This window comes from Mesorhizobium sp. 113-3-3, assembly GCF_016756495.1.
GTDB lineage: Bacteria > Pseudomonadota > Alphaproteobacteria > Rhizobiales > Rhizobiaceae > Mesorhizobium.
On sequence record NZ_AP023243.1, the window covers coordinates 1,415,030 to 1,470,073 of the forward strand.

The 55,044-nt window shown below is 64.6% G+C and carries 53 protein-coding genes, 1 pseudogene and 1 riboswitch (2 of these 55 only partly in view); of the genes and pseudogenes, 27 read left to right on the plus strand and 27 right to left on the minus strand.

All coding sequences use genetic code 11. From position 1 onward, the window contains the following. Positions 1-889: the 3' portion of a phosphoglycerate dehydrogenase gene (gene serA, locus JG746_RS06785; RefSeq protein ID WP_202357461.1), read on the plus strand. Its footprint begins 713 nt before the window's first position; only the last 889 of its 1,602 coding nucleotides appear in the window; its start codon lies beyond the left edge, outside the window; it ends in the stop codon at positions 887-889. A 54-nt stretch (positions 890-943) separates the two neighbouring features. Here serA and JG746_RS06790 read toward each other — a convergent pair whose 3' ends face one another. Next, complete coding sequence (locus tag JG746_RS06790; protein WP_202357462.1) at positions 944-1,855, minus strand: DMT family transporter; 912 nt, start codon at positions 1,853-1,855, stop codon at positions 944-946. 213 nt (positions 1,856-2,068) lie between these two features. On the opposite strand from JG746_RS06790, the gene JG746_RS06795 reads away from it, so the two are divergent. Further along, positions 2,069-3,367 carry an adenylosuccinate synthase gene (locus tag JG746_RS06795; RefSeq protein ID WP_202357463.1) on the plus strand — a complete coding sequence of 433 codons (1,299 nt, stop codon included), beginning with the start codon at positions 2,069-2,071 and terminating at the stop codon, positions 3,365-3,367. Between the two features lie 75 nt (positions 3,368-3,442). Then, the gene (locus JG746_RS06800; RefSeq protein WP_202357464.1) at positions 3,443-5,158 is read left to right on the plus strand and encodes a hypothetical protein; all 1,716 of its coding nucleotides are present in this window, start codon (positions 3,443-3,445) and stop codon (positions 5,156-5,158) included. Positions 5,159-5,195: 37 nt separating this feature from the next. Here the strand turns inward: JG746_RS06800 and JG746_RS06805 are convergent, their stop codons facing one another. The 3 genes from JG746_RS06805 to JG746_RS06815 are packed head-to-tail and all read right to left on the minus strand — an operon-like array spanning position 5,196 to position 7,972. Continuing rightward, positions 5,196-5,438, minus strand: coding sequence for a type II toxin-antitoxin system CcdA family antitoxin (locus JG746_RS06805; protein WP_202357465.1), 243 nt, complete (start codon positions 5,436-5,438; stop codon positions 5,196-5,198). 52 nt (positions 5,439-5,490) lie between these two features. Continuing rightward, entirely contained in the window at positions 5,491-7,311 is a 1,821-nt protein-coding gene (locus JG746_RS06810) for an ABC-F family ATP-binding cassette domain-containing protein (protein ID WP_202357466.1), read from the minus strand. A 1-nt stretch (position 7,312) separates the two neighbouring features. Beyond that, positions 7,313-7,972, minus strand: coding sequence for a thiamine diphosphokinase (locus JG746_RS06815; protein ID WP_202357467.1), 660 nt, complete (start codon positions 7,970-7,972; stop codon positions 7,313-7,315). 88 nt (positions 7,973-8,060) lie between these two features. Further along, positions 8,061-8,175: riboswitch (TPP riboswitch) on the plus strand. 43 nt (positions 8,176-8,218) lie between these two features. Here JG746_RS06815 and thiB point away from each other — a divergent pair. From thiB to JG746_RS06835, 4 genes are all read left to right on the plus strand, one after another. Next, a complete protein-coding gene (gene thiB, locus JG746_RS06820; protein ID WP_202357468.1) occupies positions 8,219-9,217 on the plus strand; it encodes a thiamine ABC transporter substrate binding subunit in 999 nt (332 codons plus the stop codon). Between the two features lie 112 nt (positions 9,218-9,329). After that, positions 9,330-10,994, plus strand: a complete 1,665-nt coding sequence (thiP, locus tag JG746_RS06825) for a thiamine/thiamine pyrophosphate ABC transporter permease (RefSeq protein WP_202357469.1) — start codon at positions 9,330-9,332, stop codon at positions 10,992-10,994. Further along, positions 10,987-11,757, plus strand: a complete 771-nt coding sequence (gene thiQ / locus JG746_RS06830; RefSeq protein WP_202357470.1) for a thiamine ABC transporter ATP-binding protein — start codon at positions 10,987-10,989, stop codon at positions 11,755-11,757. The genes thiP and thiQ overlap by 8 nt, the downstream gene beginning before the upstream one ends. A 259-nt stretch (positions 11,758-12,016) precedes the next feature. Further along, positions 12,017-13,486, plus strand: coding sequence for a M48 family metalloprotease (locus JG746_RS06835; RefSeq protein ID WP_202357471.1), 1,470 nt, complete (start codon positions 12,017-12,019; stop codon positions 13,484-13,486). A 16-nt stretch (positions 13,487-13,502) separates the two neighbouring features. Here JG746_RS06835 and JG746_RS06840 read toward each other — a convergent pair whose 3' ends face one another. Further along, positions 13,503-14,366, minus strand: coding sequence for an RNA polymerase factor sigma-32 (locus JG746_RS06840; protein ID WP_202357472.1), 864 nt, complete (start codon positions 14,364-14,366; stop codon positions 13,503-13,505). Between the two features lie 323 nt (positions 14,367-14,689). Here JG746_RS06840 and JG746_RS06845 point away from each other — a divergent pair, with 323 nt between their 5' ends. From JG746_RS06845 to JG746_RS06855, 3 genes are all read left to right on the plus strand, one after another. After that, complete coding sequence (locus JG746_RS06845; RefSeq protein ID WP_202357473.1) at positions 14,690-15,463, plus strand: amino acid ABC transporter substrate-binding protein; 774 nt, start codon at positions 14,690-14,692, stop codon at positions 15,461-15,463. Between the two features lie 139 nt (positions 15,464-15,602). Next, on the plus strand, positions 15,603-16,283 hold the full coding sequence (locus JG746_RS06850; RefSeq protein WP_202357474.1) for an amino acid ABC transporter permease: 681 nt from the start codon (positions 15,603-15,605) through the stop codon (positions 16,281-16,283). Beyond that, positions 16,280-17,053, plus strand: a complete 774-nt coding sequence (locus JG746_RS06855; RefSeq protein WP_202357475.1) for an amino acid ABC transporter ATP-binding protein — start codon at positions 16,280-16,282, stop codon at positions 17,051-17,053. Before JG746_RS06850 ends, JG746_RS06855 begins: the two co-directional genes overlap by 4 nt. 79 nt (positions 17,054-17,132) lie before the next feature. Here the strand turns inward: JG746_RS06855 and JG746_RS06860 are convergent, their stop codons facing one another. From JG746_RS06860 to JG746_RS06880, 5 genes are all read right to left on the minus strand, one after another. Further along, positions 17,133-17,714, minus strand: a complete 582-nt coding sequence (locus JG746_RS06860) for a CarD family transcriptional regulator (protein WP_010911999.1) — start codon at positions 17,712-17,714, stop codon at positions 17,133-17,135. A 369-nt stretch (positions 17,715-18,083) separates the two neighbouring features. Further along, entirely contained in the window at positions 18,084-18,422 is a 339-nt protein-coding gene (gene fdxA, locus JG746_RS06865; RefSeq protein WP_008873823.1) for a ferredoxin FdxA, read from the minus strand. Between the two features lie 249 nt (positions 18,423-18,671). Next, positions 18,672-19,058, minus strand: coding sequence for an RNA-binding S4 domain-containing protein (locus JG746_RS06870; RefSeq protein ID WP_202359277.1), 387 nt, complete (start codon positions 19,056-19,058; stop codon positions 18,672-18,674). A gap of 78 nt (positions 19,059-19,136) precedes the next feature. Next, the gene (locus JG746_RS06875; RefSeq protein ID WP_202357476.1) at positions 19,137-22,610 is read right to left on the minus strand and encodes a helicase-related protein; all 3,474 of its coding nucleotides are present in this window, start codon (positions 22,608-22,610) and stop codon (positions 19,137-19,139) included. 649 nt (positions 22,611-23,259) lie between these two features. Beyond that, on the minus strand, positions 23,260-23,832 hold the full coding sequence (locus JG746_RS06880) for a TetR/AcrR family transcriptional regulator (RefSeq protein WP_202357477.1): 573 nt from the start codon (positions 23,830-23,832) through the stop codon (positions 23,260-23,262). Between the two features lie 83 nt (positions 23,833-23,915). Here JG746_RS06880 and JG746_RS06885 point away from each other — a divergent pair, with 83 nt between their 5' ends. Continuing rightward, complete coding sequence (locus JG746_RS06885; protein WP_202357478.1) at positions 23,916-25,166, plus strand: FAD-dependent oxidoreductase; 1,251 nt, start codon at positions 23,916-23,918, stop codon at positions 25,164-25,166. A gap of 48 nt (positions 25,167-25,214) precedes the next feature. Here JG746_RS06885 and phbB read toward each other — a convergent pair whose 3' ends face one another. The 3 genes from phbB to JG746_RS06900 form a co-directional block, all read right to left on the minus strand. Further along, positions 25,215-25,940, minus strand: coding sequence for an acetoacetyl-CoA reductase (gene phbB / locus JG746_RS06890; RefSeq protein WP_202357479.1), 726 nt, complete (start codon positions 25,938-25,940; stop codon positions 25,215-25,217). Between the two features lie 90 nt (positions 25,941-26,030). Further along, positions 26,031-27,215 (minus strand): acetyl-CoA C-acetyltransferase, encoded by a 1,185-nt coding sequence (locus JG746_RS06895; protein ID WP_202357480.1) that lies wholly within the window; start codon positions 27,213-27,215, stop codon positions 26,031-26,033. A 23-nt stretch (positions 27,216-27,238) separates the two neighbouring features. Beyond that, a complete protein-coding gene (locus JG746_RS06900; protein WP_202357481.1) occupies positions 27,239-27,397 on the minus strand; it encodes a hypothetical protein in 159 nt (52 codons plus the stop codon). A gap of 120 nt (positions 27,398-27,517) precedes the next feature. On the opposite strand from JG746_RS06900, the gene phaR reads away from it, so the two are divergent. After that, positions 27,518-28,129 carry a polyhydroxyalkanoate synthesis repressor PhaR gene (gene phaR / locus JG746_RS06905; RefSeq protein ID WP_095201387.1) on the plus strand — a complete coding sequence of 204 codons (612 nt, stop codon included), beginning with the start codon at positions 27,518-27,520 and terminating at the stop codon, positions 28,127-28,129. Positions 28,130-28,157: 28 nt separating this feature from the next. Here the strand turns inward: phaR and JG746_RS06910 are convergent, their stop codons facing one another. Continuing rightward, a complete protein-coding gene (locus JG746_RS06910; RefSeq protein WP_202357482.1) occupies positions 28,158-28,577 on the minus strand; it encodes a rhodanese-like domain-containing protein in 420 nt (139 codons plus the stop codon). A gap of 111 nt (positions 28,578-28,688) precedes the next feature. On the opposite strand from JG746_RS06910, the gene ftrA reads away from it, so the two are divergent. Next, entirely contained in the window at positions 28,689-29,672 is a 984-nt protein-coding gene (ftrA, locus tag JG746_RS06915) for a transcriptional regulator FtrA (RefSeq protein ID WP_202357483.1), read from the plus strand. A gap of 12 nt (positions 29,673-29,684) precedes the next feature. On the opposite strand, the gene JG746_RS06920 is transcribed toward ftrA, so the two are convergent. Continuing rightward, the gene (locus JG746_RS06920; protein WP_202359278.1) at positions 29,685-30,824 is read right to left on the minus strand and encodes a citrate synthase; all 1,140 of its coding nucleotides are present in this window, start codon (positions 30,822-30,824) and stop codon (positions 29,685-29,687) included. Positions 30,825-30,916: 92 nt separating this feature from the next. Between JG746_RS06920 and JG746_RS06925 the strand changes: the two genes are divergently transcribed. Together JG746_RS06925 and JG746_RS06930 are read left to right on the plus strand one after the other, a co-directional pair. Further along, entirely contained in the window at positions 30,917-32,005 is a 1,089-nt protein-coding gene (locus JG746_RS06925) for a citrate synthase/methylcitrate synthase (RefSeq protein ID WP_202357484.1), read from the plus strand. 201 nt (positions 32,006-32,206) lie between these two features. Continuing rightward, positions 32,207-33,337 carry a patatin-like phospholipase family protein gene (locus JG746_RS06930; RefSeq protein WP_202357485.1) on the plus strand — a complete coding sequence of 377 codons (1,131 nt, stop codon included), beginning with the start codon at positions 32,207-32,209 and terminating at the stop codon, positions 33,335-33,337. A 24-nt stretch (positions 33,338-33,361) separates the two neighbouring features. Here JG746_RS06930 and JG746_RS06935 read toward each other — a convergent pair whose 3' ends face one another. Further along, on the minus strand, positions 33,362-33,961 hold the full coding sequence (locus JG746_RS06935) for a TetR/AcrR family transcriptional regulator (protein ID WP_202357486.1): 600 nt from the start codon (positions 33,959-33,961) through the stop codon (positions 33,362-33,364). 124 nt (positions 33,962-34,085) lie between these two features. Here JG746_RS06935 and JG746_RS06940 point away from each other — a divergent pair, with 124 nt between their 5' ends. The 6 genes from JG746_RS06940 to JG746_RS06965 all read left to right on the plus strand — a co-directional run bounded on the left by JG746_RS06940 (position 34,086) and on the right by JG746_RS06965 (position 42,293). Continuing rightward, positions 34,086-34,547, plus strand: a complete 462-nt coding sequence (locus tag JG746_RS06940) for a (2Fe-2S)-binding protein (protein WP_202357487.1) — start codon at positions 34,086-34,088, stop codon at positions 34,545-34,547. Between the two features lie 2 nt (positions 34,548-34,549). Continuing rightward, positions 34,550-36,823 carry a xanthine dehydrogenase family protein molybdopterin-binding subunit gene (locus JG746_RS06945; RefSeq protein WP_202357488.1) on the plus strand — a complete coding sequence of 758 codons (2,274 nt, stop codon included), beginning with the start codon at positions 34,550-34,552 and terminating at the stop codon, positions 36,821-36,823. After that, a complete protein-coding gene (locus JG746_RS06950; RefSeq protein WP_202357489.1) occupies positions 36,820-37,425 on the plus strand; it encodes a hypothetical protein in 606 nt (201 codons plus the stop codon). The genes JG746_RS06945 and JG746_RS06950 overlap by 4 nt, the downstream gene beginning before the upstream one ends. 160 nt (positions 37,426-37,585) lie before the next feature. After that, complete coding sequence (locus JG746_RS06955) at positions 37,586-38,761, plus strand: efflux RND transporter periplasmic adaptor subunit (protein ID WP_202357490.1); 1,176 nt, start codon at positions 37,586-37,588, stop codon at positions 38,759-38,761. Between the two features lie 76 nt (positions 38,762-38,837). Next, a complete protein-coding gene (locus tag JG746_RS06960) occupies positions 38,838-42,014 on the plus strand; it encodes an efflux RND transporter permease subunit (RefSeq protein WP_202357491.1) in 3,177 nt (1,058 codons plus the stop codon). Between the two features lie 120 nt (positions 42,015-42,134). After that, positions 42,135-42,293, plus strand: coding sequence for a DUF3309 family protein (locus JG746_RS06965; RefSeq protein WP_202357492.1), 159 nt, complete (start codon positions 42,135-42,137; stop codon positions 42,291-42,293). A gap of 68 nt (positions 42,294-42,361) precedes the next feature. Here JG746_RS06965 and JG746_RS06970 read toward each other — a convergent pair whose 3' ends face one another. Next, positions 42,362-43,321 (minus strand): SDR family oxidoreductase, encoded by a 960-nt coding sequence (locus tag JG746_RS06970; protein WP_202357493.1) that lies wholly within the window; start codon positions 43,319-43,321, stop codon positions 42,362-42,364. Positions 43,322-43,408: 87 nt separating this feature from the next. Continuing rightward, positions 43,409-43,612, minus strand: coding sequence for a DUF680 domain-containing protein (locus JG746_RS06975; protein WP_202357494.1), 204 nt, complete (start codon positions 43,610-43,612; stop codon positions 43,409-43,411). A 114-nt stretch (positions 43,613-43,726) separates the two neighbouring features. Here JG746_RS06975 and JG746_RS06980 point away from each other — a divergent pair, with 114 nt between their 5' ends. Then, complete coding sequence (locus tag JG746_RS06980; RefSeq protein WP_202357495.1) at positions 43,727-44,635, plus strand: LysR family transcriptional regulator; 909 nt, start codon at positions 43,727-43,729, stop codon at positions 44,633-44,635. On the opposite strand, the gene JG746_RS06985 is transcribed toward JG746_RS06980, so the two are convergent. Beyond that, positions 44,599-45,774, minus strand: a complete 1,176-nt coding sequence (locus tag JG746_RS06985) for an MFS transporter (RefSeq protein WP_202357496.1) — start codon at positions 45,772-45,774, stop codon at positions 44,599-44,601. The genes JG746_RS06980 and JG746_RS06985 overlap by 37 nt on opposite strands. 308 nt (positions 45,775-46,082) lie before the next feature. Between JG746_RS06985 and JG746_RS06990 the strand changes: the two genes are divergently transcribed. Then, on the plus strand, positions 46,083-46,547 hold the full coding sequence (locus tag JG746_RS06990) for a nuclear transport factor 2 family protein (protein ID WP_244730686.1): 465 nt from the start codon (positions 46,083-46,085) through the stop codon (positions 46,545-46,547). Positions 46,548-46,575: 28 nt separating this feature from the next. Here JG746_RS06990 and JG746_RS06995 read toward each other — a convergent pair whose 3' ends face one another. Next, positions 46,576-46,884 (minus strand): DUF1244 domain-containing protein, encoded by a 309-nt coding sequence (locus JG746_RS06995; protein ID WP_095201197.1) that lies wholly within the window; start codon positions 46,882-46,884, stop codon positions 46,576-46,578. Between the two features lie 11 nt (positions 46,885-46,895). Beyond that, on the minus strand, positions 46,896-47,693 hold the full coding sequence (locus tag JG746_RS07000) for an N-formylglutamate amidohydrolase (RefSeq protein ID WP_202357497.1): 798 nt from the start codon (positions 47,691-47,693) through the stop codon (positions 46,896-46,898). A gap of 288 nt (positions 47,694-47,981) precedes the next feature. On the opposite strand from JG746_RS07000, the gene JG746_RS07005 reads away from it, so the two are divergent. From JG746_RS07005 to JG746_RS07015, 3 genes and pseudogenes are all read left to right on the plus strand, one after another. Next, on the plus strand, positions 47,982-48,428 hold the full coding sequence (locus JG746_RS07005) for a DUF1036 domain-containing protein (protein ID WP_446721206.1): 447 nt from the start codon (positions 47,982-47,984) through the stop codon (positions 48,426-48,428). Then, complete coding sequence (pyk, locus tag JG746_RS07010) at positions 48,425-49,861, plus strand: pyruvate kinase (protein WP_202357498.1); 1,437 nt, start codon at positions 48,425-48,427, stop codon at positions 49,859-49,861. Before JG746_RS07005 ends, pyk begins: the two co-directional genes overlap by 4 nt. Positions 49,862-50,060: 199 nt before the next feature. Then, positions 50,061-50,787, plus strand: a pseudogene (locus tag JG746_RS07015) (L,D-transpeptidase). On the opposite strand, the gene JG746_RS07020 reads toward JG746_RS07015, so the two are convergent. From JG746_RS07020 to ykgO, 4 genes are all read right to left on the minus strand, one after another. Beyond that, positions 50,784-51,254, minus strand: a complete 471-nt coding sequence (locus JG746_RS07020) for a hypothetical protein (RefSeq protein WP_202357499.1) — start codon at positions 51,252-51,254, stop codon at positions 50,784-50,786. The pseudogene JG746_RS07015 and the gene JG746_RS07020 overlap by 4 nt on opposite strands. A 1-nt stretch (position 51,255) precedes the next feature. Beyond that, entirely contained in the window at positions 51,256-52,323 is a 1,068-nt protein-coding gene (locus JG746_RS07025; RefSeq protein WP_202357500.1) for an alpha/beta fold hydrolase, read from the minus strand. A gap of 183 nt (positions 52,324-52,506) precedes the next feature. Next, complete coding sequence (locus JG746_RS07030) at positions 52,507-53,115, minus strand: tetratricopeptide repeat protein (protein WP_202357501.1); 609 nt, start codon at positions 53,113-53,115, stop codon at positions 52,507-52,509. A gap of 110 nt (positions 53,116-53,225) precedes the next feature. After that, a complete protein-coding gene (gene ykgO / locus JG746_RS07035; RefSeq protein ID WP_006327841.1) occupies positions 53,226-53,351 on the minus strand; it encodes a type B 50S ribosomal protein L36 in 126 nt (41 codons plus the stop codon). Between the two features lie 231 nt (positions 53,352-53,582). Between ykgO and JG746_RS07040 the strand changes: the two genes are divergently transcribed. After that, entirely contained in the window at positions 53,583-53,945 is a 363-nt protein-coding gene (locus JG746_RS07040; RefSeq protein ID WP_202357502.1) for a lysozyme inhibitor LprI family protein, read from the plus strand. An 11-nt stretch (positions 53,946-53,956) separates the two neighbouring features. On the opposite strand, the gene JG746_RS07045 is transcribed toward JG746_RS07040, so the two are convergent. Together JG746_RS07045 and purE are read right to left on the minus strand one after the other, a co-directional pair. Further along, positions 53,957-55,033, minus strand: a complete 1,077-nt coding sequence (locus tag JG746_RS07045; protein WP_202357503.1) for a 5-(carboxyamino)imidazole ribonucleotide synthase — start codon at positions 55,031-55,033, stop codon at positions 53,957-53,959. Further along, positions 55,030-55,044, minus strand: the 3' end of a protein-coding gene (purE, locus tag JG746_RS07050; protein WP_202357504.1) for a 5-(carboxyamino)imidazole ribonucleotide mutase. 483 nt of this gene lie beyond the right edge of the window; the window shows 15 of its 498 coding nt (coding positions 484-498); the start codon falls outside the window, past its right edge — the gene reads right to left on this strand; the stop codon is at positions 55,030-55,032. Before purE ends, JG746_RS07045 begins: the two co-directional genes overlap by 4 nt.

Below are 55,044 nucleotides of genomic sequence, written 5' to 3' on the forward strand. Positions count from 1 at the left end.
CGTCGAGGCCGATCTGATCGCGGCGCTGAAGAGCGGCAAGGTGGCCGGCGCCGGCATCGACGTGTTCGAGGTGGAGCCGGCCGAGCAGAACGCCTTGTTCGGCATGGAAAACGTGGTGGCGACACCGCATCTCGGCGCCTCGACGGCGGAAGCGCAGGAGAATGTCGCGCTGCAGGTCGCCGAGCAGATGTCGGACTATCTGATCAAGGGCGCGGTCTCCAACGCCATCAACATGCCGTCGATCACGGCGGAAGAAGCGCCGCGGCTGAAGCCCTTCGTCAAGCTCGCCGAAGTGCTCGGCGCCTTTGTCGGCCAGGTCACCGAGGATCCGATCAAGGAGGTCGAGATCCTGTTCGACGGCTCGACCGCGACGATGAACACGCGCGCGCTGATCAGCGCCGCACTGGCCGGGCTGATCCGGCCCCAGGTCGCCGACGTCAACATGGTGTCGGCGCCGATTATGGTGAAGGAGCGCGGCATCATCGTCGCCGAGGTCAAGCGCGACAAGTCGGGCGTGTTCGACGGCTACATCAAGCTGACGGTCAAGACCGAGCACAGGACGCGCTCGATCGCCGGCACCTGCTTCTCCGACGGCAAGCCGCGCTTCATCCAGATCAAGGGCATCAACCTCGACGCCGAGGTCGGCCAGCACATGCTCTACACCACCAATGCCGATGCGCCCGGCATCATCGGCCTGCTTGGCACGGTATGTGGCGAGAACGGCGTGAACATCGCCAACTTCCAGCTTGGCCGCAACCGGCCGGGCGGCGACGCCATCGCGCTGCTCTATCTCGATGCGCCGTTCCCGGAAAAGGTGCTGGAGCAGGTGCGGGCGCACAAGTCGATCGACTCGGCCAAGCGGCTGCAGTTCGACGTCGGCGGGATCTGATCCCGGCTTTCGCCAAGATCGGAAGGCGCGGCGTTTGTCGCGCCTTCCTGCCGCTCAGTGCGCCTTGGCTCGCGAGGTCATCGCCATCTTGCGCCCGCTATGTTCGGCAAGCCCGATGCCGCCCAGCACGAGCACAAGCGCCAGCGCCTGATAGAGCTGGAACGTCTCGCCGACGATCAGCACCGAAAGCAACGTGCCGAAGATCGGCACCAGGTTGATGAACAGGCCGGCGCGGTTGGCGCCGATCAGCTCGTTGCCCCTGATATAAGTTATCTGCGAGACGACCGAGGCGCCGATCGCGGTATAGACGATGACCGTCCAGCCGCGCGCGTCGGGGACGATGGCCTTGCCGGCGGCGACCTCCCACAGCAAGAAGGGCAGCGAGGTGATGAGTGCCGCGATCGACATGGCCAGCATCAGGCTCTGCCAGCGCATCGCCGGCTTCAGCCGCAGCCCGACCGAATAGCCGCTGTAGAGGACGACCGCCACCAGCATGATGGCGTCGCCGAAATTGAGTTCCAGCGTCAGCAACCGGCGGGGATCGCCGTGGCAAGCGGTCAGGATCACGCCGGCAATGGTCAGTACGACGCCGGCGATCTGCGCCCAGTTCACACGCAGCCGGAAGAAGATGAAATTGGCTGTCATGATCAAGATCGGCATCGCCGCCTGTTCGATCGAGACGTTGATCGCCGTCGTGTAGTTGAGCGCCGTGTAGAAGATCACGTTGAACAGCGTGAAGCCGCTGGCGCCCAGTGCCGCCAGAATGAGCCAGTGCCTGCGCACCACGGGCCAGTCCTGTTGGATCGTGCGCCAGCCGATCGGCAGCAGGATCGCCACCGCCAGCACCCAGCGCAGGAAGACCAGCATCATCGGCGAGACATGATCGACCGCGAGCTTGCCGGCCACCGAATTGCCACCCCACAGCAAGGTGGTGAGCAGCAGGAATAAGTAGGCGTGTCGATGCATCGCGGGATTCCGGCCGCGACGGATGCGTCGCGGTGTTTGCCGGCCTATTGCCCCTCTCAGCCCAAGTAAATGATGTCAAAGCCGAAAATTGTTGTGCCTCAGGGCATTTTCGGCGGCAAAGAAAGGTCGCACTCGCGAGGTCTTGACGCTATAGAGGCCTGTCGTTTCGAACCATATCCAAGCCGCTCGGCGGCGTCTCAAGGGAAAAGAAACATGGCCAATGTGGTGGTCGTCGGCTCGCAGTGGGGCGACGAAGGCAAGGGCAAGATCGTCGACTGGCTGTCGGAGCGCGCCGATGTCGTGGTGCGTTTCCAGGGCGGCCACAATGCCGGCCACACGCTGGTCGTCGACGGCAAGGTCTACAAGCTGTCGCTGTTGCCGTCAGGCGTCGTGCGGCAGGGCAAGCTGTCCATCATCGGCAATGGCGTGGTCTTCGACCCGCATGCTTTCGTGGCCGAAGTGGCGAAGCTCAAGGCGCAAGGCGTCGAGGTGACGCCCGAGCGCCTGAAAATAGCCGAAAACACAGCGCTTATCCTGTCGCTGCACCGGGAGCTGGACGGATTCCGCGAGGACGCCGCGTCAAATTCCGGGACGAAGATTGGCACGACCCGCCGGGGCATCGGTCCGGCCTATGAGGACAAGGTGGGTCGGCGCGCGGTGCGGGTGATGGATCTGGCGGATTTGGAAACGCTTCCCCTGAAGGTCGACAGGCTGCTGACGCACCACAATGCGCTGCGCCGCGGGCTTGGCCATGGCGAAGTCACGCATGACGCGATCATGACCGAATTGACCTCGGTCGCCGACGAGATCCTGCCCTATATGGACCGTGTCTGGAAGATCCTCGACGACAAGCGCCGCGCCGGCGAGCGCATCCTGTTCGAGGGCGCGCAAGGCACGTTGCTCGACATCGACCACGGCACCTATCCGTTCGTCACCTCGTCGAACACGGTGGCCGGCCAGGCCGCCGCCGGCTCGGGCGTCGGACCGGGCGCCATCGGCTATGTCTTGGGCATCACCAAGGCCTACACGACGCGCGTCGGCGAAGGTCCGTTCCCGACCGAACAGAAGAACGAGATTGGCGAATTCCTCGGCACGCGCGGCCATGAATTCGGCGTCGTCACCGGGCGCAAGCGCCGCTGCGGCTGGTTCGACGCGGTGCTGGTGCGCCAGGCTGTCGCCGTCAACGGCATCAAGGGCATCGCATTGACCAAGCTCGACGTGCTCGACGGGCTGGACGAGATCAAGGTCTGCACCGGCTATCGCCTCGACGGCGAGATGATCGACTATTTGCCGGCCAGCCAGGGCGCGCAAGCCCGTGTCGAACCGGTCTACGAGACGCTGGAAGGGTGGAAAGGCACCACTGCCGGCGCGCGCAGCTGGAACGATCTTCCGGCCCAGGCCGTCAAATATGTCCGATACATAGAGGAGTTGATCGGCGCGCCGGTGGCACTCCTCTCCACCAGCCCGGAACGGGACGATACGATACTTGTGACCGATCCGTTTCAAGACTAGTTTCTGGAGCCTTTCCGGGCATCGCGGCTGATTTGCGGGGGCCGGCGCGGAAGCAAAATACAGGTCGACTGAAGCATGGCAGATTTTGTTGCTGTTCTGAAAAAGGCGCTCGACAAGCACGGCGACGAGACGCCCGAAAAGCGTACGCGCATCTATGAGAGCGTTCGTTCCATGCTGGCCAAGAAGCTTGCGGAATATTCGCCGCCGCTTGCCACCGAGGCCATAAGCGCGCAAAAGCGCTCACTGGAAAACGCCATTACGAGCGTTGAGCGCGAGTATGCCAAGAGCGTGCCGGAAACGGATCCGCTCGCCGAGCTGGAACACATCTTTTCCTCGATCGACCGCAACAAGAACCAGCCAAGCCACGCGCGCCAGCCGGTGAAGGCCGAGTCGGCGTGGCCGGCGCCGCCAGTCGCGAAGCCGGAGCCCACCCGTCCCGCGCCGCCGCCAGCCGCCAAGCCGGAACCATACCGGCCCGCGCCGCCCGCCGCCAAGACCGAGCCGAGCTGGCAGAAGCCCACGCCGGTGCAACCGGTGGCCCCGGATCTCGCCGATCATGCCTTGCCGGGCATGGATGCGGACCAGGACGATGACCGCGCCGACGTCTTCCCGAACGATGAGGAACCGGCGGCAGCCGATACTTTCCGCCTGCGCCCGGCCGAGCGCAGGCGCAGCTATGGCGGGCTGATCGCGGCCGTCGTCGCCTTGCTGGTGGTCGCCGGCGGTGGCTATGGCATCTGGCTCAACAAGGACGCCTTCAGCAAGATGCTGGGCCTGGGCGGTAGCAAGGTCGTCGCCAAGACCGAACCGGTGAAGCCGGCGCCGGCGAAGCCTGCGACCGATGCCGCCGCGACGCCACCGGCGCCCGCGGCAGGTGCCGAGGGGACGAAATTCACGCAGCGGCTGACGCCCGAAGGCGGCGAGACCGACCCCGGCCCGGCCGGTGGACAAACGGGCATAGGCGAGGGTGAATCCGTCGCCGCGCTGACGACGCCGCCCTCGGCGACGAATGCGCCGGCCAATCCGCCCCCGGCTGCAGCCGCGCCCCCGGCAGCGCCAGCCGCGGCGACGCCTGCTGCGACCGCACCTGCGGCAGGCACCGCGCCCGCGGCAACACCGCCCGCCAACGGAACCGCACCCGCGGCGCCGGCCGATGCCGCCGCCACACCGCCGCCCGCTCCGGCGGGCGCCACGCCCGCGGCACCGGCGGCTGCCCCGGCGACGCAGACCTCGGTGCCGGTCGGCCAGAAGGCGATCTTCTATGAGGAGCGCACCAGCACCGCGCAGGGCTCGGCCGAGCCCGGCAGCATCGTCTGGTCGCTGGTGCAGGAATCGCCCGGCGGCGATCTGCCGCCCGAGCCGGCGATCCGCGCCGAGGCGACCATCCCCGGCAAGGACATCCAGCTGCGCATGACCATCCGCCGCAACACCGACCAGACGCTGCCGGCCAGCCATATCATCGAGATGATCTTCCTGACGCCTGACGGTTTCGAGGGCGGCGGTGTCGACAACATCCTGCGCGTTGCCATGAAGAGTTCGGAGCAGGATGCCGGCAGCCCGCTTATCGGCATTCCGGCCAAGATCGCCGACGGCTTCTTCCTCGTCGCGCTCAACGACACCAAGGCCGACGAGGACGCCAACATGACCCTGCTGCGCGGCCAGGACTGGATCGACGTGCCTGTCGTCTACAAGACCGGACGGCGGGCGCTGCTGACGATGGAAAAAGGCATTCCCGGCGAGAAGGTGTTCGACGAGGCGATCAAGGCCTGGCAGGCGAAGACGGCGGGCTGAGAAGGCGGCGTCAGCGGACTTGGATAGGGTTGTGGTCTCAAAACGGCCGATACTTGGCTAAGGGCAACCCGTTTCGGCTGATATAGTCGTTTGAGCTTGCAATGACTTTCCTGTTCTCTGCCTGCCATTGAAGGGTCTTCTTCGCCGCAATCGCTTCTGCGATGCCGGTCTCTGCGGCACGAGAGATGTCGATGCCCAACAACTTGGCGTCTTCGAGCAACTGGAAGCTGATCGATATCGTGGCGAATTTTCGCTGAGGTTTGGGTTTCGATTGAAGCAATGGAGTTGCCCTCTATGTGCCCAACATAGACGCATAATCTCGTAGGGACAAACTACCCTTCCATCTCCTCGCGCAGCATCTCCAGCTCCAGCCACTCTTCCTCGAGCGCGGCCAGCGTCGCACGTTCCTTGTCGAGGGCAGAGATGGTCTTCTGGAACGAGGCCGGATCGCGTTCGTAATAGGCGGGGTCGGCGATATTGTTCTCCAGCCGCGAGATCGATGCGGTCACCGCCTCGATCTTCTTGGGGAGCGATTCCAGGGCGAATTTCTGCTTGAAGGACAGTTTCTTCGCCGGCCCTTTCGCGGCTGCCGGTTCGCTCTTGCCCGGCGCCGGCGCATCGGCGGCTTCAGCCTTGGCGCGCGCCTTGCGGTCGTCGAGCCTGGTGCCGCCGCGCTGCGCCAGCATGTCGGAATAGCCGCCGGCATATTCGACCCAGCGGCCGCCGCCGTCCGGCGCTATGATGCTGGTCACGGTTCGGTCGAGGAAATCGCGGTCGTGGCTGACCAGGATGACGGTGCCGGCGAAGCCGGCAACCAGTTCCTGCAGCAATTCCAGCGTCTCCATGTCGAGATCGTTGGTCGGCTCATCGAGCACGAGGAGGTTCGCCGGCCGCGCCAGCACGCGCGCCAGGATCAGCCGCGCCCGCTCGCCACCGGACAATTCTCGCACCGGCGTGCGCGCCTGCTCCGGCTTGAACAGGAAATCCTTCATGTAGGAGACGACATGGCGTTGCTCGCCATTGATGACGAGGTTTTCGCCGCGCCCGTCGGTGAGGTATTGCGCGAGCGTCTCCTGCGGATCGACCGCCTCGCGCTTCTGGTCGAGCGTGGCGATTTCCAGGTTGGTGCCGAGCCGGACCGAGCCGGCGTCCGGCGCCAATTCGCCGGTCAGCATCTTCAGAAGCGTCGTCTTGCCCGCGCCGTTCGGCCCGACGAGACCGACGCGGTCGCCACGCTGGATCCGCGTCGAGAAGCCCTTGACCACATTGAGATCGCCAAAGCTCTTCTCGATGTTCTTGGCTTCGATCACCAGCTTGCCGGACTCGGCGGCGTCGCTCGCCACCATGGTCGCGGTGCCCTCGGCGCCGCGATGGCCACGAAAACGCTGGCGCATGGTCTGCAACTCGCCCAGCCGGCGCATGTTGCGCTTGCGGCGCGCCGTCACGCCATAGCGCAGCCAATGCTCCTCGCGCACGATCTGGCGGCCGAGCTTGTGCTGCTCGCGCTCTTCCTCTTCCAGCACCAGGTCGCGCCATTCCTCGAAATGGCCAAAACCCTTGTCCAGCCTGCGGGTCTGGCCGCGATCGAGCCAGACAGTGGCGCGCGACACGCGCTCGAGGAAACGGCGGTCGTGCGAAATGACGATGAGCGCCGAGGAGGTGCGCACGAGCTCCTCTTCCAGCCATTCGATGACGGACAGGTCGAGATGGTTGGTCGGCTCATCGAGCAGCAGAATGTCGGGTTCCGGCGCCATGACGCGGGCAAGGGCAGCGCGCCTGGCCTCGCCGCCCGAGAGATCGCCCGGCCGTTCTTCGCCCGACAGGCCGAGATGCTCCATCAGATAGGAGGCGCGGTAGGGATCATCTGCCGGACCAAGTCCCGCCTCGACATAGGCGCGAACGGTGGCAAAACCTTCCATGTCGGGCATTTGCGGCAGATAGCGGACGGTTGCCGAAGGCTGGCGGAACACCTCGCCGTCCTGTGGCTCGATCAGGCCAGCGGCGATCTTGAGCAATGTCGACTTGCCGGATCCATTGCGGCCGACCAAAGCGATCTTGTCGCCGGCCGAAGCGGTCAAGGCGGCGCCATCGAGCAGCGGCGTGCCACCGAAGGTCAGCTTTATCCCGTCGAGATTGAGAAGAGGCGGAGCCATGTCAGCTTTCAGGTAATGGATACGGATGCGCAAGCAGCAACGCGCGGCCGTGGCCGAGCGCGATTTCGAGGCGGCCCCCGATCTTGTCGAACTTGACCTCGTTGGAGATGGTCAGTGACGAACCGAAGGCCACTTCGACCTGGTTGAGCGGCCATTTGGCGCCGGTGACGGTCAGTCCGGTAAGTTCGGAAAAACCGAGGATGGAAAACAGCGTGCCGTCGGCATAGTCGAAGCCGGCCTTTCCCAACAGCAAAGGCACGCCTTCCTGGGCACCGCTGGTCAGCAGCACCTCGGTCCCGGCCTCAGCCAGGCGCAGGGCAAGCGCCAGATGCAGGAAGGCATGGTCGGCGCGCTTGCCGCCGAACGCGCCCGCGAGCACCAGGCGGGTGGCGCCGCGCTCGAGGGCCGCGGCGATCGCCAGTTCGCCGTCAGTCTTGTCCTTCTCCGCCGGGAAGGTCCGGCGGGGGACGGCGGCGAGCTCTTCCGGCAGATCGGCCGGCACCGAATCGAAATCGCCTACCCACAGTTCCGGCACGAGGCCGAGCAGCCGTGCATGGCCGATGCCGGCATCCGCGGCGATCACGCGCGTGCCCTCGACATGGCGGTCGAGCCGGGGCGTGCGGATGAGATCGCCGCCAAGCAGGATGGTGAATGTGCTCATATCGTGTGGCCTGTACCAGCCCGGCACCGGAAACGGAAGGCCGGCAAACTGCCACTTGCGCGGTTCCTCGGGCCGGCCTATGTGTCGAAACGCTCTAACGGGGTGCCGGGCGCGATCTTCGCGGACCGGCTGAGAGGCAATCTCGCCAACCCGCTGAACCTGATCCGGTTTGTACCGGCGGAGGGATTAGACGTTTCGGACAGTCCGACGCCTCAATTCCTTTCAATTCGAACGAGGGAGGCGCCGATGCGCACGCTTTTATACGCTCTTGTCTCAGCCACGCTGGTGGCGCTGTCCGGGCCGGCCTTGGCCAAGGACAAGCTCACCGTCTATACCTATGAGAGCTTCACCGCCGACTGGGGTCCAGGCCCCGTGGTGAAGAAGGAATTCGAAGCCCAATGCGGCTGCGACGTCGAGTTCGTCTCGGTTGCCGACGGCGTCGCGCTGCTCAACCGCGTCAAGCTCGAAGGCGCCTCGACCAAGGCCGATATCGTGCTCGGCCTCGACACCAATCTCACCGCCGATGCCAAGGCCAGCGGGTTGTTTGCGCCGCATGGCGTGGTGAGCGACGTCAACGTGCCGGGTGGCTGGAGCGACGATACTTTTGTTCCCTTCGACTACGGCTATTTCGCTGTCGTCTACGACACCGAAAAGCTGAAGACGCCTCCCAAGAGCCTGAAGGAGCTGGTCGAAGGCAGCGCCGACGACAAGATCGTCATCCAGGATCCGCGCACCTCGACGCCGGGCCTCGGGCTGCTGTTGTGGGTGAAGTCGGTCTATGGCGACAAGGCGCCGGAAGCCTGGGCCAAGCTCAAGACGAAGGTGCTGACCGTGACGCCGGGCTGGAGCGAGGCATATGGCCTGTTCACCAAGGGCGAAGCGCCGATGGTGCTGTCCTATACGACGTCGCCAGCCTACCACATGGTCGCCGAGAACACGCAGCGCTACCAGGCGGCTTCCTTCGAGGAAGGCGAGTATCTGCAGATCGAGGTGGCCGGCATCACCACCACGGGGGCGAAGAACCCGCTGGCGGCAAAGTTCATCGCTTTCATGACCGGCCCGAAATTCCAGGACGCGATCCCTGAGACCAACTGGATGTTCCCGGCCGGGAAGACCGACAAGCCGCTCAACCCGGCCTTCGACAAACTGGTCAAGCCGACCAAGACCTTGCTGTTCAGCCCCGAGGAGGTCGCCGCTAACCGTAAGGCCTGGGTCGATGAATGGCTGGCGGTGATGAGCAAATGAGCGCGCGCTTCACCCTCCCCCTTGTGGGGAGGGTCGATCCGCGAAGCGGAGCGGGGTGGGGGTGCCGACGCTGAGCCCAGACTCACCCCCACCCCGGATCGCGGACACCGCTTTGCGGCATCCGCGATCCGACCCTCCCCGCAAGGGGGAGGGTGGAAGGCGCGCGTCCTCTGACTCCCGCGTTCGCGCCGGCATCCTCGCGCTCGCCGCGATCACACTGCTGATCGGCGGCGCGTTTGCCGGTCTGCTCGTCGAAGGCGCCCATGACTTTTCGGGCGCCTGGGCGGCCTTCGATCCCTACCTGCTGCGCGTCGTGCGCTTCACGCTCTGGCAGGCCGCCCTATCGACGCTGCTTTCTGTCGGCCCGGCCCTGTTCGTGGCGCGCGCGCTGTCGCGGCATCCGCGCTTCTTCGGCCGCGCCTTCATCCTGCAGCTTTTCGCCGTGCCGCTGGCGCTGCCGGCGATCGTCGCGGCGCTCGGTATCCTGGCGCTCTACGGCCGCGCCGGCTATTTCGCCGGGCTGTTCAGCGCCGTCGGCGGCCAGGGCTGGCCAGGCATTTACGGCCTGTCCGGCATTCTCGTCGCCCATGTCTTCTTCAATCTGCCGTTGGCGACGCGGCTGTTCCTCGAGGCGCTGCAGACCATTCCCGCCGACCAATGGCGGCTGGCAAGCCAGCTCGGTATGGCGGCGCGGCCGGCCTTCCGGCTGATCGAATGGCCGACGCTGCGCGCCGCTCTGCCGGGTGTCGCCGGGCTGGTCTTCATGCTGTGCATCACATCCTTCACCATCGTGCTGACGCTGGGCGGTGGGCCGGCCGCGACGACGCTGGAGGTCGGCATCTACCAGGCGCTGCGCTTCGATTTCGATCCGGCGCGAGCGGTCGCGCTGACATTGCTGCAGATCGCGCTGACCTTCATCGTGGTGCTGGCGCTGACGCGGCTTGGCGCCAATGTCGTCGGCGACACCAACCTGCCGGTCGCGCCGCGCCGCTATCTCTCCGTCAACGGCACCGAGACCATGCTGAACGCCGCGCTCATCGTGCTGGCGCTGCTGTTCGTTATCGGGCCGATGGCTGCCACGGTGATTGCAGGGTTGGGTGCCGATCTCGGCCGGCTGGCGGGCGAGGCCGCTGTCCGGCAGGCGACGCTGACCAGTGCGGTGCTGGCCTTCCTGTCGGCGCTGCTTTCGGTGATGCTGTCGCTGGCGCTGACCATGGCGCGCCGGGCACTCGCGTTGAACCGTCGCGCCGGTCCAAGAGCGCTGCTCGAACATGCCACGGATACCGGCGCGGGTTTTGTGCTGGTCGTGCCGCCGATCGTCATCGGCGCCGGCTGGTTCCTGCTACTGCGCCATGCCGGCGATGTCTTTGCCATCGCACCGGTCATGGTCGTCACCGTCAATGCCGTCATGGCGATGCCCTTCGCGCTGCGTGCCGTCCGCCCCGCCTATGATGCGGCGAGCGAGCGTCACGAACGGCTCTGCGCGCAGCTCGGCATTGCCGGCTGGGCGAGGCTGCGGCTGGTCGACTGGCCGTCATTGCGGCGTCCGCTCGCCACGGCCTTCGCTTTCGCCATGGCGCTGTCGCTCGGCGATCTCGGCGTCATCGCGCTGTTCGGCAGTGATTCCGTGCAGACCTTGCCCTACCTTCTGCTTTCGCGCATGGGCAGCTACCGCACCGAGGACGCCGCCGGCCTGGCGCTGCTGCTAGGCCTGGTCTGCCTCGCCTTGGTGTTGGCGGCGGACTGGCTCGGAAGGGAAAAGGTCCGCTATGTCTGATGAGGGCAGGAAGGGTGTTCCGGTGCGGCTGGACAAGGTCTCGTTCAGCTATGGCGAGGCGCCGCTCGCCTTCGATGTCGCTTTCGCGGCTGCCGAAATCACCGCCATTATGGGGCCGAGCGGTTCGGGCAAGTCGACGCTGCTCAATCTGGTTGCCGGCTTCGAGGCGCCGCAGTCGGGCCGCGTGCTGATCGGCGGGGCCGATGTCGGCGCCGATCCTCCGGCCGCCCGGCCGGTGTCGATGGTGTTTCAGGAAAACAACCTTTTTGGCCATCTCTCCGTCGAGCAGAATGTCGGGCTCGGCCGCTCGCCGTCGCTGCGGCTGACCGATACCGACCGCGAGGCGATCGCCGGCGCGCTTGCGCGCACTGGCCTTGGCGGCAAGGAAAAGCGCTTGCCGCGCGAACTCTCCGGCGGCGAACGGCAGCGTGTTGCCCTGGCGCGCGTGCTGGTGCGCGATCGCCCGGTTCTGCTGCTCGACGAGCCCTTTGCCTCGTTGGGGCCGGCCTTGCGCGATGATATGCTCGATCTGGTCGCCGGTGTGCACGCCGAACGCGGCATGACGGTGCTGTTCGTCACGCATCAGCCTGAGGATGCCCGCCGAATCGGCCAGAATGTGGTGTTTCTGGACGATGGCGCCATCGCGGCCATCGGCAGCGCGGACGATTTCTTTGCCGAGGCTGGTCCGGAAGCGTTCCGGCGCTATATCGGGACAAGTGCCGGCAATGCCGTATCACGAGATATTGCCCGGAAGCGGACATAATTTACGGTCAAACCGATCTCAGGCGATGGGACGCTTGCTTGCCATGGCAGAAGTAGTGTGGCTAGGTCCGCCCTACTGGTCCGGCACAGGCCGTGATTTGCCTACTGCACCCGTCACATGCCCCGAGGGACGTGTGACGGGTGCCGTAGAAATTTGTTTTTTGCGCATGACAGGTTCCGAAGATCGCCCCCGATTTTCCTGTTCATGCGCCGGGACCTGAAAGGAAGCCGCTCTGGCGATCGGCGTCGACAAGCTGCGAATGAATCCGCTGGCGCGCTTTCTGGCGCTGGCCGGCTTTGCCGTGGCGCTGGCAAGCTGCCAGATGTTCACGCCTCCGGAGGTCCAGGAATCCGGCTTCCAGCCGTCCGACAGGCCGATCACCGTCGACAATGTTGGCGCCAACAACAAGCTGGCCGAACTCGCCAAGGCGCAGCATCCACGCATCCTGGCGACCTATGGCGGCGAATATTCCGATCCCAAGCTCGAGCGCATGGTCGCCAAGGTCGTCGGCAATTTGACCGTTGTCTCGGCCAACCCGACACAGACCTATCGCATCACCATCCTCAATTCGCCCAACGTCAACGCCTTCGCACTGCCCGGCGGCTATCTCTACATCACGCGCGGCCTTTTGGCGCTGGCCAATGATTCGTCCGAGCTTGCCGCCGTCATCGCGCATGAGATGGGCCACGTCACCGCCAATCACGGCCTGCAGCGCCAGCAGTTGGAAGCCGAGGAAGGCCTGGCAACCAAAGTGGTTTCGGACGTCCTCGGTGACAGCCCGACAGCCAAGGCGGCGCTGATCCGCGGCAAGCTCCGGCTCGCGCAGTTCTCGCGTAACCAGGAGCTGGAAGCCGACGCCATCGGTATCAAGTCGATTGGTGAAGCCGGTTATGATCCCTATGCCGCCGGCCGCTTCCTGCAGTCGATGTCGGCCTACACCGATTTCCGCTCGATCAGCGGCGCCACCGACGCCAGCCTCGACTTCCTGGCCACGCACCCCAACACGCCGCAGCGCATTGATCTGGCGCAGCGCCATGCCCGCCAGTTCGGCGCGCCCGGCGTCGGCACGCGCGACCGCGATTCCTTCCTCGCCGGCATAGACGGTCTGCTCTATGGCGACACGCCGGAGGAAGGTTATGTGCGCGGCGAGACGTTCCTTCATCCGGGCCTCGGCGTGTCGTTCACGGTGCCGGACGGTTTCATCATCGACAATTCGGCGGCGGCGGTGACGGCGACCGGGCCGGGCGACATCGCGATCCGCTTCGACGGCGTCTCGATCGACAAGAACCGCGCCCTGACCGACTACATCAGAAGCGGCTGGGTGGCAGGTCTCGACGACAGCAGCGTCAAGCAGGAAACCATCAACGGCAACGAGGCCGCGACCGCGCATGCCAGCGCCGAGGGCTGGCAGTTCGATATCGCGGTGATCCGTGCCGGCGGCCAGGTCTACCGGCTGCTGACCGCAGCGCCCTCGGCCAGCACCTCGCTGGAGACGGTGGCGCGCTCGGTCAGCGGGTCGTTCCGTATCCTGAGTGCTGCTGAGAAGGCGGCCCTGAAGCCGCTGCATATCCGCGTGCTCACGGTGCAGCCGGGCCAGACGATGGGCTCGCTCGCCGCGCAGATGGTCGGCGTCGACCGCAAGCTCGACCTGTTCCGGGTGCTCAACGCGCTGTCGCCGGGTGCCGCGGTTTCGGCCGGCGACAAGGTCAAGATCGTCACCGACAAATAAGAGTTGTCGAGCGGGATCAGGCGGCCGTCGCCAGAAATTCCGGGTTCTGCTTCACCAGCGCCACCTTCAGCTTTTCCATGGCGCGGGCCTCGATCTGGCGGACGCGCTCCTTGGAAATGCCGAGCGTCTCGCCGAGCGCCTCGAGCGTGGCGCCCTCGTCGTTCAGTCGGCGTTCCTCGATGATCCTGAGTTCACGCGCGTTCAACGCATGGAGCGCCTCCTTCAGCCAAAGCGAGCGGCGTGCGACATCGATCTTGTCGCCGACGATCTCGTCGGGCAGGGGATCGTCGGAAACCAGGAAGTCCATCCGCTCGGTCGCGCCAGCATCGTCGGCGAGCGGTACGTTGAGCGAGGAGTCGGGCGCCGACAGCCGTGAATCCATCATCGCCACGTCAGCCTCGGAGACGCCGAGCGCAACTGACACCTCGCGGTAGAGGGTTGCGTTGGAAAGTGGCTCGGCGCCGTTCGCCAGCCGGGCGCGCAGACGTCGCAGGTTGAAGAACAGGGCTTTCTGTGCCGAGCTCGTGCCGCCGCGCACGATCGACCAGTTGCGCAGGATGTAATCCTGCATCGAGGCGCGGATCCACCACGTCGCATAGGTCGAAAACCGCACTTCACGCTCGGGCTCGAAACGGGCGGCGGCCTCGAGCAGGCCGACATGGCCTTCCTGGATCAGGTCGCCGAGCGGCAGGCCGTAATGGCGGAATTTCGAGGCCATGGAAATGACCAGCCGCATATGAGCGACGGTAATGCTGTGCAGGGCGTTTTGGTCGTTGTCTTGCTTCCAGAGCAGGGCCAGCCGATGCTCCTCGTCGCGTTCGAGATAGGGAGCCCGCATCGCCGCGCGGACCATGATCCGTCCTGCCGTGTCTTCCATCATGAGGCGCTCCCTGGCTGAACCGATAGCCGACGTTACGAACTTGGCAGGGCACCGGTTGAAATCGCGGCGTCGCGCCCTAGAACAGCCAAAACTGCCGCGCGCGAGAAAGGTTCCGCTGGCGCGGGCGGGCGAGGGATGCTGTCCGGACGATTTCGACGCGGTTGCCGGGGACGCCAGACGCTGCAGAAAATCGCTTTTAGAGAATTTGATTTCGGAACTTCTTTGTTTTTGAAATCTGGTTCCTTATTCTTTCGGCTCGCATCTGTCATTTTCCAACCCTCACAACAGGCCTGATGTCAGGCTAAGGACGGGATCACAAAAAAATGAAATGGCTCAAGTCGCTTATCGTCGCCGGAACCCTGCAGGCCCTGGCGGTCACCGCGGGTCACGCCGGCGCCAATCTCGATCAGATCAAACAGGCTGGCGTCATCAAGGTCGGCACGGAAGGTACCTACGCGCCCTTCACCTACCATGACGCGTCCGGCGCGCTGGTCGGCTTCGACGTCGAGATCGCCAAGGCGATCGCCGACAAGCTCGGCGTCAAGGTCGAATTCCTCGAGGGCAAATGGGACGGGCTGATCGCCGGTCTCGACGTCAAGCGCTACGACGCCGTCATCAACGAAGTCGGCATCACCGACGCGCGCAAGGCGAAGTATGATTTCTCCGACCCCTACATCGCCTCCAAGGCAGTGCTGATCGTGCGAGGCGACAACACCGACATCAAGACCTTCGCCGATCTCAAGGGCAAGAAGTCGGCGCAGTCGCTGACCTCGAACTTCGGCAAGCTGGCCGAGGCGAACGGCGCCGAACTGGTCGGCACCGATGGCTTCGACCAGTCGATCCAGCTGCTTTTGACCGGCCGCGCCGACGCCACCATCAATGACAGCCTGTCGTTCCTCGACTTCAAGAAGCACAAGCCCGACGCCAATGTGAAGATCGCCGCGCAAGAGGAAAACGCCGACTATTCCGGCGTCATCGTGCGCAAGGGCGATCCGGAACTGGTTGGCGCCATCAACAAGGCGCTGGCCGACATCAAGGCCGACGGCACCTACAAGAAGATCGCCGACACCTATTTCGGCCAGGACGTTTCCAAATAGGTTTGAGTGGGGGGCGAGTTTGTCGCTCCTGCAATGCATCCAGCGGCGGGCCGTCTTTGACGGCTCGCCGCTTTTGTCGTGATATGGCTGACGCATTCGCGCTTCGATGAAGCCATCTCGACCATTCTGGAGGTCTTTCGTGCCGCACTGGCTGCAACTGATGCTGGAGTCGCTGCCTTCGCTGCTGTGGGCCGCCCTGATCTTCACCGTGCCGTTGACTCTGTTGTCCTTCGTCCTTGGCCTGGCGGTTGGCCTCGGCGCGGCACTTGGCCGGCTGTTCGGGCCGAAGCCGCTGGTCATGCTCGTGCGCTTCTATGTCTGGATCTTCCGCGGCACGCCGCTTCTGGTGCAGCTGTTCCTGATCTTCTACGGCCTGCCGTCGGTCGGCATCCTGCTTGACGCTTTTACCGCTGCGCTGATCGGCTTCACGCTGAATATCGGCGCGTACACGTCGGAGATCATCCGCGCGGCCATCGGCTCGGTGCCGAAAGGCCAATGGGAAGCCGCCTATTCGATCGGCATGACCTGGAGCCAGGCGATGCGGCGCACCATCCTGCCGCAGGCCGGACGGGTCGCTGTGCCGCCGCTCTCCAACACCTTCATCTCGCTGGTCAAGGACACGTCGCTGGCCGCCGCCATCACCGTGCCGGAGATGTTCCAGGCGGCGCAGCGCATCGTCGCCACCACCTATGAGCCGCTGATCCTCTATGTCGAGGCGGCGATCCTTTATCTGGCGATGAGCTCGGTGCTATCGGCCTTGCAGACGCGGCTGGAGGGGCGGCTCAACCGTTATGGCGGCTTCCTGGAGGCGCGCGCATGATCGGCCTCACCGACATCGAAAAGCGCTTCGGCGACAATCTGGTGCTGAAGGGCGTGACCGTCGCCATCGCCGAAGGCAGCGTCACGGCCCTTGTCGGCCCGTCGGGCGGGGGAAAAAGCACGCTCCTGCGCTGCATCAACCTCCTGGAAATCCCGACCTCGGGCACGGTGCGCATCGGCGACGAGACGCTGGCGTTTCGCCCGGGCATCAAGGTGCCTGCCGCCGACATCAGGCGGCTGCGCCTGCAGACCGGCATGGTGTTCCAGAACTTCCAGCTGTTCCCGCATCGCACCGCCATCGAGAATGTCATGGAAGGGCTGGTGACAGTGCTGAAATGGCCGACGGAGAAGGCGCGCGAGCGGGCGCTCGCTTTGCTGGAAAAGGTCGGGATGGCGCACAAGGCCGATGCCTGGCCGGCGACGCTGTCGGGCGGCCAGCAGCAGCGCGTGGCGATCGCCCGGGCGCTCGCGCCGTCACCGAAAGTGCTGCTGTGCGACGAGCCGACTTCGGCGCTCGATCCGGAACTGGCGCAAGAGGTGGTCGACGTGCTTGGCAAGCTCGCCAGCGAAGGCACAACCATGGTGATAGCGACGCATGATCTGCGGCTTGCCTCCAAGATCGCTGAGAAAGCGGTATTCCTCGATGCCGGCGTCATTGTCGAGCAGGGGCCGTCCGCCGTGCTGTTTGGCAACCCCGAGCGCGAACGGACCAAGCGGTTCATCGCGACGCTGAAGCAGGAGGCGGAGAAGGAAGGCGGCGGTCCGGCGTAGGCTTGGCCCCTTGCCCCGTCCGAGAAACAAAAAACCCGGCGCGAGGCCGGGTTTTTCGTGAACTTAAGGGCTCAGGAGCTCAGGCAGCTTCTTCCTGCTCGGCTTCCTCATTGTCGGCCTTGGCGCCGCGCTTGGGGCCCTTGTTGAGGTTGACCTCGATCAGGCGCACGGCTTCGGTTTCCGACATACGGTTGACGGCCGCGATCTCGCGGGCCATGCGGTCGAGCGCCGCTTCATAGAGCTGGCGCTCGGAATAGGACTGCTCCGGCTGGTTGTCGGCGCGGTAGAGGTCGCGCACGACTTCCGAGATCGAGATCAGGTCGCCCGAATTGATCTTGGCATCATATTCCTGGGCGCGGCGCGACCACATGGTGCGCTTGACGCGGGCGCGGCCCTGCACGACCTTCAGCGCGCGCTCGACATAATCCTCTTCCGAAAGCTTGCGCATGCCGATCGAGGTCGCCTTGGCGACCGGCACCTTCAGGCGCATCTTGTCCTTCTGGAAGTCGATGACGAACAGTTCCAGCTTATGGCCGGCCACTTCCTGCTCGTCGATCGATACGATCTGGCCGACACCATGCGCCGGATAGACGATGTATTCGCCGGTCTTGAAACCGTGACGCGCACCAGTGGACTTCTTCTGCGGGGTGATCGTTGCCATTACGCCCTGAACTCCTTGTTGTGGGCCGGCGGCGGTGCCGGCTGAACTCGTGCGACCGGGGAAACCGATCGTTAGCCGCACAACAGATGAACCCACCGGAAAGGCCGGGACCGGCAAACCGCACGAACTGCGACCGCCTGACCCAGATCGCTCTGGTCCGGAATGGGATTTTCACCTTTCAGTGATTTGGGGCGTCTGCGCCATAAATCGACGTTGTGTCACCGGCATGTTTCGCTGATGTAACACAAAAAGTCGGAAGAATCAAGGTTTTGCTGCATAAGCGAAGGCCACAACCAATCGCCGCCTGTCAAGGCGGTTAATCCGACGTGCCTGTTACGCTGCGTCATACAAGCCTTTACGGCCGACTTGTCAATCGCCTTCGCCGGGCTCGGCTGAGAAGTATTTCTCGAACTTGCCGGCCTCGCCGTCGAAGGTCTTGGCGTCGGCCGGCGGTTCCTTCTTGGCGGTGATGTTGGGCCATTTCTCGGCATATTCGGTGTTGATCTGCAGCCATTTGTCGAGGCCCGGCTCGGTGTCGGGCTTGATCGCGTCGGCCGGGCATTCGGGCTCGCAGACGCCGCAGTCGATGCATTCGTCGGGATGGATGACGAGCATGTTCTCGCCTTCGTAGAAGCAGTCGACCGGACAGACCTCGATGCAGTCCATATATTTGCACTTGATGCAATTGTCGGTCACGACATAGGTCATCGGTCGGCTCCGGGAGGTCCCAGCTTAATGGGCCAGTTTTCTTGGGCTTTTTCCGTGAGGTAACGCCTTTGTCTCCCGCTTGCAAGGGTTGCGATTGCCCGGCTGCTTCGGCGTTTGTGGAATGGAATTCCAGGCGGTAGGCGCGGCGAGGCGGCTGATGCGCCGGAGAGCGTCCTGTTTGCCGGGTTCGGTCCTTTCCTGCGTCCGCCGTTGCGCCGGGATCGCGGTCCGCGATCTGGCCGGCAAGCCTCAATCTTCGCCAAGCAAGCGGTCGGTCTGGCGGCGCTCTCTCTTGGTCGGGCGGCCGCTGCCGGCCTCGCGCAGCGCCGGTATGGCGTCGGGAAGCGCCTCGCCCTTCGGCGTCGGTGGCGGCGACATGTCCTCGTAGAGGGTGCGGGCTTCCTCGGCCGGGCCGCGCCGGACCCCGGCGCCGAGAACCTTCCAGACGAAAATGCGACGGTCGAGCGTGATGGTCAGCACGTCGCCCGGCTTGACCAGGTCGGAGGCCTGCGCTGCTTTGTCGCGATTGATGCGCACGCGTCCGGCGACGACCAGCTTGGCGGCCAGCGAGCGCGATTTCACCGCGCGCGAGAAGAACAGCCATTTGTCGATGCGCTGGCGGCCTTCGGCAACCATCACCACGAGCTATCTCTCTGTTGGAGCATGACCTTGTTCCGAAAACCGGTTCCCACTTTTCGGGATCATGCTCCGAGCCTACTTCTTCAACTGGTCGCGCAAGGCGGCGAGCTTGGCGAAGGGCGAATCCGGATCGAAGCGCACCGGACGTTCCTCGCGCGGCTTCGGCTGGAATGCGGGCTTTGCGCCGCCTTTGCCGCGATCGGGACCACCCTTGCCCTCGGGCCGGCCACCCTTCCAGTCGGGCCGGCCTTCGCGGCGCTCGGGACGATCGCCCTGCGGGCGGCCGTCACGACGCTGTTCGCCTTCACCCTGCGGCTTGGGTTTGAACTTCGAACGGTCGAAGCGCGGCTTGCCGGCGCCATCGCGCCGCCCTTCCTGGGCGGGACGTTCTCCTGGTGCAGCCGTGGCCGGTGCGCCGGCGGCATCGGCCGATGCATTGTTTCGGCCGCGCGCTTGCCCGTTGCGCTGGCGGTTGTTGCGGCCCTCGTGATGACGCGGGCGCTGTTCGAAACGGCCCTGACGCCACAACAGGATCGGCTTGGGCGCCTCGGCCTCGGCGGCGGGCTCGCTCGTTTCACCCTCCCCCTCGTGGGGAGGGTCGGCGCGCAGCGCCGGGGAGGGGGCCGCGCTGGCTTCGGCAGTTACATCTGCACCGTCAGCGCCATCACCCCCACCCGCGTCGCTTCGCGCCGCGACCTCCCCCATCGAGGGGGAGGTAAGGGCGTCGGCGCTTTGGGCGACGATGACGTCAGCGCTGGCTTCCGCCTCTGGCTCGGCAGCAGGTTCAGCAGCCGCTTCGGCGACAGGCTCTGTTGTGGGCTCTTCCACGGCCTCGGCCGGAGTTTCCGGTTGCGCTTCCGCGACCGGCTCCGCCGCCACTTCCGCGATGGTCTCGGCCGGCGCTTCGATGGCGGTCTCGGCAACAGCCGGCTCCGAACCCTCGACCGCCGCCTCGGCGGCTGCATCCGTTGCCGCGGCTTCCGCAGCCTTGGCCTGCTCGGCGCGCGCGGCTTCTTCCGCCGCAAGCTTGGCCCCGGCGGCTTCACGCGCAGCGTTGTCCTGCGCCTCGAGCCGCGCCTTGACCTCCGCCGCCGGCTTCGGCTCGGCGCGATAGCCCAGGCCCTTGAGGATTTCTTCCATGTCGTCGGCGGTGGCGCCGAGGATCGACATCATCGGCGGCGTCACCATGAAGGACTGGCCGTCATAGGCGCCGTCCGGGCGCTGACCGAGGCCGGGCTTCCAGTTGGTCGCCGGGCGGATGAGGTCGGCCAGCCGCTCCAATATGTCGATGCGCACGGCGCGGCGGCCGAGATTGCGGTAGCCGGCAAGCTTGTAGAAGGCCTTGTCGAAGGCCGGATCGATGACCACCGAGGTGCGGCCCGACGCCAGCGCATGGACCACGTCGCCGAAGCCCGGCTTGTCCTTGCCGTCATTCTGTAGCGCCCACAGCAAGGTCACCAGGCCGGCGGGCGCCGGCTTGATCAGCGCGGGCACGAAGACGTGATAGGCGCCGAAGCGCACACCGAGCCGACGCAAGGCGGCACGGCCTTCCTGGTCGAGCGACTTCATCTCTTCGGCGATGTCGCGGCGGTTGATGAGGCCGAAATTCTCGACCAGCTGGAAGGCGATGCCACGGCCGATGCCGGAAATCTGGTCGGCGTTCTTCAAATCGACCAGCGGCTTCAGCAGCGACTCAATCTGGAAATTGACGAAGCGTTCGGCGCGCCCGGCGACCTTGTCGCGGGCCGGGCCGGTCAGCTGTTCGTCGGCCAGCAGCACAAGGCGCGGCTTCAGCGCGTCCTCGCCCGAAACCAGCGTGCCGATCGGCGCGCCGATCCAGCGCAACGTGCCGTCCGAGCCAAGCGCGAGGTCGCCATTGGCGCAGGCGCCAAAGCGCTCGGCGCGCGCCTCGAATTCGGCGGCCAGCGCCTTTTGCGCGGCCGTGCGCACGGCCTTGGCGTCTTCGCCGCCGGCGGTCTGGTCGGCGGTGAAGCGGAACCCTTGCAACTCGCCGACATGATGGCCTTCGACAAGGACGGTTCCGGTAGGACTGATTTCGGCTTCAGGCATGGTATTTTCTCTAAGGCGCCGCATGAGGACGGAAGTCCTGCGGTCTACGAAGCGTTTCGTCAACCGCTCATGCAGCGCATCCGACAATCTGTCTTCGATTTCGCGCGTCTTTTCTTGCCAGTGTGCCTGATCGGCCAGCCAGCCGGGCCGGTTCGACACGAATGTCCAGGTGCGGATCTGGGCAATGCGGTGCGACAGCGTGTCGATGTCGCCCTCGGTTGTGTCGGCGCGGCGCACCTGCTCGGCCATGTAGTTCTCGTCGACATGGCCGTGGCGGGCGAGGTCCATGTAGATCGAGGCGATGAGGTCGGCATGCTGGGCCGGCGCGATCTTCCTGTAGTCTGGCAGCGCGCAGGCTTCCCACAGCAGCGCCACGCGCTTGGCATCGGTGGCGAGCGCGCGGATGTCCTCGTCGCGGGAGAGATATTCGAGCGCCTGTGCGTCGACCGCCGGCAGCGCGCGCGTCAGGCCCTCGACCGGCGCGTTGGTCTCGATCGAGCGCTTCAGCGCATCGAGGCTGGCGAAGTCGAAACGCGCGGTGCGCCACTGCAGCACCTTCACCGGATCGAAGTCGTGGCTCTCGATCTTCTTGACGAGGTCGTCGTCGAGCGGGTCGACCTGGCCGGTAACGCCGAAGGTGCCGTCGCGCAGATGCCGGCCGGCGCGGCCGGCGATCTGGCCGAGTTCGGCCGCCGTCAGGTTGCGGTACTGGTAGCCGTCGAATTTGCGGTTCTGGGCGAAGGCGACATGGTCGAGATCGAGGTTGAGGCCCATGCCGATGGAGTCGGTGGCGACGAGATAGTCGACATCGCCCGACTGGAACAGCGCCACCTGGGCGTTGCGGGTGCGCGGCGAGAGCGCGCCGAGCACGACGGCGGCGCCGCCCTGCTGCCGACGGATCAGCTCGGCGATGGCGTAGACCTCATCGGCGGAGAAGGCGACGATCGCGGTGCGGCGCGGCAGGCGGGTCAGTTTCTTCGAGCCGGCATAGGCCAGATGCGACAGCCTAGGCCGCGTAACCACCGAGACGCCCTTCAGCAGGCGCTGCAGGATGCCGTGCATGGTGGCGGCACCCAGCAGCAGCGTTTCCTGGCGGCCGCGCAGGTGCAGGATACGGTCGGTGAAGATGTGGCCGCGCTCGAGGTCGCCGGCGAGCTGCACCTCGTCGATGGCGACGAAGGCGGCGTCGGTCTCGCGCGGCATGGCTTCGACCGTGCAGACCGAATATTTGGCGCCCGGCGGCTGGATCTTCTCCTCGCCGGTGATCAGCGCGACCTTGTGGGCGCCGACCTTTTCGCAGACGCGCGTATAGACCTCCCGGGCCAGCAGCCTGAGCGGCAGGCCGATGACGCCGGTCTCGTGCGCCACCATGCGCTCGATGGCGAGATGGGTCTTGCCGGTGTTGGTCGGCCCAAGCACGGCGGTCACGTCGCGTCCCGACAGGATCAGCGGCTCAGTGTGTTTCGGCTGGATGTTCATCGGCTCGGAAATAAGGCTTTCTGGCCTCTCATTGTCGGGAGCGCGCCTCAACAGGCGCGTATGACAGGCGACACATAGGGATTTCGGGCGCGAAGCGAAAGCGGAATGTTCCACCGGTGGCTCGAACAGCAACTCTGTCTGGCGCTAATTTGGCTGCTGCTTAACTGATGGAACGAGTCTGGAACGAATCAGCGACGAATCGGCGACTCGCTCAGATTCAGCTTTTGTTCACGGCTACATATGGATTTTGTGACCCTGAGTCTCACCACATGCTGAATCGCCGAACTGGCCCGTTTTATGCTGGGTGACCTTCGCCCTTAACTTTTGCCGGCAAATGAAAGGAGCGGATCGGTGACCATCGCTCAAGATTATGAAATTGTTAATCTTTCTAAATTTCCCGTTAAGATGCTGCAGGCGATTCCGGGCCATTAACGTTAACTTCCGCTCAAAGCCGGAACGAATCGGCGACAAATCAGCGCCGGCGCTATTTTCCCGTTTTGTTCCCTCAATATCTTGTGTTGTGAACAGCTTATCCACCGAGCATTCACAGGCTTGCCCACAGGGTTCGCACAGACGGCGCCGCCGCCATTAATCTTTCTGTCTCGCTTAGGCACAATCGACACGTACCGAGTGGATTGTTCGATGCGCGTCATGATCCCATGGCGTAGTGTTGCAGCACTGGCCCGACATTTCGGATGATCTCTTCATGGGATAGCGCGACCACCGGCCCAAGCCGCAGCAGATATCGGCACATGGCGAGACCCAGCAACTGGCTGGCAACCAACCCGGCGCGCCGGCCGGCATCCGCCGGGTCGCCTATTGAAGCAATCATGGGCCTCACCTGGTTGGCGAAGACATCACGGACTTTTTCGGCCGCGTGCTCGTTCGATGCTGCCGAGCGAAGCAGGATTATCATGCCGGGCCCGTTGGCCGGGCCTTCCCAATTCACGAGAAAGCGCCTGATCAGCGTTTCGCCGATAGCGGCCGGATCAATCCGCTGATCGGGCAGTTGCAGGTTCACGACCGCCGCCCTGGCGAACAATTCGTCCTTGCTGTGGAAATAACGGATCACCATCGCCGGATCGATCGAGGCCTGTGCTGCAACGTCTCGGATGGAGGCGCCGTCATAGCCTCGCTCAGCGAAAAGCTGGCGCGCGGCTTCGAGGATTTGAGCCCGTGTACGGTCTGACTTGGTGATTTTTTTCGGCTGGTTCTCGGTCATGGAGATGCATATGCCAACGACTGTTGACAAATGCAACGTGATTCACTAAAAAGTCAACGACCGTTGATAAATGGAGATGGAAAATGCTGCCCAAGAAAACTGAAGTCGTGATCATCGGTGCCGGTCCGACCGGCATGGCGCTGTCGATTGCTCTGCATCAAGCCAATGTCGATCACGTGCTCATCGAAAAGCTTGCGCACGGCCTGCAGACGTCGCGCGCCGGTGTCATCCATGCACAGACGCTGGAATCGCTCGAACCGCTCGGCGTTACCCAGCGGCTGAGTGAGCTTTCCGTGAAGTTGGAAGATTTCGCCATACGCGACCGAAACAGAGCGCTTCTCAAGCTCGATTTCGGCAAGCTCCCATCAAGGCATCCCTATTTGATGATGCTGCCGCAGAACCTGACAGAGCAGGTGTTCGCCGAGCGGATCTCTGCCCTTGGCGGCACCATTCATCGTGAGGTCGAGGCTGTGGCTGTCACTCAAGACAGCGATGGCGCGCGTGTGACAGTGGTCGAAAACGGCCAAGAGAAAATCATATTGGCGCGCTACGTCGTCGGTGCCGACGGCATGCAGAGCTTGGTGCGCAAGTCGACAGGCATCGAATTCGACGGCGAGGCCTATGATGGCTCGTTTGTACTGGCAGACGTTCGCCTGGACTGGCCGGTGGGGCCGACAGAAGTATCGCTGTTCTTTGCCCCAGCCGGACTGGTGGTGGTGGCGCCGCTTCCGGACGGATCATATCGTGTCGTCGCGACAATGGATGAGGCGCCGGAAAAGCCCGATGTCGCCGACATCCAGGCGTTGCTCGACAGCCGCGGACCGACCAGAAAGAGAGCCAGGGTGCTTGGCATCAGCTGGAGTTCGCGATTCCGCGTTCATCATCGCCTGGTCCGGGCCTATCGCAAGGACCGGCTGCTTCTGATGGGCGATGCCGCCCATGTCCACAGTCCGGCGGGCGGGCAAGGCATGAACACAGGCATCATCGATGCGGTCGTGCTTGGCCGGTTGCTTGGCGATGTGGTGAACGGCGTTCGTTCCGAGACGGAACTCGACCTTTATGAAACGCTGCGCCGCCCGGCCGCGCAGGAGGTCCTCAACCTCGCGGGCAGGATGACCGACATGGCACTTGCTCGCAATCCGGTGAAGCGGTTCCTGCGCAACCTCGTGCTTTCGATGGTGAACCTCAGCCCGCTCATGAAGCGTCGCATCGCGCTGAAACTGTCAGGGCTTAGCCGTGCGCCGCTCGCGCAAGTTCCCGCGCCTTCAGGCAAGCCAGGGTCAGTGGGGGCCGCCAAGTCTGAAGCCGGCCCCCAACTGAAACTCGCCGCCTGACAATCGCATTGTCAGGCGGCGAGGCGGTTGCCGAGCGTGGCGTCGCCGTCAGACGAAGTACTGGCCGCCATTGGCCGTGATGGTCGAGCCGGTGATGAAGCCGGCATCCTGCGAGGCCAGGAAGACGACGCAGCGCGCGATCTCTTCCGGCTCGCCGAGGCGGCCGACCGGGATCTGCGGCAGGATGCGCTCGTTGAGGACCTTCTCGTCGATGGCCTTGACCATTTCGGTGGCGATGTAGCCGGGGCAGATGACGTTGACGGTGATGCCCGCGCGGGCACCCTCTTGGGCGAGCGCCTTCGAGAAGCCGATGTCGCCGGCCTTGGCGGCGGAATAGTTGACCTGGCCGGCCTGGCCCTTCTGGCCATTGATCGAGGAGATGGTGATGACGCGGCCGAACTTGCGCTCGCGCATGCCGTTCCACAGCGGATGCGTCATGTTGAAGACACCCGACAGGTTGGTGTCGATGACCTCTTTCCACTGGTCGCGGGTGATCTTGTGGAACATGGCATCGCGGGTGATGCCGGCGTTGTTGACCAGCACCGACACCGGGCCGAGGTCGGCCTCGACCTGTTTGATGCCGGCGGCGCAAGCGTCATAGTCGGCGACCGACCATTTGTAGACCGGAATGCCGGTCTCGGCCTTGAACTTCGCCGCCGCCTCGTCATTGCCGGCATAGTTGGCGGCAACCGAATAACCGGCGGTCTTCAAAGCGATCGAGATCGCCGCGCCGATGCCGCGCGATCCGCCCGTGACGATTGCTACCTTGGTCATGCATTTCCCCTTTTTGATATCGCCCTGTTTTCGGGCTTGGCAGGCATTGGATATGGCGCGGGCGGCTCGCGCCGCCCGGTCATCGTCTTTTCAGAGCGCCTCCACGCAGAGCGCGACGCCCATGCCGCCGCCGATGCACAGCGTGGCGAGGCCCTTCTTGGCGCCGCGGCGGCGCATCTCAAAAACCAGCGTGTTGAAGACGCGGGCGCCCGAGGCGCCGATCGGATGGCCGATGGCGATGGCGCCGCCATTGACGTTGACGATCGAGGGATCCCAGCCCATGCCTTTGTTGACGGCGCAGGCCTGCGCGGCGAAGGCCTCGTTGGCCTCGACCAGGTCGAGATCGCCGACCGACCAACCGGCCTTTTCCAGCGCCCGCTTCGAGGCGGGGATGGGTCCGGTGCCCATGATCGCCGGATCGACGCCGGCGGTCGCCCAGGACGCGATGCGCGCCAGAGGGGTGATGCCGCGCCTTGCGGCTTCCGCTTCGCTCATCAGCAGCGCGCCGGCCGCACCGTCATTGATGCCGGAGGCGTTGGCGGCGGTCACTGTGCCTTCCTTGTCGAAGGCCGGCTTCAGCTTGGTCATGGCGTCCAGCGTCGCGCCATGGCGGATGTATTCGTCCTGGTCGACAATGGTGTCGCCCTTCTTGCCCTTGATGGTGAAGGCCACGATCTCGTCCTTGAACTTGCCGGCCTTCTGCGCGGCCTCGGCCTTGTTCTGCGAGGCCAGCGCGAACTGGTCCTGATCGTCGCGGGTGATCTGGAACTGGCGCGCGACGTTCTCGGCGGTGTTGCCCATGTGATAGCCGTTGAAGGCGTCCCACAGGCCGTCCTTGATCATGGTGTCGATCATCTTGTAGTCGCCCATCTTCACGCCGGCGCGCAGGTGCTGCGCGTGCGGCGACAGCGACATCGATTCCTGGCCGCCGGCGATGATCACCTTGGCGTCGCCGGTGGCGATCTGCTGCATGCCGAGCGCGATGGCGCGCAGGCCCGAGCCGCAAACCTGGTTGAGGCCCCAGGCGGTGGTTTCCTTGGGCAGACCGGCAATGATCGAGGCCTGGCGGGCCGGGTTCTGGCCCTGGGCGGCGGTCAGCACCTGGCCGAGGATGACCTCGTCGACCTCGGTTGCCTCGACACCCGCGCGCGCCAGGAGTTCCCTGATGACGACAGCACCGAGTTCATGCGCCGGCGTGGCCGCGAAGGCACCGTTGAAGGAGCCGACGGCCGTGCGTGCGGCACTGGCGACAACGATGGAATTGGCAGAGGACATTTTCTTCTCCAGACTTCGAGCTGTCATGTTTTTGGGCATTGTTGACGACTTTTCTTGCCCTTTCCATGACCCAAGTCAAACCGGAAATCGGCATGGCGCCCATGCGCGCCAAGCAGGTCGCGCGTCGCCATGCCGCCGGGCTGGCCGCTGCTGCGCAGCATATTTTGCCTGCTATGCAGCATTATATGATCCCGCACTGCACAAACTGCTTGGAATTATGAGGCTTTTGCGCATATCCTCAAAAAGGGCGCAATCGTTACCGGCTGCTTACTCAGGCGCGCCGGTGTCCGGGGAGGATGCAGATGGCCGCAAAAGACGACCCGATCATTATCAAGAAATACGCCAACCGCCGCCTCTATAATACGGGGACGAGCACCTATGTGACGCTCGAGGATCTGGCCGAGATGGTCAAGAAGGGCGAGGAGTTCACCGTCCAGGACGCCAAGACAGGCGACGACATCACCCATCCGGTGCTGACCCAGATCATTTTCGAACTGGAGAACAAGGATGGGCAGAACATGCTGCCGATCCCGTTCCTGCGCCAGTTGATCGCCTTCTACGGCGACCAGATGCAGATGATCGTGCCGAGCTTCCTCGAACAGTCGATGATCGCTTTCTCCAAGGAGCAAGAGCGCTTTCGCGAGCAGATGAAGGGCGCCATCGGCAAGTCGCCGCTGGACGTCATGAAGATCGCGACGCCGATCAAGGCGCTGGAAGAGCAGACGCGCCGCAATATGGAAATGTTCCAGAACGCGATGCGATTGTTCACGCCGTTTCCGCCCGCTGGCTCGGCGCCGGCCGCGGCCCCCGCCGAACCGGCCAGGAAGGACGCGCCGCCGGAGAAGTCCGACGATCTGCAGCAGCTGAAGGACCAGATCGCGGCCATGCAGCGCAAGCTCGATACGATGTCGTGAGCCGGTAAGGCACGGCTGCGCGTCCGGATCACGCCCGCAGGGCACCAGGCTCCTTGCCCGAGGCGAAGGGAAGTTCTTCGTCCTGCCAGCCTGAAATGCCGCCGATCATGATCTTGACCGGCAGGCCGAGGCTGGCCAGCTTGAAGGCCGCGCGGTCCGCGCCGTTGCAATGCGGACCGGCGCAATAGACCACGAACAGCGTGCCTGCCGGCCACTTTGCCATCCGCTCGGCCGATATCTCGCGGTGCGGCAGATGCAGCGCGCCCGGCACATGGCGGCGCTCATAGGCATCAGGCGAACCGACCACATGCAGAAGCACGAAGTCCGGCTCGCCGCCGCGCAGGGCCGCCGCGACGTCGGAACAGTCCGTCTCGACGGAAAGCCGGTGCAGGAAATGGTCGCGGGCAATCTCCGGCGCTGCCGCTGGAATGTCTGTCACATAGCTCATTGAGGGGGCTCCATCTCTGATGGAGCTGGTCTCCATCACCTGATGGAGACTGAGGTAGCGCACCGGACCGGGCGATTGCAGCTGGCAGCTTTGCCATATATCGTCAAGATCATGCCAAACGTCCCTCCTGCCAATCCACTCGTCGTCGCCATTGCCTATGACGGGCTGTGCACGTTCGAGTTCGGCGTGGCGGCGGAGATGTTCGCCTTGCCTAGGCCGGAGATGGGTGTGGATTGGTACCGTTTTGCCGTCGCCGGCATCGATGCCGGTGAGATGCGCGCGATGGGCGGCGTGCGCATTGTTGCCGATGGCGGACTCGATCTGATCGGCGAGGCCGGCACGGTGATCGTGCCTGGATGGCGTGGTGTGGATTGTCCGGTGCCGCCCTCGCTGATCGAGGCGCTTCGGGCGGCCAGCGAGCGGAGCGCGCGCATCCTGTCCATCTGCTCGGGTGTGTTCGTGATTGCCGCTGCCGGCCTGCTGTCAGGCAAGAAGGCAACCACGCATTGGCGCTACAGCGACAGGCTGAGGGCGATGTATCCCGACATCACCGTGGTTCCGGACGTTTTGTACATTGATGAGGGGAATGTGCTGACATCGGCCGGCAGCGCGGCTGGCATCGATCTGTGCCTGCATCTGGTGCGGCGCGATTTCGGCACCAAGGCGGCCAACATGGTGGCGCGCCGCTTGGTCGTGCCGCCGCACCGCGACGGCGGCCAGGCGCAGTATGTCGAGAGTTCCGTTCCCGAGCCGCACGAACGCAGCCGGCTCGGACCGTTGATCGACAGAATGCGCGGGAATATTGCCGATGACTATTCCGTCGCAACCCTGGCCGCCCTGGCCGGGATGAGCGAGCGGACATTTCTGCGCCGGTTCGCCGCCGCAACTGGTGTCACGCCGGCGCGCTGGCTGCTTTCGGAACGGCTTTCACGGGCGCGTACTTTGCTGGAGGACACCGCCTTGCCGATCGAGCGGATTGCCGAAACCGCCGGCTTTGGAGCAGCGGCGACGTTGCGGCATCACTTCCGTCAACAATTCGCCACGACGCCCGCCGCGTACCGGGCGCGGTTCGGGACCAGTGCCAACTCCGCCTGACTTCACATACCGTCAAGGCAATAGCCCCTCGTAGCGGCCGCGCGGCCGGATGATGCTGCCGCTGACGATCTGCTCGACCATATGGGCTGCCCAGCCAACACTGCGCCCGAGCGCGAACAGCTGGAACGGCGCATCGCGCGGCAAGCCAAGACCACGCGTCAGCGCAGCCAGGGCGAAGTCGATGTTTGGGCGCGCGCCGGTCATGGACATGGCGGCCTTTTCCAGCTGCTGTAGTGTCTCGTCGACCGGGATGGCCGCCAAAAGTGCGGTGGCACGGGGATCTCCCTCGGGATAGAGCGGATGGCCGAATGCCGGCAATGGCCGATCGTGGCCGAGCCAGCGCCGGATTGCTGCATCGGCGCCGTATCTTGCGGCATCCTCGGCGAGCTGCATGACCGCTTCGCCGGCGCCGCCGTGACGCGGGCCGGATAGCGTTGCCAGGCCCGCCAGCAGGCAAGCGGCGGGCGCGGCTCCGGTCGAGGCGGCAACGCGGGCAGCGAAGGTCGATGCGTTGAGTTCATGGTCGGCAAGCAGGACAAGCGCGCACCGTATCGCCTCCGCCCCGGCATCATCCACCGACCAGCCCTGCGCCAGACTCCGATGGACAGGCCCTTTACCGGCTGCGGCGCCCAGCGACTGGGCCAGCGCCCCAATTGTTTGCGCGGCCTCGGCGCACAGCGAGGTGGCGCTGCGTCCAAGCGAAGGCCGTCCCTGGCTGGCAAGCAAGGCAAGCTGCGCAAAGGCCGAGGCGCGGCCGATCGGATGAGGTGCCTGCGACGACGGCGCCTTAAAAACCATCGGTTCAGCCAGGTTCCACAGCACGGCGGCGGTTTCCTCCAGGGTCGCCGATTTGGCGAGCGCAACGGCGTCCTGTCCCCGGTAGATGAGGCGACCGTGCCAAACGGTCGAGACCGAGGTGGCGATCGACGGCTCGCCCCAGGCAATCGCACTTTCGGCGATGGCCGAGGGGCTGCGTCCGCGTGCCCGGCGGGTGGCCAGTGCCGCGATGTCGTCGGCGCGGTACTGGCTGCGGCGCGGGTCGGTCTCATCCGGCCGCATGCCGATGCGGCCGCGGCTGACATAGGCGTAGAGCGTTTGCGGGCGGACCCTGAGCCTTTCCAGCGCCTCTTGCCGCGACAGCCATTCCGACATTTCGAGCCTTGTATTGATTATATTGATCAAGATTGATGACAGCGTTGTCCAGCCTTATCTCCGATCCGGAAAAGCTTCAAGGAGACAAGGCTATGGCGAATGGGCTCGATGATGTGGTGGCGGCCGAAACCGTGCTGTCCGACGTGGATGGTCTGGGCGGCCGCCTGACGATCCGTGGTCATTCGCTGGCGGAACTGGCCGGACGAAGGAGTTTTCCGCAGGTCGTGCGGCTGTTGCTCGACGGCTTCTTCGAGGATCTGCCTGGCGATATCGAACTGGCGGCGCAACTGGGTGAGGCGCGTGTCGAGGTGTTCGGGCGGACCCAGCCTTTGCTGTCGCTGCTGGCGCCACTCGAAATCTACAGCGCCATGCGCGCCGGCATGGCCTTGCTGCCAGATGGCGAAACACTGGCCGACGCGCTGCGGCTGATCGCGGCGCCCGCCGTGCTGACGCCTGCCTTGCTGCGCCTGCAGCGCGGCGAGCAGCCGGTCGCGCCGGACGGCAAGGCAGACCATGCCGCCGACATGTTGCGCATGCTGCGGGGGGCCGTTCCGTCGCCGGCATTGGCAAAAGCGCTCGACACCTATCTGGTGACCGTCTGCGACCACGGCCTCAACGCCTCGACCTTCGCCACGCGCGTCGTTGCTTCGACATTGGCCGGCCTGACCTCGTCGGTGCTGGCCGGGCTCGGCGCGCTCAAGGGGCCGTTGCACGGCGGCGCGCCCGGCCCGGTGATCGAGATGCTTGACGCGATCGACGCGCATGGCGATGCGGCCGGCTGGCTGCGCAACGAGATCGCGCATGGCAGGCGGATCATGGGGTTCGGCCATCGCATCTACCGCGTGCGCGATCCGCGCGCCGACGTGCTGAAAGCCGTCGTGCGGCAGTTCGGCGGCGAGGGCGAGACCGGCCGCCGGCTGGCTTTCGCCGAGGGCGTCGAAAAGACGGCGCTCGAGGTGCTGCGGGTCGCCAAGCCGCAGCGCTCGCTGCAGACCAATGTCGAATTCTACACGGCACTGGTGCTGGAAGCAGCGGGTTTCCCGCCACAAGCCTTCAGCAATGTCTTCGCCGCCGGCCGCGTTGCCGGCTGGATCGCGCATGCGCGCGAGCAGCAGACGACCGGTCGGCTGATCCGGCCGCAATCGCGCTATGTCGGCCCGGTGCCGGATTTGGTTGCCTAGGCATCCTGACCCCAGGACACGGTCTCTCCGCTTCAAGCGGAGAGGCTTTCCCTCATGACCGAAATTTCATGTGATCACGCGACCGTGTTCGTGTTCTTGCCTTGGTCCGTCCTTATATGCTGCACTGCAACATAGGCCGCCAATAGCTGCTTCCTTCCGTGACGTTGGGGCAGGTTGGCGCATCAGGACAACAGGAACGCCATGACGAAGAACGGCAAGGCGGAGGAAAACAAGAAGATCAACATCGCGCTTCAGGGCGGCGGCTCGCATGGCGCCTTTTCCTGGGGCGTGCTCGACCGGCTGCTGGAGGATGGCAGGCTGGAGATTTCAGCGGTTTCCGGCACCAGCGCCGGCGCCATGAACGCCGTGGCGCTGGCCGATGGATTTGTGCGCGGCGGGGTCGAAGGCGCGCGGCAAAAACTCGACGATTTCTGGCGCGCGGTGGCGGCGAAGGGCCGGTTCAGCCCGGTGCAGCGCATGCCGTGGGACGTTGCCTGGGGCAATTGGTCGATCGAGAACACGCCTGGCTACGTCTTCTTCGACACCATGTCGCGGGTGTTCTCGCCCTATGTCGCCAACCCGCTCGGCCTCAATCCGCTGCGCGACGTGGTGGCGCAGGAGATCGACTTCAGCAATGTGCGCGCCTGCAAATCCATGGAGCTGTTCATCTCCGCGACCAATGTCGAGACCGGACAGTTGCGGGTGTTTTCCGATGGCGAGATCGACCTCGACACGGTGATGGCCTCGGCCTGCCTGCCGCAGCTGTTCCGCGCCGTCGAGATCAAGGGCGTGCCCTATTGGGATGGCGGCTATGGCGGCAACCCGGCGCTTTATCCGTTCTTCAAGACGGCGGCGACCGAGGACGTGCTCCTGGTGCAGATCAATCCGGTGGTGCGCGAGGGGACGCCCAGGAGCGCCAACGAGATCCAGAACCGCATCGACGAAATCACCTTCAATGCCGGGCTGCTGCGCGAATTCCGCTCGATCGCCTTCGTCAAGGAACTGATCGCCGCCGGCCGGCTGCCGCATGGCGAGTACCGCGACATCCGCATGCATCGCATAGATGCCGACGAGGCGTTCAAGGACCTGTCGGCGTCGTCGAAGGTCAATGCCGAATGGGCCTTCCTGAGCTATCTCAGAGACCTCGGCCGCACTGCCGCCAGCGACTGGCTGGAAGAAAACTACGATGCCGTCGGCAAGCGGCCGACGCTCGATCTCTCCGGCGAACTCGATGACGGCTTCAAGCCGGTGCGCGGTCCCGCGCCCGGCCGGCGGGTCAAGGAATTCCTCGCGGTGCGCAAGAACCCTGAAGCGGAGCGCCGCCGGGCCTGACCGGAAACCCGGCACGTCTAGGCTTCATCCGGCTTTCAGCGCCAGGTCGATCACCTTGATCAGGGCGGCGGCCGCCTGCCGCTGTCCCTCGGGATCGCTGATCCGCGTCTTCATGCCTTCCAGTCCATCGAGCAGCATGTCGGCAAGCAGTTGCGTCGACAGGCCCCTGGCCGCCAGATCGACGCCGTTCCTGGCCGCCTCGCCATGGATGGCGGCGGCGATATGTTCGACAAGAGCGCCGCGCCAGCACCCGACCAGATCGCCGAGGCTTGATTTCATGTCCAGCAATTCGGCGCCATGAGGCGAGGCAAGGACGGCGCTCATCATCGCGATGAAAGCCTCGTCGATGGCTCCCATCATGCGCTCGGTGAAAGCACCATCGCCGGCCAGAGCCATTTTTGCCGCCGCGACCGAGCGCGACAGCACCATCATGGCGATGGCGCGGAAAATGTCGGTCTTGTTCTTGAACTGCAGATAGAGCGCCGGACGCGACATGTCGGCGGCGCGCGCGATGTCGTCCATGGTGGTGCGGGAGAAGCCATAGGCCAAGAACACCTTCATCGCGCCGTCCAGAATACGGACGCGTCTGGGGTCGATGGCGGCGATGTCTTCGTTCTGATTCATGGAGCGACATTATCCTGCAAAATCTCAATTGACAAAATGACGGAATTTGTCAATATGTTTGAAGGTGAAGCGACCCAAGGGGAACTTCGCCTTCGGGCTGTGGACGACAACAAAGGGTATCCCCATGCGCCTCACCGTCGACGGGCAGTCATTCGACATCGACGCCGATCCGGACATGCCGCTGCTGTGGGCGCTGCGCGACCTCATCGGCAAGACCGGACCGAAATTCGGCTGCGGCATTGCCGCATGCGGCGCCTGCACCGTGCATGTCGATGGTCAGCCGGTGCGCTCCTGCTCGCTACCCGTCGGCCAGGTCAGCGGCGCTGTCACCACCATCGAAGGCATCGGCACGGCGGGCAGGCTGCATCCTGTGCAGCGGGCATGGCTGGAAGAACAGGTCGCGCAATGCGGCTACTGCCAGGCCGGCCAGATCATGAGCGCGGTGGCGCTGCTCGACGAGGTCGCCGACCCGAGCGACGCCGATATCGACAACGCCATGGGCGGCAATCTCTGCCGCTGCGGGACCTATCCGAAGATCCGCTCGGCCATCAGGAAGGCCGCGGCGCTCAAGACGGCGGGGCTCTGATCATGGCCAGTGTCGGAAAGATCGCCCGCCGCACGTTCCTGATCGGCGCGGCCGCTGTCGCGGGCGGCGTTGCCGTCGGTTACTACTATTATCGCAAGCCGTTTCCGAATCCGCTCGAGACCGATCTCGGCAAGGGCGAGGCGACCTTCAACCCCTATGTGAAGATCGGCGCCGACAACACCATCACCATCGTCGCGCCGCGCGCCGAGATGGGGCAAGGCATCTCGACGACGCTCGCCGTTATGGTAGCCGAAGAACTCGATGTCGGTCTCGACCAGGTCAAGGTCGAGCACGGCCCGGCCTCCTACGCCTATTACAACGCGGCGATCCTCGAAGAGGGCGGTCCGTTCGCCTTTTTCGACGAGAGCATGACCGCGCAGGCGGTGCGCTCAGGTCTCGGTGTGATCGGCAAGTTCCTCGCTCTCCAGGCAACCGGCGGCTCGGCTTCGGCGCGCGACGGTTTCGACAAAATGCGCCAGGCGGGCGCCACCGCCCGGCAGTTGCTGATCGCGGCGGCGGCGCAGAAACTCGGCGTTGCCGCCACCGATCTGGAAACGGCCAATGGCTCGATTGTCCACAAGGCGTCCGGCAAGTCGCTGACCTATGGCGCGGTTGCGGCTGCTGCCGCCGTCCTGGCGGCCCCGGCCGAAGTCAGGCTCAAGGACAGAGCCGACTGGAAACTGCTGGGAAAGCCGCAGAAACGCATCGACATGCTGGCCAAGGTCACCGGGGCGCCGATCTTCGGCATCGATGTCAGGCTGCCGGATATGCTCTACGGCACGGTGAAGATGAGCCCGCGCTTCTGGGCCAAGCCAGTCAGGGCGGATCTCGCCAAAGCCGAGAAAATGCCCGGCGTGATCAAGATCGTGCCGCTCGAGACGAATTACGGCCACGGCTTCGGCATCATCGCGCAAAATACCTGGGCGGCTTTCAAGGCGGCCGACGCCATCGATGTCCAATGGGCGGATCCCGAATATCCGCTCGGCAGCGCCGCCATATCAGACGTGCTGAAGCAGGCGCTCGCCACCAAGGGCTCGGCGATGCGCGACAATGGCGACGTCGACACCGCCTTTGCCGACGCGCCGCGCGAACGCATGGTCGAGGCGGACTATGCCGTGCCCTATCTGGCGTATGCGACGATGGAGCCGATGAACGCCACGGCGCGGTTCCGCGATGGCGCGCTCGACATCTGGTGCGGCAACCAGGCGCCGACGCTGGTGCGGCAGCTTTGCGCCAACGCCGTCGGCATCGGGCAGGACAAGGTCACCGTGCACACCACCTTCATGGGCGGCGGTTTCGGCCGCCGCGTCGAGGTGGACTACGCGTTGCACGCCGTGCTGATGGCGAAGGAGACAGGCGGGCGTCCGGTCAAGGTGACCTGGACGCGCGAGGAAGACATGCGCCACGATGCCTACCGGCCGGCCGCGGTCGGCAAGTTCCAGGCGCGGCTCGGCGACGACGGCATGCCGGTCGCCGTCGACATGAGGATCGCCTCGCCATCCATGATAGCCAGCACCTTGCGCCGGCTGTTCCCGTCGATACCGCCGATGGGACCCGACAAAAGCATCGTCGACGGCGCCTATGACCAGCCCTACACCATCCCGAACTATCGGGTGAGCGGTGTCGCCGCCCCTGTTTCGATTCCCGTTGGCTCCTGGCGCTCGGTCGGCAGTTCGATCAACGGCTTCTTCCACGAAGGCTTCATGGACGAGATTGCCGTCGCCGGGAAAGTCGATCCTATCGAGATGCGCAAGAGATTGATGGCTGCCTATCCCTCGGCGGTGAAGGTGGTCGAGAAGGTCGCCGCGATGGCGAAATGGGGCGAGGCGCTGCCCGCCGGCAAGGCCAAGGGCATGGCTTTCACGCTGTCCTTCGGCAGCTGGGTCGGCGAGATCGTCCAGGTGGCGGACACGCCGGCCGGCATCCGCGTCGAGAAGGTGTGGATCGCCGCCGATGTCGGCACCGCACTCGATCCGGGCATCATCGAGGCACAGCTGATTTCCGCCGCCATCTATGGCCTGTCGGCGGCAATGGGACAGCAGATCACCTTCGCCGACGGCATGGTCGAACAGTCGAACTTCCACGATTTCGACGCCATGCGGATCTTCCAGTGCCCGGTCTTCGAAGTCGCCATCCTGGAGAATTTCCACAAGATGGGCGGCGTCGGCGAGGTTGGCACGCCGCCGGCGGCACCGGCGCTGGCCAATGCCATCTTCGCGCTTACCGGCAAGCGTATCCGCACGCTGCCGCTGTCGACAACGGTGGCCTTCGCATGAGGAAGCTTCTCATCATGCTGACGCCTGCTGCCATCATGTTTTCGGTGGCGCCCTCTGCAACCGCGGAGCAGAGCCAGACATCGCCGAGCCCGACGGTCGACATGGCCAGGGGCCTGTCCGAATGGGACAAGATCTACGCGGTGTTCTCGCATCCGCGCTGCGCCGATTGTCATGTCGCGGACGACCGGCCGCGCTGGTCGGGTGCGCATTATGGCGGTACGCGTGTGCATGCCTTCAACGTCCAGCGCGGCACCGACGGATCAGGCTTCGGCAATCCGGGCCTGCGCTGCACGACTTGCCATTTCTCCAGCAATTCCAATGCATTGCATGGACCGCCCGGCGCCAAGGGCTGGCATCTGGCGCCGGCGGAGATGACCTGGTTCGGTAAATCCTCGGCCGAAATCTGCGCCCAGATCAAGGATCCGGCGCGCAATGGCAACCGCAAACTGGCTGATGTCGCGCTGCATGTCCGCGACGATAAACTTGTCGCCTGGGGCTGGGCGCCGGGCTCGGATCGTGAGCCGGCTCCGGGCTCGGCCGAAGCGACTTATCAAGCGATCGAAAACTGGATGGCGGCGGGTTCACCTTGTCCGATGCCGTAATGGTCTTGCAACTTTGAGGCTATATTGCAGTGCAACTTTGATGTAGAAGCACGCTCGCCTATCACGGCAAATTGAACACGGTCAGGCGCGCACCCATATCGGCGACGCGCCCGCGTCATGAAGGCGCGGAGCTGACCGAACCCGCAGTGGAAAAATGACGATGCCTAAAATCAGGTTTCACAAGCTTGCAGCCATTGTTGTGCTCATTGGGTTCGCGGCGTGGATGGCGACAGGCGAGTTCTCGTCGGTCGGCAGCGTAGCGGCCAACAAGGCCAAGGCGGCCGAAGTCGAGCAGGGCAAGGCGCCGGACGCAAGCAAGCCGAAGGCGGCGGAAGCCGAACCGAAGGCGCCGTTGCGCACCGTTGCCGTGGTGACGCCACCGCGCAAGACCTATGCGCGCGCCATCCGCATTTCCGGCCTGACCGAGGCGGACAAGCGCGCGGTTCTGGCAACCCGTGTCGCCGGCGTCATCGACAAGCTGCCGGTCAAGCAAGGCGATCACGTCAAGACCGGCGACCTGGTGCTGATGCTGGCGGCGGAAGAAAAGATCTCGGGTGTCGACAATGCCAAGCAGTTGCTGGTGCAGCGCAAGGCCGAGCTCGATGCCGCCGAGCGGCTTGCCAAGACCGGCAATCTGCCCAAGCTGCAGCTCGACACCGCCCGCTCCAACCTGACCCAGGCGCAATCCCAGCTGGATACCGCGCAGGCCGAACTCGACCGCAACGAAGTCAAGGCGCCGTTCGATGGCGTCATCGACCGGGTGCCGGTGGAGCTTGGCAGTTCCATCATGCAGGGCGGCGAGGTGGCGACCATCCTCAAGCTCGATCCGGTGATCGCCCGCGGCGAGATCAGCGAGCGCGACCTCGGCTATCTCAAGATCGGCGACAAGGCCAGCGTGCGGCTGGTCAGCGGCCAGACCGTCGAGGGCACCGTGCGCTATATCAGCCGCGACGCGTCGTCGGCGACCCGCACCTTTCGCGTCGAGGTCGCCATCCCCAATGCGGATGGCTCGGTGCCGGCCGGCATGACGGCGGAGATCCGGCTCAGCGCGCTCCCGACCGACGCGGTCCTGCTGCCGCGTTCGGTGGTGACGCTGGGCGACAAGGGCGACCTCGGCATCCGCGCCGTCGGCAAGGACAACAGAGTGGCGTTCTTCCCGATCGACCTCGTCGACGACACCCCGACCGGCCTTGTGCTTGGCGGCATCCCGGCCGATGCGCGCATCATCGTCGCCGGCCAGGAACTGGTGAAGGAAGGCGATGAGGTCAAGCCGGTCGAGGCCGACCAGGCGACCATCAACAAGCTGATCGGCGAAGCCACCGCCGGGACGCAGTAGCGCAGCGACGCCGGCGCCGGGCTCTGCCCGGCGACGTCAGTTCGTTCGCCACTCCCGAAAGCAACAGGCACAAGTCATGGATATCGTCAGACTCGCAATCAACAATGCCCGCCTGACCATCTCGGTCCTGGTCTTCCTGCTGATCGCAGGCTGGGTCGCCTATCAGTCGACGCCGAAGGAAGCGGAACCCGACGTTCCGATTCCGATGATGTATGTCAGCCTGATCTATCAAGGCATTTCGCCGGAGGATTCCGAGCGCCTTCTGCTGCGGCCGATGGAAAGCAAGCTGAAAAGCCTGAAGGGCCTCAAGGAAATGCGCTCGGCCGCCTTCCAGGGCGGCGGCTATGTGCTGGTCGAGTTCCAGCCGCAGACCAATCTGGCGACAGCGCTGCAGGATACCCGCTCCAAGGTGCAGGACGGCAAGGCCGACCTGCCGCAGGCGGCCGAGGAGCCTGTCGTCACCGAGGTCAACATTTCCGAATTCCCGGTGCTGGTCGTCACGCTGTCGGGCGAATTGCCCGAGCGCGTGCTGGCGGCCGCGGCGCGCGAACTGCGTGACCGCATCGAGGAAGTGCCGGGCGTTCTCGAAGGCTCGCTGCAGGGCTCGCGCGACGATCTCGTCGAGGTCGTCATCGATCCGATGAAACTGTCTTCCTACGGGCTGCAGCTCGACCAGCTGATCGGCGCCGTCGGTGCTTCCAACAGCCTGGTCGCCGCCGGCAACATCGAGGGCTCGCAGGGCAAATACGCCGTCAAGGTGCCGTCGCTGATCGAGACGCCGGAGGATGTGGCGGCGCTGCCGGTGGTCGCCGGCCCCAATGCCGTGGTTCAGGCCAAGGACATCGCGACGATCCGCTCGACCTTCGCCGACGCCACGACGATCACGCGCCTCAACGGCAAGCCGGCCATCGCCATCGAGGTCAAGAAGCGCATCGGCGCCAATCTGATCGACACGCTCACCAAGGTGCAGGCGGTGTCCGACGCCTTCGTCAAGACCATGCCCGAGGGGATGCACGTCACCTACACGCAGGACAAGTCGGTCTTCGTCAACCAGTTGCTCGGCGACCTGCAGAACCACGTGATGATCGCCGTCATCCTGGTGTTCATCGTCATCCTCTACGCGCTGTCCGGCCGAGCCTCGCTGCTTATCGGTCTCGCCATCCCGTCATCCTTCCTGATCGGCATCCTGCTTCTGGCGATGATGGGCTACACGATCAACATGATCGTGCTGTTCAGCCTTATCCTGGCGGTCGGCATGCTGGTCGACGACGCCATCATCGTCACCGAGTTCGCCGAACGGCGCATGAGCGAAGGCATGCCCAAGCAGGAAGCCTTCGCGCTTGCCGCCAAGCGCATGGCCGGTCCGGTCATCGCGGCGACGATGACGCGTATCGCCGCCTTCTCGCCGCTGCTGTTCTGGCCGGGCATCATCGGCGATTTCATGAAGTACATGCCGATCACGCTGATCGTCACGCTCTCGGCCTCGATGCTCTATGCGCTCGTCTTCGCGCCGACGCTGGGCGCGATCTTCGCCAAGGCGCCGGAGCATCACGCCGATGACAATCGCGACGGCTGGTACATGGCTGTCGTCAAGCAGGCGGTGCGCTTCCCCATCACCGTGATGGTGCTCACCGTCGTCCTGCTGGCCGGCATCTTCGTTGGCTATTCGAAGTACGGCGCCGGCGTCGAGTTCTTCCCGAGCGTCGAACCCGATTACGGCCTGCTCTATGTGCATGCCCGCGGCAACCTTTCGCTGGCCGAAATGGACACGGCGACCAAGATCGCCGAAAACCGGCTGCTTGGCTGGCCGGGCCTGAAGTCGGTCTATACCCGCGTCGGCAAGTCCGAAGGCGGCGGCCAGGATGTGCCCGAGGACGTCGTCGGCGTCATCCAGTACGAGTTCATCGACTGGCGCGAGCGCAAATCGGCGAACCAGATCCTGAACGATCTGCGCGGCGTCATGGCCGGCATTCCCGGCGTCGACGTCGAGGTGCGCGTGCCGGAAGCCGGCCCGCCGACCGGCAAGCCGATCCAGATCAGGCTTTCGGCCGTCGATCCCAAGGGACTGGACGAGAAAGCGCGTGCGGTCGCGGCACGCATCGCCAAAGTGCCCGGCGTCATCGACATTTCCGACGGCTTGCCGCCGCCCGGCGTCGATTGGGCGCTCGAGGTCGACCGCGCCAAGGCAGCGCAATACGGCATCAGCCCGACCTCGGTCGGAACGGTGGTGCAACTTGTCACCAACGGCCTGAAGCTGTCGGAATACCGGCCTGCCGGCGCCGACAAGGCGGTCGACATCCGGCTGCGCCTGCCGGAGGATCGGCGTACGCTGTCGACGCTCGACGAGCTCAGGGTGCAGACCTCGCAAGGGTCGGTGCCGATCTCGAACTTCGTCGTCCGCAAGGCGAAGCCCAGCGTCGGCATCCTCAACCGCATCGATGGCGCCCGCACCGTGGTGGTGCAGGCCAACGTTACCGCCGGCGAGCAGGTCGCCGCCGTGCAGCAGCAGGTCACGCAGGCCGTCACCGACATGAATCTCGGCAGCGGCATACGCTGGAAACTGGCCGGCTCGAACGAGGACAGCGCCGAAGCCAGCGCCTTCCTCAGCAAGGCCTTCGGTGCGGCGATCTTCCTGATCTTCCTTGTGCTTTTAGCGCAGTTCAACAAGTTCACCAGCGTCTGGCTGGTGCTGTCCTGCGTGGTCATGGCGACGATCGGCGTGTTCCTCGGACTGCTGATAACAGGCGAGACGTTCGGCATCGTCATGTCGGGCATCGGCGTCATCGCGCTGGCCGGCGTGGTGGTGAACAACAACATCGTGCTGATCGACACCTATGACCGGCTGCGTGAAGAGGGCTGGGACAAGATGGATGCGGTGCTGCAGACCTGCCGCGAGCGTGCACGGCCGGTGGTGCTGACGGCGGTGTCGGCCATCCTCGGCGTGCTGCCGATCGCCTTCGGCCTCGGGCTGGAAATCTTCCATCACGAGACGACGATCAACGCGCCGTCGACGCAATGGTGGATTTCGCTGTCCTCGGCGATCGTCTTCGGCCTGTCCTTCGCCACGGTGCTGACGCTGGTGGTGACGCCGTCGATGCTGATGGTGTTCACCCGCGCCAAGGTCAAGCTCGGCGCACGGCGCGGCTTGTTCAGCCGGCTGTTCCGGCGCGGCAAGGGTGAGATCTCGTCGGAGACGCCGACTGCGGATGCCGGCGCGGAACCCGCGATCGCCTTTCCAAAAGCCGCCGAGTAGGCGGGCTTGCCGATCTGAACGGCAAAGGCCGCCCGGAACAACCGGGCGGCCTTTTGCATTGTTCCCCGGGGGCATGCACATGCATAGTCCCTGAGCAAAACTCAATGCGGGGAATTTCTCATGCCGATCAGCACCCTTGTCATCGTCGTCCTGATCCTTGTCCTGATCGGCGCGGTGCCGGCCTGGCCGCATTCACGCTCCTGGGGTTATGGACCTTCCGGCATTGTCGGTGTGGTGCTGGTGGTGGTTCTGGCGTTGCTGCTGATGGGGCGGCTCTGAGCCGCCTTTTTCTATCCGTAAGAGGCTTTCGGTGAGGGGACGGGGGCGGGCTGGCCCGCCGACCCGGCTCAGGCGGCTTTGTGCGTGTTCTTCGCAGTGGCGATGCCGATGTCCTCGAGGGCCTGGGCGACCGCCTGATCGAGCGGCGTGTGCGGGATTTCGCCGATGATGCCCTCCAGCCGCGTCGAGGCCAGCCGGTGCGGCTCGAAGCGCAGATAGGACATCGAGACGATCTCGCGCCACATCGCCACGAACGGGCTTCCGGCGCGCAGCACCCACCAGGGCATCGAGGTCATCTTGAGCGGCCGGCCGAGCGCCTTCTCCGCGGCGGCCTTGATCTCAAGATCGGTGACGGCATGGCCCGGAAAGTTCAGCGCCTCATAGGAGCCGAGCTTGTCGAGATTCCTGGCGAGCGCCACGAAGCCGACGGCAAAATCCGGCAGATAGGCCCATTCATGCACGAGGTCGGCCGGGCCGGGCGCGGTGTAGACGCCCTTGCTGATCTTGGCCGCGACGACGAGGTCGAACCACGAGCCGCTGCCGGTGCCGCCGAAGAAGTCGCCAGCGCGCAGCAGAATGGTGCGCACCCGGCCAGCATCGGCCTCACGGCGGAACAGATCCTCCATGGCGCAGCGGATGCGGCCCTTCTCGGTCGTTGGATGGAAGGGCGTGTCTTCCGTGATCACCGCCGGCATGGGCGAGCCGTAATTGTAGACGGTGCCGGGGAACAGATGCAGCGCGTTGTTGGCATGGCAGGCGGCCATGACGTTTTCGGCCATCGGCAGGCATTTGCCCCAGTCTGTGTAGATCGGGTTGAGGCCGTTGAAGATGATATCGACGCCCTCGGTGGCGCGGATCAGCGATTGACGGTCCAGCGCATCGCCAGCAACCGCCGTGGCGCCTGCAAGTTCGGCCGGTACCTTGCCGGTGCGGGTGATTGCGCGGACGTCGAAGCCGGCGTCGATGAAGGCCTTGGCAACCACACGGCCGAGCCGGCCGTTGGCGCCGAGAATTGCAATCTTGGTCATGTTCGTCTCCGTCTTTAATTTGAAGCGGCGGGGGTTTGAGGCGGCGGGACAAGCCCGCCGCTTTCGGGATCTTTCGAGGGCCGCCGTTCAGCGGTTGCCGAAGAGGTCGCGGTTGCTGCCCTGGGGCTTCTGATCGGCGATCTCGGATTTCTCGATCGACGTGGTGGTCGTGGTGTCGGTGCTGGCGACGACCGGCTGGCTGGCGTCGTTCGAGCCGAACTTGTCGCTGCCGGCGAAAGCGGTGCCGGCGGCGATGAGCAGGGCGGCGGCGGTGATAGCGATCTTGGTCATTTGAATTCTCCTGGTTGGTGGTTGCAGTCCGTATCGGTGTTTGCAGGGCGAATATGATTGTCTCACCCATGAATTGAAATTGACCATGAATGCAGTTTTGATATTCATTATTGAATGGATGACATCGACTGGAACCTGATCAAGAGCTTCGTAACGGTCGCGGAAGCCGGCAGCCTGTCGGCCGCCGCGCGCAAGCTGTCGGCGAGCCAGCCGACGCTTGGCCGTCACATCGGCGAGCTGGAGCAGGCGCTCGGTGTCACCCTGTTCCGGCGTGGGCGCAACGGCTATGCGCTGACGGAAGCCGGCGCCACGCTCTTCGAACGTGGCAAGGCGGTCAGTGAGCAGGCCAGTGCCTTTTCAAGGCTGGCGCTGGGCTCGGTCGAGGCGATCGAAGGCACGGTGCGTATCGCCGCCAGCGAAGTGGTGGCTGCCTATGTGCTGCCCGACATCACCGCACGGCTCGGTATCGAGGAACCCGGCATCGAGGTCGAGATCGTTGCCTCCAACCAGGTCGAGAACCTGCTGCGCCGGGATGCCGACATCGCTATCCGCATGGTCAATCCGGCGCAGAACGAACTGGTGGCGCGCAAGGTCTGCGACATCCCGCTCTGCGCCTGCGCGGCCATTGCCTATCTCGACCGGCGCGGCCGCCCGCTCGGACCGGCCGATCTCGTCGACCACCCCTTGATCGGCTTCGATCGCAGCGACGAGATGATCCGGGGCTTCACGCAATTCGGCCTCCCGGTCACCCGGAGCAGTTTCCGCTTCAGGGCTGACAACCAGATGGTCCTGTGGGAGGCGGTGCGGGCGGGAAACGGCATCGGGCTTGGTCAGGAGCCGCTGGCCGATCGCGACCCGCTGGTGGAGAAGGTGCTGCCCGGCCTGCCGTTGCCAAGCCTGCCGATATGGCTGGCGATGCATCGCGACGTGCGCAGCAGCGTGCGTCTCCGCCGCGTGGCGGATTTTCTCCACGAGGAGCTGAAGCGCTATTCGGCGGGCACGGGGGCGAATTCGGCGCGATGAGCGAGGCCCGCCATCAGCAGTACGACGATCAGCAGCACCGACATGGCGATGAAAATCGGCCCGAAGCTGGAATGCTCGGCGACGAAGCCGATCGCCGACGGCGCCACCAGAATGCCGGAATAGCCCATGGTGGTGACCACGCTCATGCCGGTGCCCGACGACATGCCTTCCTGGTTGCCGCCGGCCGAAAAGATGATCGGCACCATATTGGCGATGCCGAAGCCGCACAGCGCGAAGGCCGCGATGGCAAGCCAGGGCGAAGGCGACAGGCCGGCGACCAGCATGCCGGCTGCGGCGACGACCGCCGAGCCGCGCAGCGTCGTCACCGCGCCGAAGCGGTTGCGCACGCCGTCGCCGAAGAAGCGCATGATGGCCATGACGCCGGAAAAGGCGGCATAGGCAAGGCCGGCGACGGCAAGGTCGGCGCCGAGTTCCTGCCTGAGGTAAAGCGCTGCCCAGTCCAGCACCGCGCCCTCGGAGATCATCGTCAGCAGAGCCATCAGGCCGATCAGGTAGACCAGCGGGTTTGCCGGCAGTGTGAATTTATGATGCTCGGCCGCCTGTGGCCTGTCCTCGGCAACGAGATAGCCGACCGCCAGCGCGATCGCCGCGAAGGCAAGCACGGTCACGACCGCGGCATGGGTGAGGTGGCCATAGTGCTGGATGGCAAAGCCGCCGAGGCCGCCGCCGGCAAAACCGCCGAGGCTCCAGAAGCCGTGCGAGGAGGACATGATGGCGCGGGACATTTTTCGCTCGACCACCACCGCGTTGGCGTTCATCGCGACGTCCATGCCGCCGATCGAGCCGCCGAAGATGAACATGGCGATGGCCGCCAGCGGCACGTTGGGCGCCAGCGCCACCACCAGCAGGCCGAGGCTGCCGCACAGGCCGAACCAGCGCAGCACGGTGCGCGAGCCATGTTTCGAGATCAGGTGGCCGCACCAGGTCATGGCCGTGACAGCGCCGGCGCCGAACAAAAGGATCAGCAGGCCAAGCGTGAATTTCGAAATGTCGAGCCGGGTCAGGAACACAGGGATCTGCGGCGCCCAGCTGCCGGTCAGGAAGCCATTGGCAAGGAAAATGGCCGCCACGGCCCATCGCCCGCGAATGGCAGTCTGCATGGCGTTTTGAGCATCCATGGCTCGAATCCGGTCAGGAAATGGCTTTGAGCGGCAAATTAGATCGATTCAATTTTCAGTCAAGCACTCAATGCCGAAAGTTTTGGGCCAGGTAGAGGACTGGCTGGCCCAGGTCTTCGTTCGGGGCGCTGTTCATGGCCTGCCACCAGGAAGGCCGGCATCCACGCCGTCTTGAGACCAGCGGCCAGATGAGGGATGATCCATTCCGCGCTCAAACGGCGGCACACTACCTGTCCTGCCGAGGCACGGCGATCGGCGTGGTTGAACGCCGGTGAGCGCCACCATTTGAAGGCTTAAAGGAGCATCGATTGCCGTCAACACGGACACCAAAAGACACATTCCTCGCGTTGGTGCGCGGGATTTGCGAAGCAAGCCCGGATCTGCCGGAATTGTATGCGGAGAACACGTCGGTCGTGCACCCATTCGATCCATTGAAACGACCTCAGCTTGTCGGTCGCGAGGCGCTTCGGCGACATTTTGCGGCGATGAAGGGCACCCCGACGATTAGGTTGGAGCCGACGAACATTCAAGTCCATGAGACTGCCGATCCGGAGGTCATCGTGGCTGAATTCAGCTATGCGGGCCACGTGATCGAAAGCGGCCAGGCTGTTTCCTATCCCTGTATCTTCGTCATGCGTGTACGAAATGGAGAGATCGTAGAATCGCGTGACTACGTCGATCATGTCGGATCGGCCGCAGCCCGTGGTATGTTAAGCGACCTTATGGATAAGATCAGGCAAACACGCCTGCCCAGTTCTACCGAGGCCGGCTAGACCAGTCCGTTCTTCACGCCAGCCGTGCCTAATGATCCTTCGGCCGCCTGGCCTCGAACTCAGCCTTCTTGGCGTCCGACGCTTCCGTCTGGTTGAGCGCCTGCCACTCGGCATAGGGCATGCCGTAGACGATCTCGCGCGACTGCTCCTTGCCGAGATCGACGCCCTCGGCATTGGCCGCCTCGCGATACCAGTTCGACAGACAGTTGCGGCAGAAGCCGGCGAGGTTCATCAGGTCGATGTTCTGCACGTCGCTGCGTTCGCGGAGATGCTCGACCAGCCGGCGAAAGGCGGCGGCTTCGAAGTCACGCTTCTGCTCGTCGCTGAGTTCGGTCATCGAAACCTCCGTCATAGCGGCCCGGTGCGCGAGCCGAACATCTTTACCGCATGTATATCGGGACGGCGGTCGATGGCGTCAACGATCGGCGCCAGACGCTCGGCCCAGGCAAGGGCGCCCTTCTGGTCCGAAATCAGGTCCTGGCGGATCTCGATCAGCGCATGGGCGTAGCCGTTGACGATCGCATGCTGGAACATGGTGTCGCCGCGCAGCGCGCCGTCATAGGGTTCGTTGTCGCCGACGACGAGGGTCTTGTCCTCGCCCAGCATGTCGATCAGCGGCCGCGCCACCCGGTCGTCCAGATCCCACAGGATGCCGACATGCCACGGGCGCTGCCTGCCCTGCATGACCGGCGTGAAGGAATGCACCGAGAAGATGAAGGGTGCCTGGCCGGAAGCCTGCGCCACCGAAGCGATCATGGCGCCGACGGCGTCGTGGTAGGGGCGGTAGAAGCGGTCGAGCCGTCTCTCGCGCTCTTCCGGCGCGATGGGATAGTTTCCCGGCACGACAGTGCCGTCATAAAGCTGGCGAATGAGCGTCGGGTCGTCCTCGCCGCGATTGGGATCGATCAGGAGCCGCGAGAAATTGGCGATCACCGCCGGAACGTCGAGCAGGCCGGCGAGTTCGCGCGTCACCGCTTCGACGCCGATATCGTAGGCGATGTGGCGCTCGAATTCCGAAGCGGGCAGGCCAAGGCCGCCATAGTCGTCGGGCAGGTCGCGGCGGGCATGATCGGCCAGAAGCACGATGCCCCGCTTGCGGTCGCCCTCGACAATGTCGAAAGGCGCGAAAACTGTGGATCGGGTCATTGGCGGGAAATGGTCTGTTCGCTGGCTTCCGGGGAGGGTGCTATCGTCATTCCACGAAGACGACGCGTGCGCAATGCCGTTGTTTGGCCAAGGTTTATCGGGAAATCTGGCAGAGGGCGACGGATAGCGCGCCGGGAGCCTTCCTAAATCGATTGGAATTGGTCAAAACGGCGCGTTGACATGCGCCCGGACTTTTCCGAAAAGGGGCGCAGAGAGATGCAGATGTGGTTCTTGAGGGGTTTTCGGATGGGTTCCGCCGGCAGGCAGCGCATGCGCTCTGCCTTTGCCATGCCGTTCCTGACCGTGGCCGTTGGCCTGTCGGCGGTGGGCATGGCCTCGCCGGCGCGCGCCGATTTCCGTGTCTGCAACGCCACGCAGAACCTGGTCGGCGTCGGAATCGGCTATCGTGCCAAGGCCGGCTGGATCACCGAAGGCTGGTGGCACATCGAAGGATCGAGCTGCAAGACGTTGATCGAAGGGCCGCTGTCATCAAGGTTTTACTATCTTTATGCAGAAGACGCCGAGCGCGGTGGACGCTGGGACGGCCCGATCAACATGTGCGTGGCTGAAAAAGAGTTCAAGATCGCCGGCGTAAACGACTGCGTCGCCCGGGGCTTCCAGCGCGCCGGATTTCAGGAATATGACACGGGCGAACAGGCAAGCTGGATGGTCCAGCTGACCGATGAGCCCGCAACGGGAGGCGCACCAGCCGCCCCGGGAACAAACAGTCAATGAGACGCAGCCGCAAGGTCAAGATCCTAGCCACAATCGGTCCGGCATCCTCCTCCGAGGAGATGCTGCAGAAATTGTTCGAGGCGGGCGCCGATGTGTTCCGCATCAACATGAGCCATACCGACCACGAGCTGATGCGCACGCTGGTCGGCCGCATCCGTGCGGTCGAGGAAAAGGTCGGGCGGCCGATCGGCATTCTCGCCGACCTGCAAGGCCCCAAGCTGCGCGTAGGCAAGTTCGCCAATGGCAAGGAAGTGCTGACCCCAGGCCAGACCTTCACGCTCGACGACAATCCCGAGCCCGGCACGTCGACCAGGGTCTATCTGCCGCATCCGGAAATCCTGAGTTCGGTCGAGCCCGGTCACCGTCTTTTGATCGACGACGGCAAGCTCGAGCTGAAGGCGGTGAAGAGCGACGGCAAGTCGATCGTCTGCACGGTCGTCGCCGGCACCACGATTTCCGACAAGAAGGGCGTCAGCCTGCCCGATACCGACCTGCCGGTCGGCGCGCTGACCGAGAAGGATCGCAAGGACCTCGACGCGGTGCTCGCCACGGGCGTCGACTGGATCGCGCTGTCCTTCGTGCAGCGCCCCGAGGATCTGGCCGAAGCGCGCAAGATCGCGCGCGGCCGCGCGCTGATCATGGCCAAGATCGAAAAGCCGCAGGCTGTTGCCCGGTTGGCCGAGATCATCGAACTGTCCGACGCGCTGATGGTCGCCCGTGGCGATCTCGGTGTCGAAATGCCGCTCGAAGCTGTGCCTGGCATCCAGAAGCAGATCACGCGCGCCGCGCGCCGCGCCGGCAAGCCGGTGGTGGTCGCCACGCAGATGCTGGAATCGATGATCACCGCACCGGTGCCGACCCGCGCCGAAGTCTCCGACGTGTCGATCGCCGTCTTCGAGGGCGCCGACGCCATCATGCTGTCGGCGGAATCGGCGGCGGGTGCCTATCCGGTCGAGGCCGTGGCCATGATGAACCGCATCGCCACCAAGGTCGAAACCGACCCGACCTATGCCGGCATCATCAACGCCCAGCGCTCCGAGCCGGAAGCGACGGGCGCCGACGCCATTTCGCTCGCCGCCCGCGAGATCGCCGAGACGCTGAAACTGTCGGCGATCATCACCTACACGGCGTCCGGCACCACTGGCCTGCGCGCCGCGCGCGAACGGCCGCAGGTGCCGATCATCGCGCTGTCGCCGATCCTCAACACGGCGCGCCGGCTGTCGCTGTTGTGGGGCACGCATTGCGTCGTCTCGCCCGATGCCACCGATCTCGACGACATGGTCAACCGGGCCTGCCGCATTGCGCTGGAAGAAGAGTTCGGCAAGCCGGGCGACCGCGTCATCATCACGGCCGGCGTGCCGCTGAGGACGCCCGGCTCGACCAACATGCTGCGCATCGCCTATGTCGGGTCGGAAGCGCAGGGCAGCCGGTAAGCAGCTGATTTCGTGACGGAAGCGTCCCGCGCGGTTTCGTGCGGCTCGCTGTTGCCATATTGCAACAAAGGCCCGGGACAATGAGCCCGGCCTTTGTCTCGACACAGGGTCGCCCTGATCGCCTCTAAAAGACAGAGAGGCGGCACCAATGGTCGCCTCTCCCTGTCGGCAATTCCCATTATTTCGAAAGCAATATTGAATGTCATTTCTTGTTTCGCGGCGGTCGCTTTTGACCGGACTGTCGCTCGTTGGGGTCTCGGCGATCTCGGCCTGTGCGCAGATGCCCAGACAGTCGATCGGCCTGGCCGCTCCTCTCACTCCGCCGCCGCTTGAGCCGGCGCAGGAAAAGCCTCCCGTTGAAGATGCCGCGCCTGCAACCCCGGCGTCGCCCGACTATGCCAGCATGTACCGCGCGGTCGAGGATGGCGGCCATGCGCTGCCGGCGATCCCCTTCAGCAAGGTCGACGAACGGTTCCTGCGGCAGATCGTCGATGATCCGACAGGCGAAAAACCCGGCACGCTTGTGGTCAACACGACCGACAAGCACCTTTACTGGGTGCTCGAGGACGGCAAGGCCATGCGCTATGGCGTTGGTCTCGGTCGCCAGGGCTATTCCTGGAAGGGCCGGGCGATCGTCCAGTGGAAACGCAAATGGCCGACCTGGACGCCGCCTTCGGCGATGATCAGCCGGGATCCAAAACTGGAGAAATGGCGACAGGGCATGCAGCCGGGCATCAGCAACCCGCTCGGGTCGCGCGCTGTACATCTTCAAGGATGGCGTCGACACGCTCTACCGGATTCACGGATCGCCGGACTGGAAGTCCATCGGCAAATCCGCGTCATCGGGCTGCGTGCGCATGTTCAACCAGGACGTCATGGATCTCTACGACCGCGTTCCCGGCAAGACACCGCTGCTGGTCATCTAGCCTCTGGCCGCCGCGATCCCGAGCGCTCTTGCCGCTGCTTCAGCGTGATCAAAGCGCTGAAGAAACCGGCGCGCACGAAGAACGGCGTCATACAGGTACTGATCTGGCCCCAGCATCTTTCGCTGATTCAATTCGGCGGTGTCGAGCAAGTCGAAATCGACTTTCTCGATCGTGCAGTCCCAGCCGGCACTGTGGGAGGCCCATCCCCTTCGATGGTGCTCCAGCAGGCGCTCGCGGCTGGAGTAGCCGTGGTAGTCGAAAGCGATGACGCCGTTCGTCACATAGATATGGTTTCCCGAAAAGCCCTCGGCCGGGATGATGCGCTCCGCAAAAAATCCTGCAAGCGGGGGACGCTCGAGGAAAGTGCCCGCAAGAATGTGGCATGCGCCGTAGCCGAAGAAGATGCGATCCGGCAGCGCCCATCGCTTTTCCGGGTTTTTCTTGATGCCATGCTTGAGGACATACATGTCAGGTCGGCGCGAGTTCGGGCTGGGGCTCCTTGATGTCGGGGCATCTGCCGGCACCAAAGGCATCGTCGGCGATCCGCGCCTCGACCGTCCTGGCCATCGCCTCCAGATCGATATCCTCGCCGGCTACCTTCTCGATGGCGCCGACGACGAGATCCGAGGCGATCCAGTCCGGCTTGTGGCCGAGATTGTGCACCCAGACGAGTTCCGCGCCCGGGATATCGCGCACCAGCCCGACGGAATGGATATGGGCGTAGACGATCTTGTCGCGGTCGCCCGAAATGACCACGGTCGGCGCGGCGATCTCCTTGTAGTGCGGCGCGGCGCCGAGCGCGTAGCGATAGAGTCCGGCGACGTCGGTGGCGTTGGCGCGAAAAGCCGACGGCCGCAGCACCAGGGGGATCGCGGCCGTGCCGAGATAATTATTCGGCACTTTGTTGGGCGAGAACACGCAGGTCGTGGCATCAGTCATCTGCAACGTTCCGGCAGGATAGGTGAGCGTTTCGGAGAAGAGCCGGCCGATCACCGGAACGGTGGTCAGATCGTAGTACCAGGACGTCGCGCCGCCCGGCCAGGGATGGGTCGCCGGGGCCAGGAACACGAGGCCAACGGTCCTGTCGGCATGCTCGCGGCCGAAAGCCGCCGTCACCACGCCGCCGAAAGAATGGCCGACGATGATCGCCTTCCTGATGCCGAGGCGGTCCATCAGGGCGGCGAGGGTATTGGCCTGCGCCGACGGATCCTCATTGTTGCCAGGCCCACGCCCCGACCAGCCATGACCCGGCCGGTCGAAGAACAGCATCTCGGCGCGGCCTTCGAGCAGCGGCCTGAGCGGCTGCATCTGATCCCCGAGATTGGCGCTGGCGCCATGGATGAAGACGATCGGCGGCAGCTCCGCATTCGCGGGTGCCGGAATGTGGACGTAGTGGATGCGCGCGCCGCCGATGTCGGCGAATTCGCCAATGGGTGGATTGCGGCGCTCGATCAGCCACGAGCCGACGCGGGTGACGCCGGCAAGGGCAAAGACGAGTGCGAGAAGGAAGGCGAACGCGGCGGAGATCAGGTTCATGCGGGGAGATACGGGGTGGGACGGGATAAGTTCTGGGGAGGGAATAGGGAATGGGCAGTAGGGCAGTAGGGCAGTAGGGCAGTAGGGCAGTAGGGCAGTAGGGCAGTAGGGCAGTAGGGTCATACGTTCCGCAGCGTAATCTACCCTACTGCCTTACCCTATTCCCTTACTCCCTTCAGGGTATCAAATTCCTTCGCCGGCAAGCTCTTCGGAAAGCGTGGCGACCTGGTCCTGGGCGCTGCGCATCATCGGATAGATGGCGAGCACCTTCTGCCAGGCCTCGAGTGCCGACTGCTTGTGGCCGGTCAGCGCCATGATCTGCGCCAGGCCCGACAGCGCGCCGAAATGGCGCGGCTCGAGCTGCAGCGTATGGTCGATGTCGGACATCGACTTGCCGTAGTTCTTCATCATGAAATGCACCGTGGCGCGCCGGTTCCAGCCTTCGGCATAGGTCGGCTGCAGGGTCACCACCTGGTCGAGGAAATCGAGCGCGACGTCGAACTTCTGGTTGTCCATCGCCTTTTGCGACCACAGCATCATCAGGTCGATGGAGGCGCTGCCGGACTGGAACCATTCGGTCCAGATGTTGCCGGCGATGCGTTCGGCCGCCTTTTCGTTGCGTTCGCGCTTGAGGTCGGAAAACAGCCTGTCGAGCCGGGCCTGCTTCGTGATCGGCGCGGCCGGCGCCTCAGGGGTGGCCGGTGCTGCCGGCTGATCGTCCGCGGCCCAGGCCGGCAGGCTCGTGGCGCCGGAAATAAGCAGAGCTGTCAAAAATGCAAAAAGAATCCGCATCGCCCGATCCTAGTCCCGGGCGGCGGAACAGCAAAGTGATTTTAGCGTGAGAAGGTCGGCAGGCCGACACACATCAAGGGGCGGAGGCGAAAATGCCTCCGGCCGAAAGCTCAGCCCTGGCGCGCCTTGTAACGCGGGGCGGTCTTGTTGATGATGTAAACGCGGCCCTTGCGGCGAACCAGCTGGTTGTCGCGGTGACGCGCCTTCAGCGCCTTGAGCGAATTCTTGATCTTCATGGTCTTGCCTGTCGGTGTGGACCCGGTCCCGGGTCGAAATTTTAAGGCGCGCCAGAAGACGCGCCTTTTCAACGGTGGGTGGCTCATAAACGAGGAGCCTTGCCCATGTCAACCGCAAGCGTGCTCCACACCCGCATATCATCAAATATACGCCATGTCCGCCGCTCGGCATTGCGCGGCCTCCGGCGGGCTGGGATGATGCGGTGTATTTCAAGTGATTTGGGGACGATCATGCGCCGAACATTCCTGTCCGCCTGCCTCGTCTTGCTGGCGGCAACCGCAGCCTGCGCCGGCGAGGACTACCAGGCCGCCGACGCCAGGCTCAACCAGGCCTATCAGGACCTGATCAGCTCAGATGATGCCGACGGCAAGCGGTTGCTGCAGGCGGCACAGCGCGCCTGGATTGCCTTTCGCGACGCCGAATGCGCGCATAGCACAGCCGCCAGCGCGGGCGGCTCCATCCACGCGATGGAAGTTTCGCAATGCCTGACCAGGCTGACCAATGACCGCATCAAGCAACTCGCCGCCTCGGCCAATTGCGAGGAAGGCGATGTCAGCTGCGCCAGTCCCGGCGACGACGACGAAGTGCAATAGGCTTTCCGGGACTAAGTTCGGCGGCTTATCCGGGTGAAGTGGCCCATCTTGCGGCCAGGCCGCGCCTCCGCCTTGCCGTAGAGATGCAGCATCAGATCGGGCTCGGCGAGCAGTTCGGGGACACGCTGCACGTCGTCGCCGATCAAATTTTCCATGACGCAGTCGGAGTGGCGCTCCGGGCTGCCCAGCGGCAGGCCGGCAACCGCGCGGATATGCTGCTCGAACTGCGAAACGACGCAGGCGGCCTCGGTCCAATGGCCGGAGTTGTGGACGCGCGGCGCAATCTCGTTGGCCAGCAGCGAACCGTCGGACAGCACGAAGAACTCGACGCCGATGACGCCGACATAGTCGAGCGCCGACAGGATTTTTGCCGCCGCCGCGCGCGCGGCCTCAGCCGTTTCGGCTTTGACATTGGCCGGCAAGGTCGAGGTGTGGAGAATGCCGTGGCGGTGGACATTCTCGGCCGGGTCGTAGGCGGCCACCGCGCCATCCAACCCGCGCGCCGCGATCACCGAGATCTCGCGCTCGAAAGGCACGAAGCTTTCCAGGATCAGCGGCACATTGCCCATCGCCTCGCAGGTGCCGGCGAAGCCGCCGGTTTCCATGTTGCGGAAGACGCGCTGGCCCTTGCCGTCATAGCCCATGCGCCGCGTCTTCAATATGCCGCTGCCGCCGAACGCCTTCAGCGCGGCCGTCAGTTCCTCGTCGGTGTCGACCGGACGAAAATCGGCGGTGGCAATGCCTATGCCGTTGAGGAATGTCTTTTCGCTCACCCGATCCTGCGCCACGTCGAGCGCGCGCGCCGGCGGATGGACCGCAACCCTGGCGGCAAGCGCTTCCGCCGCCGCGACCGGCACGTTCTCGAACTCGTAAGTGACGACGGCACTTGCGGCCGCCAGCTCGGCAAGGGCGGTCGGGTCGTCATAGGCCGACGTAATCTGCCGGTTGGCGACTTGTGCCGCCGGGCAATCCGGCTGCGGCTCCAGCACGATGGTGCGGTAGCCGAGGCGGGCGGCGGCCATCGCCAGCATGCGGCCGAGCTGGCCGCCGCCGATGATGCCGATGGTCGATCCGGCGGGCAGGCTCACGGCGTGTCCGT

What these genes read in the sequence shown, in the direction of transcription:
- JG746_RS06840 (WP_202357472.1), bottom strand. Translation starts at nt 14,366, where the DNA reads ATGATGGAAGACACGGCAGGACGGATCATGGTCCGCGCGGCGATGCGG.
- pyk (WP_202357498.1), top strand. Translation starts at nt 48,425, where the DNA reads ATGAGACGCAGCCGCAAGGTCAAGATCCTAGCCACAATCGGTCCGGCA.
- JG746_RS06835 (WP_202357471.1), top strand. Translation starts at nt 12,017, where the DNA reads ATGAATCCGCTGGCGCGCTTTCTGGCGCTGGCCGGCTTTGCCGTGGCG.
- JG746_RS06980 (WP_202357495.1), top strand. Translation starts at nt 43,727, where the DNA reads ATGGATGACATCGACTGGAACCTGATCAAGAGCTTCGTAACGGTCGCG.
- JG746_RS06895 (WP_202357480.1), bottom strand. Translation starts at nt 27,215, where the DNA reads ATGTCCTCTGCCAATTCCATCGTTGTCGCCAGTGCCGCACGCACGGCC.
- JG746_RS06930 (WP_202357485.1), top strand. Translation starts at nt 32,207, where the DNA reads ATGACGAAGAACGGCAAGGCGGAGGAAAACAAGAAGATCAACATCGCG.
- thiQ (WP_202357470.1), top strand. Translation starts at nt 10,987, where the DNA reads ATGTCTGATGAGGGCAGGAAGGGTGTTCCGGTGCGGCTGGACAAGGTC.
- JG746_RS06940 (WP_202357487.1), top strand. Translation starts at nt 34,086, where the DNA reads ATGCGCCTCACCGTCGACGGGCAGTCATTCGACATCGACGCCGATCCG.
- JG746_RS06995 (WP_095201197.1), bottom strand. Translation starts at nt 46,884, where the DNA reads ATGACCGAACTCAGCGACGAGCAGAAGCGTGACTTCGAAGCCGCCGCC.
- ykgO (WP_006327841.1), bottom strand. Translation starts at nt 53,351, where the DNA reads ATGAAGATCAAGAATTCGCTCAAGGCGCTGAAGGCGCGTCACCGCGAC.
- JG746_RS06795 (WP_202357463.1), top strand. Translation starts at nt 2,069, where the DNA reads ATGGCCAATGTGGTGGTCGTCGGCTCGCAGTGGGGCGACGAAGGCAAG.
- JG746_RS06945 (WP_202357488.1), top strand. Translation starts at nt 34,550, where the DNA reads ATGGCCAGTGTCGGAAAGATCGCCCGCCGCACGTTCCTGATCGGCGCG.
- JG746_RS06870 (WP_202359277.1), bottom strand. Translation starts at nt 19,058, where the DNA reads ATGGTTGCCGAAGGCCGCCAGCGCATCGACAAATGGCTGTTCTTCTCG.
- ftrA (WP_202357483.1), top strand. Translation starts at nt 28,689, where the DNA reads ATGCCAAACGTCCCTCCTGCCAATCCACTCGTCGTCGCCATTGCCTAT.
- JG746_RS06970 (WP_202357493.1), bottom strand. Translation starts at nt 43,321, where the DNA reads ATGACCAAGATTGCAATTCTCGGCGCCAACGGCCGGCTCGGCCGTGTG.
- JG746_RS06885 (WP_202357478.1), top strand. Translation starts at nt 23,916, where the DNA reads ATGCTGCCCAAGAAAACTGAAGTCGTGATCATCGGTGCCGGTCCGACC.
- JG746_RS06920 (WP_202359278.1), bottom strand. Translation starts at nt 30,824, where the DNA reads ATGTCGGAATGGCTGTCGCGGCAAGAGGCGCTGGAAAGGCTCAGGGTC.
- JG746_RS06960 (WP_202357491.1), top strand. Translation starts at nt 38,838, where the DNA reads ATGGATATCGTCAGACTCGCAATCAACAATGCCCGCCTGACCATCTCG.
- JG746_RS06815 (WP_202357467.1), bottom strand. Translation starts at nt 7,972, where the DNA reads ATGAGCACATTCACCATCCTGCTTGGCGGCGATCTCATCCGCACGCCC.
- JG746_RS06880 (WP_202357477.1), bottom strand. Translation starts at nt 23,832, where the DNA reads ATGACCGAGAACCAGCCGAAAAAAATCACCAAGTCAGACCGTACACGG.
- JG746_RS06860 (WP_010911999.1), bottom strand. Translation starts at nt 17,714, where the DNA reads ATGGCAACGATCACCCCGCAGAAGAAGTCCACTGGTGCGCGTCACGGT.
- JG746_RS06955 (WP_202357490.1), top strand. Translation starts at nt 37,586, where the DNA reads ATGCCTAAAATCAGGTTTCACAAGCTTGCAGCCATTGTTGTGCTCATT.
- JG746_RS06965 (WP_202357492.1), top strand. Translation starts at nt 42,135, where the DNA reads ATGCCGATCAGCACCCTTGTCATCGTCGTCCTGATCCTTGTCCTGATC.
- JG746_RS06935 (WP_202357486.1), bottom strand. Translation starts at nt 33,961, where the DNA reads ATGAATCAGAACGAAGACATCGCCGCCATCGACCCCAGACGCGTCCGT.
- JG746_RS06950 (WP_202357489.1), top strand. Translation starts at nt 36,820, where the DNA reads ATGAGGAAGCTTCTCATCATGCTGACGCCTGCTGCCATCATGTTTTCG.
- JG746_RS06810 (WP_202357466.1), bottom strand. Translation starts at nt 7,311, where the DNA reads ATGGCTCCGCCTCTTCTCAATCTCGACGGGATAAAGCTGACCTTCGGT.
- JG746_RS06925 (WP_202357484.1), top strand. Translation starts at nt 30,917, where the DNA reads ATGGCGAATGGGCTCGATGATGTGGTGGCGGCCGAAACCGTGCTGTCC.
- fdxA (WP_008873823.1), bottom strand. Translation starts at nt 18,422, where the DNA reads ATGACCTATGTCGTGACCGACAATTGCATCAAGTGCAAATATATGGAC.
- JG746_RS06790 (WP_202357462.1), bottom strand. Translation starts at nt 1,855, where the DNA reads ATGCATCGACACGCCTACTTATTCCTGCTGCTCACCACCTTGCTGTGG.
- JG746_RS07020 (WP_202357499.1), bottom strand. Translation starts at nt 51,254, where the DNA reads ATGTATGTCCTCAAGCATGGCATCAAGAAAAACCCGGAAAAGCGATGG.
- JG746_RS07025 (WP_202357500.1), bottom strand. Translation starts at nt 52,323, where the DNA reads ATGAACCTGATCTCCGCCGCGTTCGCCTTCCTTCTCGCACTCGTCTTT.
- JG746_RS06900 (WP_202357481.1), bottom strand. Translation starts at nt 27,397, where the DNA reads ATGCTGCATAGCAGGCAAAATATGCTGCGCAGCAGCGGCCAGCCCGGC.
- JG746_RS07005 (WP_446721206.1), top strand. Translation starts at nt 47,982, where the DNA reads ATGCCGTTCCTGACCGTGGCCGTTGGCCTGTCGGCGGTGGGCATGGCC.
- phbB (WP_202357479.1), bottom strand. Translation starts at nt 25,940, where the DNA reads ATGACCAAGGTAGCAATCGTCACGGGCGGATCGCGCGGCATCGGCGCG.
- JG746_RS06800 (WP_202357464.1), top strand. Translation starts at nt 3,443, where the DNA reads ATGGCAGATTTTGTTGCTGTTCTGAAAAAGGCGCTCGACAAGCACGGC.
- JG746_RS06910 (WP_202357482.1), bottom strand. Translation starts at nt 28,577, where the DNA reads ATGAGCTATGTGACAGACATTCCAGCGGCAGCGCCGGAGATTGCCCGC.
- phaR (WP_095201387.1), top strand. Translation starts at nt 27,518, where the DNA reads ATGGCCGCAAAAGACGACCCGATCATTATCAAGAAATACGCCAACCGC.
- JG746_RS06855 (WP_202357475.1), top strand. Translation starts at nt 16,280, where the DNA reads ATGATCGGCCTCACCGACATCGAAAAGCGCTTCGGCGACAATCTGGTG.
- JG746_RS07040 (WP_202357502.1), top strand. Translation starts at nt 53,583, where the DNA reads ATGCGCCGAACATTCCTGTCCGCCTGCCTCGTCTTGCTGGCGGCAACC.
- JG746_RS07000 (WP_202357497.1), bottom strand. Translation starts at nt 47,693, where the DNA reads ATGACCCGATCCACAGTTTTCGCGCCTTTCGACATTGTCGAGGGCGAC.
- JG746_RS06845 (WP_202357473.1), top strand. Translation starts at nt 14,690, where the DNA reads ATGAAATGGCTCAAGTCGCTTATCGTCGCCGGAACCCTGCAGGCCCTG.
- JG746_RS07030 (WP_202357501.1), bottom strand. Translation starts at nt 53,115, where the DNA reads ATGCGGATTCTTTTTGCATTTTTGACAGCTCTGCTTATTTCCGGCGCC.
- JG746_RS06985 (WP_202357496.1), bottom strand. Translation starts at nt 45,774, where the DNA reads ATGGATGCTCAAAACGCCATGCAGACTGCCATTCGCGGGCGATGGGCC.
- JG746_RS06875 (WP_202357476.1), bottom strand. Translation starts at nt 22,610, where the DNA reads ATGAACATCCAGCCGAAACACACTGAGCCGCTGATCCTGTCGGGACGC.
- JG746_RS06975 (WP_202357494.1), bottom strand. Translation starts at nt 43,612, where the DNA reads ATGACCAAGATCGCTATCACCGCCGCCGCCCTGCTCATCGCCGCCGGC.
- thiB (WP_202357468.1), top strand. Translation starts at nt 8,219, where the DNA reads ATGCGCACGCTTTTATACGCTCTTGTCTCAGCCACGCTGGTGGCGCTG.